Annotated in this window: 57 protein-coding genes and 1 pseudogene (2 of these 58 only partly in view); 29 read left to right on the plus strand and 29 right to left on the minus strand. The window is 37.0% G+C overall.

The annotated features are described in order from the left end of the window. Positions 1 to 164, minus strand: partial view of a photosystem II reaction center PsbP gene (gene psbP / locus AA637_RS13705; RefSeq protein ID WP_446683217.1) — the 5' end (the start) only. Its footprint begins 394 nt before the window's first position; only the first 164 of its 558 coding nucleotides appear in the window; it begins with the start codon at positions 162 to 164; the stop codon falls past the left edge of the window. Between the two features lie 184 nt (positions 165 to 348). Here psbP and AA637_RS13710 point away from each other — a divergent pair, with 184 nt between their 5' ends. The 7 genes from AA637_RS13710 to AA637_RS13740 all read left to right on the plus strand — a co-directional run bounded on the left by AA637_RS13710 (position 349) and on the right by AA637_RS13740 (position 6,331). Next, positions 349 to 1,932: a PilT/PilU family type 4a pilus ATPase gene (locus tag AA637_RS13710; RefSeq protein ID WP_446683218.1), complete on the plus strand. Its 1,584-nt coding sequence runs from the start codon at positions 349 to 351 to the stop codon at positions 1,930 to 1,932. 224 nt (positions 1,933 to 2,156) lie between these two features. Continuing rightward, on the plus strand, positions 2,157 to 3,392 hold the full coding sequence (sbcD, locus tag AA637_RS13715; RefSeq protein WP_446683219.1) for an exonuclease subunit SbcD: 1,236 nt from the start codon (positions 2,157 to 2,159) through the stop codon (positions 3,390 to 3,392). Between the two features lie 37 nt (positions 3,393 to 3,429). Beyond that, complete coding sequence (gene psb35, locus AA637_RS13720) at positions 3,430 to 3,639, plus strand: photosystem II assembly protein Psb35 (protein ID WP_446683220.1); 210 nt, start codon at positions 3,430 to 3,432, stop codon at positions 3,637 to 3,639. Between the two features lie 190 nt (positions 3,640 to 3,829). After that, the gene (locus tag AA637_RS13725) at positions 3,830 to 4,012 is read left to right on the plus strand and encodes a hypothetical protein (RefSeq protein WP_446683221.1); all 183 of its coding nucleotides are present in this window, start codon (positions 3,830 to 3,832) and stop codon (positions 4,010 to 4,012) included. A gap of 63 nt (positions 4,013 to 4,075) precedes the next feature. Next, positions 4,076 to 4,960: an alpha/beta fold hydrolase gene (locus AA637_RS13730; RefSeq protein ID WP_446683222.1), complete on the plus strand. Its 885-nt coding sequence runs from the start codon at positions 4,076 to 4,078 to the stop codon at positions 4,958 to 4,960. A 350-nt stretch (positions 4,961 to 5,310) separates the two neighbouring features. Beyond that, positions 5,311 to 5,616: a DUF6679 family protein gene (locus AA637_RS13735; RefSeq protein WP_446683223.1), complete on the plus strand. Its 306-nt coding sequence runs from the start codon at positions 5,311 to 5,313 to the stop codon at positions 5,614 to 5,616. 85 nt (positions 5,617 to 5,701) lie between these two features. Then, positions 5,702 to 6,331, plus strand: a complete 630-nt coding sequence (locus AA637_RS13740) for a ribonuclease H-like domain-containing protein (protein ID WP_446683224.1) — start codon at positions 5,702 to 5,704, stop codon at positions 6,329 to 6,331. Between the two features lie 97 nt (positions 6,332 to 6,428). Here the strand turns inward: AA637_RS13740 and AA637_RS13745 are convergent, their stop codons facing one another. From AA637_RS13745 to AA637_RS13775, 7 genes are all read right to left on the minus strand, one after another. Continuing rightward, positions 6,429 to 6,941 carry a hypothetical protein gene (locus AA637_RS13745; RefSeq protein ID WP_446683225.1) on the minus strand — a complete coding sequence of 171 codons (513 nt, stop codon included), beginning with the start codon at positions 6,939 to 6,941 and terminating at the stop codon, positions 6,429 to 6,431. A 153-nt stretch (positions 6,942 to 7,094) separates the two neighbouring features. Continuing rightward, positions 7,095 to 8,261: a hormogonium polysaccharide biosynthesis glycosyltransferase HpsP gene (gene hpsP / locus AA637_RS13750; protein WP_446683226.1), complete on the minus strand. Its 1,167-nt coding sequence runs from the start codon at positions 8,259 to 8,261 to the stop codon at positions 7,095 to 7,097. 128 nt (positions 8,262 to 8,389) lie between these two features. Further along, on the minus strand, positions 8,390 to 9,562 hold the full coding sequence (gene hpsO / locus AA637_RS13755; RefSeq protein WP_446683227.1) for a hormogonium polysaccharide biosynthesis glycosyltransferase HpsO: 1,173 nt from the start codon (positions 9,560 to 9,562) through the stop codon (positions 8,390 to 8,392). Positions 9,563 to 9,730: 168 nt separating this feature from the next. After that, complete coding sequence (locus AA637_RS13760) at positions 9,731 to 10,009, minus strand: TatA/E family twin arginine-targeting protein translocase (RefSeq protein WP_446683228.1); 279 nt, start codon at positions 10,007 to 10,009, stop codon at positions 9,731 to 9,733. Positions 10,010 to 10,077: 68 nt separating this feature from the next. Further along, positions 10,078 to 10,281: a photosystem II reaction center phosphoprotein PsbH gene (gene psbH / locus AA637_RS13765; protein ID WP_069792096.1), complete on the minus strand. Its 204-nt coding sequence runs from the start codon at positions 10,279 to 10,281 to the stop codon at positions 10,078 to 10,080. A 245-nt stretch (positions 10,282 to 10,526) separates the two neighbouring features. Next, positions 10,527 to 11,570 (minus strand): MORN repeat-containing protein, encoded by a 1,044-nt coding sequence (locus AA637_RS13770; RefSeq protein WP_446683229.1) that lies wholly within the window; start codon positions 11,568 to 11,570, stop codon positions 10,527 to 10,529. A gap of 359 nt (positions 11,571 to 11,929) precedes the next feature. Then, positions 11,930 to 13,507: a TonB family protein gene (locus AA637_RS13775; protein WP_446683230.1), complete on the minus strand. Its 1,578-nt coding sequence runs from the start codon at positions 13,505 to 13,507 to the stop codon at positions 11,930 to 11,932. A gap of 248 nt (positions 13,508 to 13,755) precedes the next feature. On the opposite strand from AA637_RS13775, the gene AA637_RS13780 reads away from it, so the two are divergent. Continuing rightward, complete coding sequence (locus AA637_RS13780) at positions 13,756 to 13,950, plus strand: hypothetical protein (protein WP_446683231.1); 195 nt, start codon at positions 13,756 to 13,758, stop codon at positions 13,948 to 13,950. Positions 13,951 to 14,123: 173 nt separating this feature from the next. Here AA637_RS13780 and AA637_RS13785 read toward each other — a convergent pair whose 3' ends face one another. The 5 genes from AA637_RS13785 to lepB form a co-directional block, all read right to left on the minus strand. Beyond that, complete coding sequence (locus AA637_RS13785; protein ID WP_446683232.1) at positions 14,124 to 15,518, minus strand: helix-hairpin-helix domain-containing protein; 1,395 nt, start codon at positions 15,516 to 15,518, stop codon at positions 14,124 to 14,126. 77 nt (positions 15,519 to 15,595) lie between these two features. Continuing rightward, a complete protein-coding gene (locus tag AA637_RS13790; protein ID WP_446683233.1) occupies positions 15,596 to 16,522 on the minus strand; it encodes a metal ABC transporter solute-binding protein, Zn/Mn family in 927 nt (308 codons plus the stop codon). A 134-nt stretch (positions 16,523 to 16,656) separates the two neighbouring features. Beyond that, positions 16,657 to 16,848 (minus strand): hypothetical protein, encoded by a 192-nt coding sequence (locus tag AA637_RS13795; protein WP_069792091.1) that lies wholly within the window; start codon positions 16,846 to 16,848, stop codon positions 16,657 to 16,659. Between the two features lie 4 nt (positions 16,849 to 16,852). Further along, positions 16,853 to 17,125, minus strand: coding sequence for a BrnT family toxin (locus AA637_RS13800; RefSeq protein ID WP_446684603.1), 273 nt, complete (start codon positions 17,123 to 17,125; stop codon positions 16,853 to 16,855). Between the two features lie 52 nt (positions 17,126 to 17,177). Further along, positions 17,178 to 17,735: a signal peptidase I gene (gene lepB, locus AA637_RS13805; RefSeq protein WP_446683234.1), complete on the minus strand. Its 558-nt coding sequence runs from the start codon at positions 17,733 to 17,735 to the stop codon at positions 17,178 to 17,180. A 376-nt stretch (positions 17,736 to 18,111) separates the two neighbouring features. Here lepB and AA637_RS13810 point away from each other — a divergent pair, with 376 nt between their 5' ends. Beyond that, positions 18,112 to 18,540, plus strand: a complete 429-nt coding sequence (locus AA637_RS13810; protein ID WP_446683235.1) for a CAAD domain-containing protein — start codon at positions 18,112 to 18,114, stop codon at positions 18,538 to 18,540. A 118-nt stretch (positions 18,541 to 18,658) separates the two neighbouring features. Further along, on the plus strand, positions 18,659 to 19,642 hold the full coding sequence (locus tag AA637_RS13815; protein ID WP_446683236.1) for a GntR family transcriptional regulator: 984 nt from the start codon (positions 18,659 to 18,661) through the stop codon (positions 19,640 to 19,642). 6 nt (positions 19,643 to 19,648) lie between these two features. On the opposite strand, the gene AA637_RS13820 is transcribed toward AA637_RS13815, so the two are convergent. The 6 genes from AA637_RS13820 to AA637_RS13845 all read right to left on the minus strand — a co-directional run bounded on the left by AA637_RS13820 (position 19,649) and on the right by AA637_RS13845 (position 25,654). Continuing rightward, entirely contained in the window at positions 19,649 to 21,112 is a 1,464-nt protein-coding gene (locus tag AA637_RS13820; protein WP_446683237.1) for a M16 family metallopeptidase, read from the minus strand. Positions 21,113 to 21,248: 136 nt separating this feature from the next. Beyond that, entirely contained in the window at positions 21,249 to 22,061 is an 813-nt protein-coding gene (locus AA637_RS13825; RefSeq protein WP_446683238.1) for a M48 family metallopeptidase, read from the minus strand. Between the two features lie 13 nt (positions 22,062 to 22,074). Then, positions 22,075 to 22,779: a TIGR00266 family protein gene (locus AA637_RS13830; RefSeq protein ID WP_446683239.1), complete on the minus strand. Its 705-nt coding sequence runs from the start codon at positions 22,777 to 22,779 to the stop codon at positions 22,075 to 22,077. 188 nt (positions 22,780 to 22,967) lie between these two features. Continuing rightward, a complete protein-coding gene (locus AA637_RS13835) occupies positions 22,968 to 23,645 on the minus strand; it encodes a TIGR00266 family protein (protein WP_446683240.1) in 678 nt (225 codons plus the stop codon). A gap of 25 nt (positions 23,646 to 23,670) precedes the next feature. Further along, entirely contained in the window at positions 23,671 to 24,333 is a 663-nt protein-coding gene (locus tag AA637_RS13840; RefSeq protein WP_069792084.1) for a TIGR00266 family protein, read from the minus strand. A 100-nt stretch (positions 24,334 to 24,433) separates the two neighbouring features. Then, positions 24,434 to 25,654, minus strand: a complete 1,221-nt coding sequence (locus AA637_RS13845) for a GAF domain-containing sensor histidine kinase (RefSeq protein ID WP_446683241.1) — start codon at positions 25,652 to 25,654, stop codon at positions 24,434 to 24,436. 182 nt (positions 25,655 to 25,836) lie between these two features. Between AA637_RS13845 and AA637_RS13850 the strand changes: the two genes are divergently transcribed. From AA637_RS13850 to argC, 4 genes are all read left to right on the plus strand, one after another. Further along, positions 25,837 to 26,040, plus strand: coding sequence for a DUF2997 domain-containing protein (locus AA637_RS13850; protein ID WP_069792127.1), 204 nt, complete (start codon positions 25,837 to 25,839; stop codon positions 26,038 to 26,040). Positions 26,041 to 26,099: 59 nt separating this feature from the next. Further along, the gene (locus AA637_RS13855; RefSeq protein ID WP_446683242.1) at positions 26,100 to 26,483 is read left to right on the plus strand and encodes a DUF1257 domain-containing protein; all 384 of its coding nucleotides are present in this window, start codon (positions 26,100 to 26,102) and stop codon (positions 26,481 to 26,483) included. A 113-nt stretch (positions 26,484 to 26,596) separates the two neighbouring features. Beyond that, positions 26,597 to 27,031, plus strand: coding sequence for a ferredoxin (locus tag AA637_RS13860; protein ID WP_446683243.1), 435 nt, complete (start codon positions 26,597 to 26,599; stop codon positions 27,029 to 27,031). A 137-nt stretch (positions 27,032 to 27,168) separates the two neighbouring features. After that, positions 27,169 to 28,227 (plus strand): N-acetyl-gamma-glutamyl-phosphate reductase, encoded by a 1,059-nt coding sequence (argC, locus tag AA637_RS13865; protein WP_446683244.1) that lies wholly within the window; start codon positions 27,169 to 27,171, stop codon positions 28,225 to 28,227. Positions 28,228 to 28,329: 102 nt separating this feature from the next. On the opposite strand, the gene dcm is transcribed toward argC, so the two are convergent. The 5 genes and pseudogenes from dcm to AA637_RS13890 all read right to left on the minus strand — a co-directional run bounded on the left by dcm (position 28,330) and on the right by AA637_RS13890 (position 33,780). Next, positions 28,330 to 29,370 carry a DNA (cytosine-5-)-methyltransferase gene (gene dcm, locus AA637_RS13870; RefSeq protein WP_446683245.1) on the minus strand — a complete coding sequence of 347 codons (1,041 nt, stop codon included), beginning with the start codon at positions 29,368 to 29,370 and terminating at the stop codon, positions 28,330 to 28,332. Then, positions 29,357 to 30,195, minus strand: a pseudogene (locus AA637_RS13875) (hypothetical protein). The gene dcm and the pseudogene AA637_RS13875 overlap by 14 nt, the downstream one beginning before the upstream one ends. Before the next feature lie 70 nt (positions 30,196 to 30,265). Continuing rightward, positions 30,266 to 31,621: a glucose-6-phosphate dehydrogenase assembly protein OpcA gene (gene opcA, locus AA637_RS13880; protein WP_446683246.1), complete on the minus strand. Its 1,356-nt coding sequence runs from the start codon at positions 31,619 to 31,621 to the stop codon at positions 30,266 to 30,268. A gap of 54 nt (positions 31,622 to 31,675) precedes the next feature. Continuing rightward, positions 31,676 to 33,205, minus strand: a complete 1,530-nt coding sequence (zwf, locus tag AA637_RS13885; RefSeq protein ID WP_446683247.1) for a glucose-6-phosphate dehydrogenase — start codon at positions 33,203 to 33,205, stop codon at positions 31,676 to 31,678. Positions 33,206 to 33,297: 92 nt separating this feature from the next. After that, positions 33,298 to 33,780 (minus strand): crossover junction endodeoxyribonuclease RuvC, encoded by a 483-nt coding sequence (locus AA637_RS13890; protein ID WP_446683248.1) that lies wholly within the window; start codon positions 33,778 to 33,780, stop codon positions 33,298 to 33,300. A 140-nt stretch (positions 33,781 to 33,920) separates the two neighbouring features. On the opposite strand from AA637_RS13890, the gene AA637_RS13895 reads away from it, so the two are divergent. Next, entirely contained in the window at positions 33,921 to 34,640 is a 720-nt protein-coding gene (locus AA637_RS13895) for a CAP domain-containing protein (RefSeq protein WP_446683249.1), read from the plus strand. A gap of 95 nt (positions 34,641 to 34,735) precedes the next feature. Here the strand turns inward: AA637_RS13895 and trmB are convergent, their stop codons facing one another. Continuing rightward, positions 34,736 to 35,371, minus strand: coding sequence for a tRNA (guanosine(46)-N7)-methyltransferase TrmB (gene trmB / locus AA637_RS13900; protein ID WP_446683250.1), 636 nt, complete (start codon positions 35,369 to 35,371; stop codon positions 34,736 to 34,738). 32 nt (positions 35,372 to 35,403) lie between these two features. Between trmB and AA637_RS13905 the strand changes: the two genes are divergently transcribed. The 6 genes from AA637_RS13905 (at position 35,404) to AA637_RS13930 (ending at position 41,861) form a co-directional block, all read left to right on the plus strand. Then, complete coding sequence (locus AA637_RS13905; protein WP_446684604.1) at positions 35,404 to 36,507, plus strand: metallophosphoesterase; 1,104 nt, start codon at positions 35,404 to 35,406, stop codon at positions 36,505 to 36,507. A gap of 330 nt (positions 36,508 to 36,837) precedes the next feature. Further along, entirely contained in the window at positions 36,838 to 37,161 is a 324-nt protein-coding gene (trxA, locus tag AA637_RS13910; RefSeq protein ID WP_015222351.1) for a thioredoxin, read from the plus strand. A gap of 77 nt (positions 37,162 to 37,238) precedes the next feature. After that, entirely contained in the window at positions 37,239 to 38,306 is a 1,068-nt protein-coding gene (locus tag AA637_RS13915) for an LOG family protein (protein ID WP_446683251.1), read from the plus strand. 212 nt (positions 38,307 to 38,518) lie between these two features. Next, positions 38,519 to 39,769: a M16 family metallopeptidase gene (locus AA637_RS13920; RefSeq protein WP_446683252.1), complete on the plus strand. Its 1,251-nt coding sequence runs from the start codon at positions 38,519 to 38,521 to the stop codon at positions 39,767 to 39,769. Between the two features lie 197 nt (positions 39,770 to 39,966). Beyond that, positions 39,967 to 41,181 (plus strand): pentapeptide repeat-containing protein, encoded by a 1,215-nt coding sequence (locus AA637_RS13925; protein WP_446683253.1) that lies wholly within the window; start codon positions 39,967 to 39,969, stop codon positions 41,179 to 41,181. Between the two features lie 248 nt (positions 41,182 to 41,429). Then, a complete protein-coding gene (locus tag AA637_RS13930) occupies positions 41,430 to 41,861 on the plus strand; it encodes a DUF29 family protein (RefSeq protein ID WP_446684605.1) in 432 nt (143 codons plus the stop codon). Between the two features lie 107 nt (positions 41,862 to 41,968). Here the strand turns inward: AA637_RS13930 and AA637_RS13935 are convergent, their stop codons facing one another. Both AA637_RS13935 and AA637_RS13940 read right to left on the minus strand, forming a co-directional pair. Further along, on the minus strand, positions 41,969 to 42,970 hold the full coding sequence (locus tag AA637_RS13935) for a DNA cytosine methyltransferase (protein WP_446684606.1): 1,002 nt from the start codon (positions 42,968 to 42,970) through the stop codon (positions 41,969 to 41,971). Between the two features lie 6 nt (positions 42,971 to 42,976). Next, positions 42,977 to 43,411, minus strand: coding sequence for a hypothetical protein (locus tag AA637_RS13940; protein WP_446683254.1), 435 nt, complete (start codon positions 43,409 to 43,411; stop codon positions 42,977 to 42,979). 418 nt (positions 43,412 to 43,829) lie between these two features. Between AA637_RS13940 and ltrA the strand changes: the two genes are divergently transcribed. Next, a complete protein-coding gene (ltrA, locus tag AA637_RS13945; protein WP_446684501.1) occupies positions 43,830 to 45,023 on the plus strand; it encodes a group II intron reverse transcriptase/maturase in 1,194 nt (397 codons plus the stop codon). 634 nt (positions 45,024 to 45,657) lie between these two features. Then, a complete protein-coding gene (locus AA637_RS13950) occupies positions 45,658 to 46,638 on the plus strand; it encodes an ATP-binding cassette domain-containing protein (protein ID WP_446684607.1) in 981 nt (326 codons plus the stop codon). 139 nt (positions 46,639 to 46,777) lie between these two features. Here the strand turns inward: AA637_RS13950 and ppc are convergent, their stop codons facing one another. After that, entirely contained in the window at positions 46,778 to 49,849 is a 3,072-nt protein-coding gene (ppc, locus tag AA637_RS13955; protein ID WP_446684608.1) for a phosphoenolpyruvate carboxylase, read from the minus strand. Positions 49,850 to 50,124: 275 nt separating this feature from the next. Here ppc and AA637_RS13960 point away from each other — a divergent pair, with 275 nt between their 5' ends. After that, positions 50,125 to 52,584, plus strand: coding sequence for an ATP-binding cassette domain-containing protein (locus AA637_RS13960; protein ID WP_446683255.1), 2,460 nt, complete (start codon positions 50,125 to 50,127; stop codon positions 52,582 to 52,584). Between the two features lie 297 nt (positions 52,585 to 52,881). Here the strand turns inward: AA637_RS13960 and AA637_RS13965 are convergent, their stop codons facing one another. Continuing rightward, complete coding sequence (locus AA637_RS13965) at positions 52,882 to 53,670, minus strand: E3 ubiquitin ligase family protein (RefSeq protein WP_446683256.1); 789 nt, start codon at positions 53,668 to 53,670, stop codon at positions 52,882 to 52,884. Positions 53,671 to 53,770: 100 nt separating this feature from the next. On the opposite strand from AA637_RS13965, the gene AA637_RS13970 reads away from it, so the two are divergent. The 5 genes from AA637_RS13970 to aspS all read left to right on the plus strand — a co-directional run. After that, complete coding sequence (locus AA637_RS13970) at positions 53,771 to 55,282, plus strand: phosphomannomutase/phosphoglucomutase (RefSeq protein ID WP_446683257.1); 1,512 nt, start codon at positions 53,771 to 53,773, stop codon at positions 55,280 to 55,282. 171 nt (positions 55,283 to 55,453) lie between these two features. After that, on the plus strand, positions 55,454 to 55,975 hold the full coding sequence (locus AA637_RS13975; RefSeq protein ID WP_446684609.1) for an adenine phosphoribosyltransferase: 522 nt from the start codon (positions 55,454 to 55,456) through the stop codon (positions 55,973 to 55,975). Positions 55,976 to 56,247: 272 nt separating this feature from the next. Further along, positions 56,248 to 56,472 (plus strand): indolepyruvate ferredoxin oxidoreductase subunit alpha, encoded by a 225-nt coding sequence (locus AA637_RS13980; RefSeq protein WP_069789789.1) that lies wholly within the window; start codon positions 56,248 to 56,250, stop codon positions 56,470 to 56,472. Between the two features lie 88 nt (positions 56,473 to 56,560). Then, positions 56,561 to 56,956 (plus strand): pre-16S rRNA-processing nuclease YqgF, encoded by a 396-nt coding sequence (locus AA637_RS13985; RefSeq protein WP_446684610.1) that lies wholly within the window; start codon positions 56,561 to 56,563, stop codon positions 56,954 to 56,956. A gap of 259 nt (positions 56,957 to 57,215) precedes the next feature. Continuing rightward, a protein-coding gene (gene aspS, locus AA637_RS13990; RefSeq protein ID WP_446683258.1) for an aspartate--tRNA ligase crosses the window boundary here: on the plus strand, positions 57,216 to 57,671 show its 5' portion. The gene runs 1,341 nt beyond the window's last position; only the first 456 of its 1,797 coding nucleotides appear in the window; it begins with the start codon at positions 57,216 to 57,218; the stop codon falls past the right edge of the window.

Consider the following 57,671-nt stretch of genomic DNA (forward strand, 5'->3'; position numbering starts at 1 on the left):
TCGGACGCATTTTGAACTTCCACAGGCATCCAACCATTGGGATATAGAAATTGATAGCCGTCAATGGCATCTGTGTAGCGTTGTAATCCTCCTAAAGTGGGAGAACAGGATGCAAGGGAAAAAGTTAGGACAATCAATAGAAATGAAATTAACCGTTTTATCATAATTTTTATGTTAAAAATATTTTGTTTTATTTTCCCATGAAAACCCATGATTATGCAGTGATAAATAATAAAACAATCAAAAATTTGTTAGCTAATGGAAAAAAAATAGAGTTTTATTAAATCTAATTGCTCTAATCTTGATGAGCTGATTACAATTGAGATAACCATAGATAAGGGGAAAAAGATGACCAATTCAGCCGATAGACCTAAAAAACCATTACCCTTACCTCCCCTAGTACCTCCCGGTGCTAATGGGAGCAAAAAAAGTATTGAAGATGAAGATGATCAAACTAGAGTCAGTTTAGGGAAAATGCCTCCTCTCCCATCCCGCTCTGCTCCCAGTAATGGGCAAAAAGATATGATTGATATTGGCAATAAAAAGCCTCTTTCCTTGGATGATGATTTGGATGATGATGACGATTCTGATGGAGTCACCCAAATTAACCCTAGTACAAAAGTTCCTCCTTTGGGTAGTAATAGATTAGGTAGTACCTCAGCCCGTACCCCCTCTCCTCTCAGTGCGGGGGGTTTACTTGGTAGAACTTCTTCTCCTGCCAGTGGAGGGGCGGCAAATACCCGTAGAATGCCTCCAGAACCCACGGGGGTAAAGAGAGGTTCTCCCATTGCCCGATCGCCCTTACACCCCCCTGCTACCCCTCAAAAAGAATATGTTCCCCTCACCCCTCCTGCTCAACGTTCTCCAGAACAACCATCTTTAGAAGAATTGATTAAGATTGCCTATGATGAGGGTTATTCTGATGTCCATTTAGGGGTGGGTGAATTGGTGCGAATGCGCGATCGTGGCGAAATTCTCACCCTTGAGCAATATCCCGAAATAGATAGTAACACTTTCATGAGTTGGTTACAGGAGATTTTACAACCATCAGACATCCAAAAATTTAAAAAAGAATTAGAGTTTGACGGAGCTACTCAATACGATTTTGCGAGGGTGAGGATCAATGTTTTTGATACTTTGCGAGGTCATGCTTTGGTGTTACGTCTGATTCCTCTCAAAATTTTGACCATGGAACAGTTAAAATTGCCCCCTATTTTTAAAGATGTTTGTGAGGCTCATAAGGGTTTAGTTTTGATCACAGGGCCCACAGGTTCGGGTAAATCCACTACCCTAGCGGCTATGATTGACTATATCAATGCCGAGCAAAATAAACATATCATTACCATTGAAGATCCTGTGGAATTTGTCCACAAAAGTCGTAAATCTTTGATTAAACAAAGGGAGGTGGGGGTTCATACTCTCAAATTTGATAATGCCCTCAAAGCCTCTTTGCGTGAAGATCCTGACATTATTCTAGTGGGGGAAATGAGGGACAAAGAAACCGTTAATACTGCTTTAAAAGCCGCTCAAACGGGTCACTTGGTCATGGGTACTTTGCACACCAACAGTGCTGTTAAAACCCTAGAACGTATTTTCACTTTATATACCGCCGAGGAACAAACCGCTATCCGCAGTGCGCTCGCCGAGTCATTGGTAAGTATTATCGCCCAAGGGTTATGTCGTACCACCGATGGCAGAAGGGCGGCTTACCATGACATTCTCATTAACACGGAAACTGTCAAGGATTATATTTTAAGTAATAAATATGATGAAATTACTACCTTGATGGATGAGGGAGAATTTGACGGTATGATGACCATGAATAAATCTTTGTTTAATCTTTATCAAGAAGGTCGTATCACCGAGGAAACTGCCCTAGAAAAATCCCCTGTACGCAACGAAATGGCGATGATGTTACGGGGAAGAATTTAGCCATGGTGTTAGGGAAATTTATTTCGCAAAAGGTTGTTATTTATAGTTACTCTAAATGAAAATGAAACACTACCAGATTATAAAAGATTTATAGAATAGGGATTTTAGCTGGTGAAACTGTCTCAAAACTCACTTAAATAACTATAGTAGTCCAAAGACAAGGGATTAAAACCCCTTGTTAGGCAATGGTATTAAAGGTTTGATAATATTTAGGTTTAATTTTTTTGATGAAAATATTACATTTGAGTGATATTCACTTAGGGAGCAGTTTTAACCACGGTAAAATTAGCTCTGAAACAGGATTGAATACTCGTTTTCATGATTTTGTCAATAATTTATCCATCTGTATGGATAGGGCTTTGGAGGAGTCGGTGGATTTGGTGTTGTTTGGGGGAGATGCCTTTCCTGATAGTACCCCTGTTCCCTATTTACAGTCGGCTTTTGCTTCTCAGTTTCGCCGTTTGGGGGAGGCAGGTATTCCGACGATTTTGTTGGTAGGAAATCATGATCAACATAGTCAGGATAATCAGAGGGTGGGAAATGCTAGTTTATCCATTTATCATAGTTTGGGGGTGCCTAACATCACGGTGGGGGAAAAATTAGAAACCCATGTGATTGATACTAAGTCAGGGGCCATACAAATTATTACTTTGCCTTGGTTGACTCGCTCGATATTTTTAACAAAGGAGGAAACCAACGGTTTATCCATGGAGAAAATTAACCAGTTGTTAATTCAAAAGGTGGAGGTGGCTTTGGAGGGAGAAATTAGGGCTTTAGATAGTTCTATGCCTACTATTTTGTTGGCTCACCTTATGGCGGAAAGGGCGCAGATTGGGGCGGAGCGTTATTTGGCTGTGGGCAAAGGGTTTCAGATTCCTTTATCCATGTTGATTCGTCCTGAGTTTGATTTTGTGGCTTTGGGCCATGTCCATCGTCATCAAAATTTGAATCTTCGCAATAATCCCCCTGTGGTTTATCCTGGTAGCATTGAGCGGGTGGATTTTTCGGAGGAGAAGGAAGAAAAGGGTTATGTTTTGATTGATATTGATGATCAAAAAACGGTTAATTGGCAGTTTTGTGGGCTTCCTGCTCGTCCTTTTTGTACCATTGAGGTGGATGTGAGTGATAGTAAGGATCCTTTGGAGGCTATTTTAGGGGCGATCGCCTCTAACCCCATTGAAGACGCTGTGGTAAGGTTGATCTATAAGGTGCGATCAGAACAACTAGAAACCATTAAAAATAAAGTTATTGCGGAGGCTTTAGCTTCTGCCCATACCCACACCATTCGCACTCACCTTGTCAGTATGGAAAGCCGTCGTCGTCTGCCAGAGTTGGGGGTAGGCAAAAATTTAGATCCCTATTCTGCTTTATCTACCTACCTCGATAATCGGGAAGATATTCAAGATATTGCGGATGATATGTTATTAGCGGCGGAAAGTTTATTGGCAGAAATTGTTTAAAATTGTCAATAAATTATTAATATTTAGAGTTTTAACTATGAAAAATTTATCCTTTTTTGCTGTAGCTGGAGATTTTCCTGTTTATTTTGTGGCGGTTTATGCAGTGGGTTTAGTGGCGGCCGTTTCTATCGGTTTGATTGCTTGGTACAATTCCAAACGCCCCGTAGGTTGGGAGGATACGGAAAAACCAGACTTCATTCCCGATCTTAAAACCAATGCTCAATCCCCCCAAGAAGATCAAGATTAGCTCATATTTTGGCTGATAAGGAGATAGGAAAATTGATAATTACAATTTAGCTCTCAGGTTAAAATATTTATCAATTGTTAATCATTCCCCGTTCCCCATTCCCTATTCCCCATCTAAATCAAAACACTTTTTTATCAAACCCTACTTAGGTTAATGATATATTGGCAGAGGAATATATAAGCAAAATACTATGGATTCGACAACAATAAAAGACAAGGTAATGGCGATCGCATCTAAGCGTGAAATGTTAGTAAAACTATCAGAAAAACCTGATATTGGCAATTTAAAAGTAGATGTAACCCAAGCCCTCGATGAATTAGACGAACTCATCGAAGAATTACATATCACCTTTCCCGAAACTGCTAAAAATTAGCAATATGACATAACTAAACACTTTTTGTGGGAAAATAGGAGGGGAACATTAAAAAACCTGTCAATGAGTAAAATCGAAATTGGTGGTGTCGAACATTTTTACGAATTAACCACCCCACTAGATCAAGATTCATCCCCTCCTACCCTAGTTTTTATCCATGGATGGCTTCTCAGTTATAAATATTGGCAACCCCTCATTGAAAAATTACGGGACACATATCCCTGTCTGGCTTACGATTTAAAAGGTTTTGGAGATTCTCAATCCAATCTTGGTGATTGTGATGACTCTGCTTTTAGCCTCAAAAGCTACGCCTATGACTTAAAAGAATTATTAACAGCCCTCAACATCAAAAAGGCTTGGTTAATTGGTCATTCTCTGGGGGGTAGTGTAGCCATTTGGGGCGCTGATATGTGTAGTGATGTCATAGAAGGAGTTATCTGTGTCAATGCGGGGGGAGGCATATACCTCAAAGAAGAATTTGAGCAATTTCGGGGGGCAGGGGAAAAAATGGTTAAATTTCGTGCTCCATGGTTGGGTTATATTCCTCTGCTCGATGTGGTTTTTGCGAGAATGATGGTAAAACAGCCTTTGTCTAGGTATTGGGGCAAACAAAGATTAAAAGACTTTTTACGGGCAAAAGAACAAGCTGCGATCGCCTCTTTGCTCGAATCCACCACCGAAGAGCAAGTCCACCTACTACCCCAAATTGTGGCTCGTCTAGCTCAACCCTTACACTTTATCGCAGGGAAGCAAGACAAAATCATGGAAACCAAGTATGTAAAACACTTGGCCAGTTTTCATGAACTGTTCAAAAATCATCATGACAACATTTTTGAGATCGATAATTGCGGACATTTTGCCATGCTAGAGCAAACCGATTCAGTCCATGAACAAATTTTAACAATTGTTCAAAAATGCGAACAGAATCAAAATAAAGTGCTACCATAATGGGAGTCTTAATAATAATTAGATCTTAAGCCAGACTAAATAAATTTAGAATGATACAAGTAATATTCTCTCCACTGCTAGGGCTTAAACAAATAAGCCTCATCAATGATTTTAAGTCCCAAGCTGTATTGAAAAGTTATTTTTTTCTGAATAAAACAAGTATTAAAAAGAAAGTCAATTTATTGATATTCGGGGCTTAAACCGATGGACTGTTGTCCCACGGGTACGGAAATTAGTTACAATATTATGTCGGACTATTATTTTGTTTCCCCAACATTTCCCCCCGGAAATTCTCATTTACTTTTATCGTAAAAACAAATTTGATCTTTAGGAATATTAAGGGAAAGTCTATGCTAGACCGCAAGATTTATCAAATGTACAAAGAAGGTTGTGATGTCTCTGTGTTCTTGCGGGATCAACAACGGTGGATTGAAGATGCACAAATCATCGGAATTGAAGGAGATGTCGTAACCATTCGCTATGAAATGGACGAAGATTATGAAAATAGCTCTTGGGAAGAGTTTGTTCGTTTAGAAAGTATTGGCGCTGTCAGCCGTAAACTCGCCTGTGTACCCCGTGGCAATACGGAAATAAATGTTTCTGAAGATTGTCCTGAAGCTGAGCAAATTTATCCCCGTCGTCAAGATCAAGATTAAATAATTGACAATTAATGATTAACCATTGAAAATTGAGGGAGTTGAGTTTTTCGACTCCCTTTATCATCATAGTAATTTTTAATCAATGTCATTAGATAATTTTTTAGTTTGTGAAGGGGATTTACCCCTTGATGTTTTTGAGCAATATAATCAAAGTGATGTATTGGCCATTGATACCGAAACCATGGGTTTAGTTCCTCAGCGCGATCGCCTTTGTTTGGTTCAACTGTGCGATCGCAAAGGTTTTGTAACCGCCATTCGCATCAAAAGAAATCAAACGGAAGCCCCCAATTTAGTTAAACTTTTAGAAGCTCAACACATTACCAAAATTTTTCATTTTGCCCGTTTTGACGTAGCTCAATTTTTATACACCTTTGGGGCAAAAACTGAGCCGATATTTTGTACCAAAGTAGCTAGTAAAATGGCTCGTACTTATTCAGGTAGCCACGGTTTAAAAACCATTGTCCAAGAATTGGAAGGGGTAGAGTTAGACAAAAAAGCCCAAAGTTCGGACTGGGGCAACGTTGAAAGCCTTTCCCCTGAGCAGTTGAGCTATGCTGCCAATGATGTGCGTTATTTGATACCTATGAGGGAAAAATTGATCACCATGCTACAAAGAGAAGAGCGTTGGGATTTAGCAGAAAAATGTATTAATACTATTTCTTTATTTGTGGAATTAGACCTAAATTATTACAAAGATATTTTTGAACATTAAAAAAATCCCCTCATGAATGGGGGGACTATTTTTGTATAAAGCTGTAATTCATCTTTTTTTTTGCTAGGTGTAACAATTCAAACACACCTTGTAAAACTTAACTTTTGACAGGGCAAGTATTGTTATAACACCACCGTAGAAGATTACCCACTAATAGATATTTAATGGCTTCTAATATCCAGTAACCTTCATGCCAAGAAACCATTTGATGGGGCATTTCAGTGGTGGCACTAAATTGATTGATTGATAAACCCCAAGCGCTCATGTGAGGAATGAAAATGTAGGTATAGGCTAGGGCAATGAGGAGTAAAAGGTTAGCAAATACGAGGAAAATAGTTTGTTTTTCTTCAGGAAATTGATGGTTAAAATAAAACACCAATGACACGGTTAAAATCAGCGCGGCACAAATTACTTCGATGCGATTAAATACACCAAAAATGAGGAAGCCGACATTAGCAAATCCACCGTCATTCATCATGCCGCTAACGGATAAACTGGGAATCAAAATAAAGTCTAAAAATAGACTACTACAAAACCAAAAGCCCAAGGTGCAGAGAATGATGGCATTCCAATTTAAATCTTTATTGACAAGCCTAGAAATTATGTTCATAATAATAATACCTATTTTTTTCTATATTTCTAGGATAACCTAGCCTCTAGGCTATTTATATTAAGTATTTTAACTTTTTTTTCTTAAGTTTAATTAAGAAGTTGTCTAGTTATTTTTACCTATTATTTATTGGGTGATTTTAAAAACAATATTTTAATTTTTCTTATATATTTCTATGAGTTGACGGGCGATCGCACTCCAGCTATAATTTTGTTTAACTAAGTTAAGTCCATTAAGCCCCCTTTGTTGTCTTTCTTCGTCACTTTCTAGGGCAATCATTAATTGTTTAACTAAATCATCTTCATTAAGATTACATATCCATCCTGCCTTGGCTTTTTCTATTTCCTGATAGATATAAACTTGGTCAGAAATTAAAACAGGTGTACTAAATGCGATCGCCTCTACCACGGCAATGCCAAAATTTTCATAGAAAGAAAGAAGTAAAAATAAATCGGCTTTTTGTAGCAAAGCCTCCTTATCATCCCCCGTCACAAAGCCTGTAATGGTAGTACAATCAGACAAATTAGAAGAAGTAATTTGAGCCTTTATCTGTGCCTCATAACTCCTATCTTGAGGATTTGCCCCCGCCAAAACAAAATGAAAATCATATCCTTGATTTAACAACCGTTGCAAGGCTGGAATTAGAAATTGTAAACCCTTTTTTGGCTCAATGCGAGACATAAACAACAATAAAGGTTTACCACGGGGAATATTATACCTATCATATATAAAATTATCATCTATGGTGCGATCGGGAATTTCCACCCCCAAAGGCACAATTAAACGGTTAATTCCTGCCCCAAAATCCTCAGAAACATCCGCTTCCTGCTGACTGGTAAAATGCACCCCAAAGCTGCCTCTTAAATTAGGTTTTTCCAGCAAATTACCATATATTTTTTTTAAACCCCTCTTTTTTTGTAAATCCTTGGGGTCTAAAGTTCCCAAAGGACGTAAGATATAAGGTAAACCTTTTTGACGACATATAGAAGCCGCCATGGTGGTTACAGGGGAAAATAAAGCATGGATATGAGCCACATCATAATCACCACAGTGCGCCCATAACCAGCGCAACAAATCCACGGAAAACTTATAACGGCGAAAAGGAGAGCAATTAAAATAAATTACCTTATAACCATCCTCCTCAACTATACACTGCAAAGGTACATCCAAGGGAGCTTGTCCTTGATCACCATTAGCATTAGTCGTAATAATAGTAACATCCTGCCCCTCCCTTGCCAAAGCCCCACATAACCCCAATATCATTTGAGAAGGGCCACCATAAACCAAAGAGATAGAAGGTATAATCTGTAAAATTTTCATAATTAAACATTATCTTAGTTGTTGGGTTACATCATCTCTTCCGCTAGAAAAAGTCTCATAGTAATATTATCCATAATCGATTCTAAGTCTTGAGAATTGGGAGATTTAGAGGTAATTTTTTTTTGTAACTAAATACTTAAAATCTGTTCATAAAACCCTAATAAATTCCTTGCCAAAGCCTTATTTGTATATTTTTCCATAGTCTTTTGATAACCCTTTTCTCCCAACTCCTTAGCCAAATAAGGATTATTCATCAATTGCTCAATAGAATCCTTTAAACCCTTATCATCCTTCTCCTGGAATACTAAACCATCATCCTCAATTACATAGGGAATTTCCCCCGAATCTGAGCCAATTACAGGCACTTTACAAGCCATCGCTTCTATTAAAACATGACCAAATTGTTCTTTCCATCCTTTCGCAGAAATAGTTTTGAAAGTTTCATCGGTTTCTGAAGGTAATACCAAAGTATCCATTAAATTAATATAACGAGGTACTTGAGCATGAGCAACGCTAGGAATAATAATTAAGTTATTTTTTAATCCTAAGTTGGTAATTTCTGCGATAATTTTTTCTTCTAATTCTCCTCTACCTAAAAGTAATAATTTCCAGTTTTTACTATGTAGATTACTGACTGCTTTTATAAGAGTTAAAATACCTTTTTCAGAAACAAATCTACCTACAAATCCTATAACAAAATCTTTTTCTTTTATATCTAATTCTTGTTTTAAATAAGGTTCTTTTTTCGGAGAAAATAGTATGTCATCTATACCTAAATTGGGCATAATAATTGATTGTCCATCATAACCATGATCTCTGATAATGTCTAAAGCATCTTGATTTCCAGCAATAAAACCATCAGTATTACCGAGGTTAAATTTTTCTAACCAACTAAAAGGAAATTTAGGATCATAGGGTATATTCCACCAGGTAAAAAAGCAGTTTTTTGCTTTCAAACCCAACATTTTATTAAGAATAATTAACTGGGCATAGGCAAAGGATTTTATTCCTTGTTCCACATGAATAATATTTGGTTTAAACTCTTTTAACAAGCCGATAATTTCTGGGCTAAAAGTAAGTAAACCCTGATGATTTTGACTGTAGTTAGAAATGGGGACTATCTTAAAATTGCCCTCATCTTTAAATTCGGACTTAATAATTTTATTTTGTACTCCCCCCGGATTCCAGACTTTAGGCACAACTACCCGAACTTGAATATCTGGGCTAATTCTGGCTAATTCCCTTAGTTTTTCACAGTTTAAATCCACTATATAGGAATGTCCCACTACTAATATATTCATGATGATGGCAACTATTGACTATGCTTCATCATAATATAGCGAATCAATAAACAATTAGAGTGCGCTGTGAGAAGTATTTATTTTCTGAAGTGTTAGAGGACGTAGCATAATACGTCTACACAGGTTTTAGCTAAAAATGGTATCTAAATTCAGCAATCCCAGTTATGGTTACTCAGATTTTGAACTAGCATTATTTGTAGAGCTAGGAATTTTCTCCTCCTCCTTTTCTTTGCTAGATTCTATTTGAGCATTCATTGAAATAGTTTCTTCTATTTGTTGAGCTTCTTTTTTCAATTCATCTTGAAACTCTTTAGAGGCATCTTGAAAACCTTTGAGGGTTTTTCCTAAAGTTTTACCAATTTCGGGTAATTTTTTGGGGCCAAACACCAAAAGGGCGACCACAAAAATTACAATTAATTCAGGAAGTCCGATGCCAAAAACATTCATAATAATTTTGTCTTAACTAAAGAGTTTTGTGTAAATCAACAATCAACCTTGTACAAACAGAGTAACAATTATCTTCCTAAACTTGACCAATCAACAGTGATACCATCAAGAATGAGAGAGGAGTTATAAATTTGGAGGATGATTAAAAGAAACACTAAAAATAAGATCATGAAAACACCCATTAAAGGGGTGGTACTCCAACCGGGGGCTACTTTCCCGTATTCGGAGTTAAGGGGTTTGAGTAAATCGCCTAAACGGGTACGCTGTGACATATTGAATCTTATATATATTTAAATTTTTTCTATGGTCTTTTTTGACAAGACGATTATAGCAAAATATGGGGGTATTTTTTGCAACTGACCTCGACATTTGAAGGAGAGTATTGGTTTGGTGACTCTGTTTGTTACTCAAAACAAATATTAAACTCGAACTCAGGTTAGTGAAAGAGTAAGTTTTTCAATAACCTATTTTGCAACAACTCTATTTTAAAATTAAATTTTTTTGGATCTTAAGATTACTATAGTGGTTGATCATCAAGCCAAACACCATCAATTACAGCACCATCACTGAAAGTGTATATTCCTTGTCCGTTTTTCTTACCATTGGCAAACTCCCCTTCATAGGTATCACCATTTTCATAGTCACACAGTACTTGTCCATGGAGTTGATTGTTTTGAAATTTTCCCCGACAAACATCACCATTGGCAAAAATAAGGGTTCCCTGTCCTTGAAATTTACCGTCAACAAATTGACCCTCATAACGATTACCATTGGGAAATTGATAAGAACCTCTGCCAGACTGTTTACCATTCTCAAAGTTTCCTTCATATACTCCACCATTGGCAAAGGTAAATTTTCCCTGTCCATGGGGGATTCCATCTCGAATATCTCCTTGATAGGTATCATCACTGCTATATTTTCTTTCTCCTACTCCTGTTAAATTTCCTTCGGTGAAAATTCCCTGATAACTACCACCATCAGCAAAGGTGTAAAGTCCTTGTCCATCAGGTTGATTGTTTACTAATTGTCCTTTGTAGCGATCGCCATTTTCATATTCACAGACACCCTGTCCCTGAATGTCACCATTTTCTACAGTACCTTCACAACTATCGCCATTGGCATAGATAAACTTACCCTCCCCTTGGGGATTACCATCGACAAATTCCCCCTCGTATCGACTCCCATCGGTGGAAATATAAACTCCTTCACCATGAGGTTGCCCTTGTTTAAAATCTCCTTCGTAGGTATCTCCTTCTTTGTAAGTTCTTTTACCCACTCCTTCAATCTGATCGTTTTTAAATTCTCCCTCATAAACATCACCATTGGCAAAAGTATATTTACCCTCGCCATGTTTTTCCCCATCGACAAAGTCTCCTTCATAAATATCATCATTACTGAAGGTACATTTTCCTTGGCCATTAAGATTACCATTGTTTATTTGCCCCTCACATTTACTTCCATCCGGAAGATTAATGGTGTTTGCCAATACGGGGGAAAGAAAAAATAAACTATTGGCAATGGTCAAACCAAAAAGACTAATTAATAAATGTTTTTTGTTCATGATTTTCTGTAATTTAATTTAGACTCTAATTGTATATTTATTCAGACTTTTATGCAGATTCAAAAGTTTCTTAAATAATTGTAAAAAATAATTATTTACACTTTTTTAATATCAAATATAAGCTATTAAACACAAGTATAATCACGATTTATACTAAGTTGGGATAAATTCTTATGGTGAAAGTTTGCCAGAGTTAGATAATTTAATGGGCTAAAAATCAAAGTTGATATTATCCTTTGCTTTATAGGCAATTTACACTAGAATACTAAGTATTTTTTAAACTTAGTGCGACTATTATGTGTTAATAAAACATAAATACTATCTTCACAAAAGCATATTAATTCATAAAATAAACAAGGTTACTCAGTAGCATCATTTTCCGTTGATTGTTGCTGTTGTAATTGTTGCTGACGTTCCCTTTCAGCTTGGGCTTCGGCTTCCCGTTGTTGACGTTCCCTTTCAGCTTGGGCTTCAGCTTCCCGTTGCTGTTCTTGCTGTTCAGAATTGTTCTGCTGTGAGGGTTCTTGCTGTTCAGAATTGTTCTGCTGTGAGGGTTCTTGCTGTTGATTTTCTTGTTCTGTCTGACGTTGGGCTTCTCTTTCTTGTCTTTCCCTTTCTAGTTGTTGCTGTCTTTCCAATCTTTCTTGTTCAAGTTGGGCTTGACGTTCTTCCCTTTCTCTTTGTTCTTCTAGTCGTGCTTGTCTTTCCTGTTCTTCTTTTTTCTGACGGGCAAGGCGATCGAACTCTGAACCTGCCACGGTAAAATTGATACGAACCTGTACTGATGCGTTATCACTACCGGGAGATGAAAATCTCATTTGTTGAGCTGCCAATAATGCTTGTCTGTTCACCTGACCATTACTATTTCCACTGACAATACTAGCTCCGACAACATCACCATTTCCATTGATATTTACCCTCACGGTGGCTTGACCTTCTACTCCGTCTAGGGCAGAAGGATAGGAGGGTTGACAATTACTAATACATCTAATACTGGCAGGGGGTGTATTACGGTTAGGTTGAGGACGTTCTGGTCGAGATTGGTTACTAGCGGTCAAATTTTCAGGAACTGAGTTGGTGGGCGGATTGTTGTTGTTATTGCTACTGCGGTTATTGTTACGACTGAGGTTATTTCTGAGGTTGGAACGATTTTCCTCAGATTGATTGTTGTTTATAGAACTAGGAGTACGGCTGTTATTTCGAGCAATTCTACCGCTAGATATTTGTTGCTCGTTGTCAAAGGAATTTGGTCTTTGATTGGAATTGGCATCGTCACTTTGAACTCTGGAGGGTTGACGTGATTGGTTACGAAATGTGTTGTTGGAATTGTCATTTTCTAAAGGTTGTACTGCATTGGGAGAGTTGTTCCGTGCCAAGGTGTTGTTATTGTTGTTCGATTCTGATTCTGGAGCCTGGGGAATAGTGTTGTTATTTTCTGAATTTCTGGTGGGACGATTGGGGGTATTAATTTGTGGTCTGGTGGGTTCGGGAGTAATGGCACTAGGATTGCTCTGAGGTTGGCTAACTTCTGGTTGTTCGTTAACGGGGGTTTCAGGCTGAACAGGATCAACTACTGTGGGGGTAGGTTGAACAGGGCGAATGGGGGTAAGATTAGCGGAAACAGTGGGATTACTAGGAGGGGGTGGAGAGTTGGTAGGGATATTTTGAACCTGATTTTGTTGAGGAGTTGGAAGGGTGACAGGTTCTGCGGGAAATTCAGGTTGTTCTTGGGGAGTGGTTTCTGGAGGTTTTTCCTGAACTAAAATTAGCTCGATGGGTTTTTGTTCTTCTTTGGTTATGGAATTGGGTCTAGTGGTAATGACATATAACAAGGCTCCATGAACGGCGATGGAGCTTATGATTCCGAAGGTAAGTAATTTTTTTGTTTTTTCTGCTTCTTTTTGTCTTTGCTCTAAACACGCAGAGGAATAGGTCATGATGAATGATTGAGTTTTATTTGCAAAAGAGTTGCATCTGAAAGATTATTTCGCTATGTTGATATGTTAGTTTAATTAATAAATATTCGCAACTATTTACCAGAAGTAGTAAGTCAATGTCACTAGACAATTTTTTGACGGTGAGGGGTGTTGTCACAATACAACTGTTGACTTTTTCGTTGATTACGGTGCGGTTAATGATACAACGTTTTTGGTTCTGAACAAAAGTCAAGTCTAGGGAAAAGACGTTGATCAAGGAGGTTCTTAAAATTTATTCTTCTGACAGTGTAAAGGCGATCGCCCGTTTACGCAAAAACCTTGATCTACCTATGGCAAGGATCTTTTTAGAGTCGTTAGAATTACAGGAGGTAAATGCAATAGAATTTCGTTTAGTATTAGAAATGACAACTCAAGCAGAACTGCCCTTATTGAAAACTTGTTAAATTTTTCAATAATCATCAAAATTAGTAAACAGAATACTTAATTGACTATAAAACTTATTTTATCAGCATCAGATTTTCAGGCAATAGTCATAATGTACTAATATTGTTGTAAAGCTTAATACATCAGAGTTTTAGTCTAGTAGTTATTTTGGTTTGCGTAAGTCCTGATGTAGTTAAATTACATTTTGTTCAGTGTTAATAACCTGCTCGGTGGTTGAGTTGCTATTTAAAGATTGAGTGTAAGCATTAAATCCAGCATTTTTGAGGGCATTGACTGTGTTTTCCGCATTCTGTACCCAATAGTTATTACCCAAGCGGATAAAAATTCGTTCTTGTAAATCGTGAAGCAATGCGAAAACAGGTATTTTTGCTTTATTTTTTTCTCCTGATTGTTCTTGTAAAATACTTTTTAATTTTCCTTGCAGTTTAGGTTCATCAGCTTGATTAAAATTCATGCTAATTAATACCGTTTTGACCTGTTCAATTACTTCTATATAATCTACTATCATTTGTGGTTTATCATCTTTTTTATTCTTATCTGCTTTACCCCAAATAATTACGGGAGTATCTTCCCTGAGTTGATTTTTTACTTCATCATAGGTACTAGCAAAAACGATCGCATCTACCTGTCCTGAAATATCCTCAGCGGTCAAAAATGCCATAGTATTACCATTTTTGTCGATATGAGGCTTAATCATGGTGAGCATTGCCACCACACAAATTTTTGTCCTTGATTTTTGTTGACCCAAATCACTAATATTAATAGGGGCAAGTATTTTCGCTGAATCCACAAAGGGTTTTAGAGGATGTTCAGATACATAAAAACCTAGATATTCTTTCTCTGATTTTAACTTTTCTTGGGGAGTAAAATCTTCAATTTTAGGTAGTTGAGGAGCATTAGCATAAACAACTTGATTCGAGTTATCTTCTGGGGCGGCAGATAGTAAATCAAGCATATTTAACTGTCCGCTTTCTTTCTCTTGATGTCTTTTTTGAGACCAACTGATTAATAGCTCTAAACCTTCTAATAATTGCTTACGATTGTCATGAATAGTATCAAAAGCCCCTGCATATACTAAGGTTTCTAAGGCTCTTTTGTTGACTGTTTTAAGATTAATCCGAGCCATAAAATCACCAATATCTTCAAATATTCCCCCTGCTTCTTCCCTTGCTTCGAGAATATTATCGATCGCACTTTCACCCAAATTTTTAATGGCAGATAGTCCAAAAATGATTTTTTCCCCTTGAGGAGTAAATTCTTTTTGTGAGAAATTAATATTAGGAGATAAAACATCTATCCCCATTTTTAAACAATTTTCCCTATATTTTTCTACTTTTTCCTGATTATCACTACTAGCACTCATCAGAGCAGACATATATTCGACAGGATAATTTGCCTTTAAATATGCTGTTTGATAAGTCACATAAGCGTAGGCAGTGGAGTGAGATTTATTAAAACAATTAGAAGCTACCAAGCCATTTTGGAGTAAAAAATTATGATCTTTTCCTACTCCTATATCATATACTTTCTGGATACCGTGCGATCGCCTTTTAACTATTTTTACCATCGTGCATATTTAATAATTAATTTAATTTATTTTGCTTCTTTATTTTGCCTCACTTCATTACCTCATCTTCCCACAACCTAATTACTCAAAGCATTAACAATAGTTTCAGTATTAGCTCTCATCATACCAATATAAGTCCCCGCGGGGCTATTCTCTGCTCCAAGGGAATCAGAATAAAGCTCAGTAGGTGCCACCTCAATACCAGCCTCTTGGGCAACGGTTTCAATAAGTGTAGGATTGATAGTCGTCTCTGCAAAAATAGCCCGTACCCCTTTTTTTCTAATGGTTTCCACCAAATTACGCACCGTTTGGGCGCTGGGTTGTTCCTCGGTACTAATGCCTATGAGAGTGCCGGGTATCTCCAAACCGTAAGTTACTCCATAATATTGAAAAGCATCATGGGTAGTAATCAATTGCCTTTGGAAAGGAGGAATTGTCTCAATTTGCTCTTGTATCCAAATATGTAACTCTTGTAAATCTTGGGTTAAAGTTTCCGCATTTTGATTAAAAGTTTCTTCCCCCTCTGGTTTTAACTCAACTAATTTATCTCGAATACCTTCCACCATGATAATTACATTTTCTACATTACCCCACACATGAGGATCTGGCACCATTTGACCTTCTTCTTCAAAATCGAGGGGGGGTACTAATTCTCCCACGGCTAGGGTTTGAGCATTTAGCCCTGATGAATTGATTAATCTAATTAAATTTGGTTCTAAATCATAGCCATTATAAAAAATGAGATCTGCATTTTCGAGAGTAATATTATCTTGGGGTACAGGCTCATATACGTGGGGATCTGCCCCCCGTGGTAAGATTCCTCTATGGTTGATCTTTTCTCCCCCTATTTCTTCGGTAAGGTTGGCAATAATAGTGGTGGTACTAACTATATTTAGCCTTTCATCTGCTGAGTTTTGATTATTGGTTACTTCCGTTGCACCACAGGCGGTAATGATAAAAATGGTTAGAGCAATTATTTTTATCTTGGCTATTTTTTTAAACATTTTTTATCATATTTTTTCATAATTACATTAAAAGATTTTATCATAATCTTTTCATAATTGCTATGTGATAAAAAAAAGAGGCATCATATTAATGACCTCTGAGGTTGATATTTTAAGATTTTGAAGTACTTAGATTATGTGAGTTGATTTTCTTTGGTGATTTTGATTAAAAACCTTAATGCTTCATTCACAGACTCGGAAGTAGAAAAAACTTTTGCGACATCAGAGTCTAACTTAACTATATTTTCACCAACTTTTCTTTTTTCACCAACTTTTCTTATTTGTAATGATCTCAAGTTATATTCTTGTCTTAGTTCATCATTCATAGTCTCAGCCCTCTTGATAAGCTAGTTTTTCATTTTTAGTTGCTTTTCGACAACTGATAATTCTTATTTTATTCTTTCTTTCAGTATAAGAAACTAGGAGTATTTTTCCCGTTAAAGATTCCCCTATTATGATGTAACGGTTTTCTTGTGTGGAATGATCAGGATCAAAAAAATCAATGTATAGTGGATCATCGAAAACTGTTTTTGCTTCATCAAATGATATTCCATGTTTGGATAAATTCGATCTCGCCTTGTCCTCATTCCATTCAAAATTCATCATTAATTAAATCAACTAAGCGTACCTATTAATGGTCAATTATCAATTATTCTTAAATCTTACCGATATTAGAAAAAGGGTAAAAGCGAAAAATGGCTTTGCCGATAACGTAGTCTTGGGGTAGAAATCCCCAAAGGTGAGAATCGTTACTATTGTTGCGATTGTCGCCCATGACAAACAAACTTCCTTCTGGTACGATAATTGGCTTTAGGGTGTAGTTGGGACTTTCTAGGATGTAGTTTTCTGTTTGCAGAGTGTCGTTAACATATAGTTGTCCATTCTTTACTTCTACTATGTCTCCTCCCATGGCGATAATGCGCTTGATAAAGGCTTGACTAGAATCGTATCCGAGGATTTGTAGTTGCGGTGGGGGGGTAAATACGACTATGTCTTGGGGTTTGGGGGAGGTAAATTTGTAGGATACTTTCTCGACTACGATACGATCGCCCGTTTTCAAAGTTGGTATCATTGATTCTGAGGGGATATAACGGGGTTCTGCTATAAATATTCTAATGGCGATCGCCAAGATTAAACCCACCAAAATAATAAGAGAGTTTTCCTTAATTTGTTGTTTTTTGATAGAAGCGGTTTCAGGGGATGATTTAGTCATAAAAATGTGATTTGTAAACAGTTATTAAGATTGACTTCAAAGAAACTAAAAAAAGTAAAATAATCCGCCAAATCTAGTAAAGTGTTAAAAATTGGGAATAAATAATTGACCTAATAAATAAAAAATGAACTAATAGTTTATTATTAATAAAGTTTTGACAAAAAAACAAACACTCAACACCCAACAAACTAATTATCCCTTATTGATTGTGAGTTTTGACCCATTTACAAGGTAAAATCATTAATCATTCATAAGAAATTCAGCAAAAATTGGCAAAAGTGTTTGATAATATGAGCAAAAGTCAGTAAATTTAATAATTGGGTTATTCTGACTGTAACATTTTTCATTTAAATAAAAATCAGGGAGAATTATTATTATGGAATCTCAATATAAAGATACCGAATCAAAAGCAGCAGAGACGATGGATAACGTAGATAACGAAATGGGTGGTATCATTAGTGCGAGTCAACCAGCTTCCGGGGCAGAGCAACCTTGGCAAGAATGGGTTGATGTAGCCGTTGACTTTCTATCTCAAGTGCCTGAACAATTGGGCAACTTCTTTGGTGAGTATAAACAACCTTTAACCACCGTAGGCTTAATTGTTACCGCCGCTATCACCGTTTATATTACTCTTTCTGTGTTGGATGCCATTGGAAATATTCCTTTACTAGCATCCATTCTCGAGTTGGTAGGTTTGGGTTATACCGCATGGTTTACCACCCGTTATTTACTCAAGGCTTCTACTCGTGAAGAATTATTTGCCGAATTTAATGGTTTGAAAAAACAAATCTTGGGTGGCAAATAGATTTCCAGATTGGGTTAGAGCGATTATAATGATGGTTAAATATTAATCAATTATTTTTTTGCCTAACCCGTTTTTGTGGCAATTTTTGGGTATTCATCACCAAAACTAATAACCAATTATGGTTTATTTTCAAATTCACTCCGATAGTGAAATTCCCCCCTCCCAACAACTATTTGACCAAATTCAATTTGCGATCGCATCTAGGCAATATCCTCCCGGGCATCGACTTCCGAGCACCCGTCAACTAGGGCAAATAACAGGATTACACCGCAACACCATCAGCAAAGTTTATCAAAAACTGGAAAAAGTTGGTCTAGTAGAATCCCTCACAGGCTCAGGTATTTATGTAAAAGCCCAAGGAAATGAAGGTATCATCGAGAAAAACAATACCCTTCCCACCAAATACTCAGAAATTCAAAAGATTATTAGCCAGAATATAGACCAATTAATTCTTTCTGGATTAAACCTCAATCAAATAAAAGAACTATTTTCAGCAGAAATTGACTGGCGACTTAGTTGTAATGCCCTTGTATTAGTTACAGTGCCTTCCGCCGACATTGGGGCAGGAAAACTCATCGTCTTAGAATTACAACAAGCGCTGATGATGCCCATTCAACTAATTCCCCTCGAAGAATTAAGCAAAGTTATCCTCAAACAAACCTCCGCCACCGTTGTCACCAGTCGATATTTTGTCTCTCAAGTATTAGACATCATTTCGCAAAAATCTATCCGAGTTATTCCCATCGATATATGTGACTATGCCAAAGAATTACAAATTATTAAACAATTACCCCCAGACTCTTGTTTAGGAATAGTTAGTTTAAGTACGGGTATTTTGCGAGTAGCAGAAATGATGGTACAAAGTTTACGAGGTAATGAAGTCGAGGCTATTATCGCTCAAGCTAGTGATAGTCTTCGTCTCAAAAATTTAGTCAGTCGCGCCCATACCATTATTTCCGATAACCATAGTTATGTTGCTGTCAAAAAAATGATTTTAGCCCTACGGGAAGACTTAATTCGCCCTCCCAAACTAATTTGTAGTGACAACTATATCGGTGAAAAGTCTATCCAACTATTAAAACAAGAATTAGGGATTGCTTGATAGTATCTAACTACTAGGTTGAGGAATAGTAATATCAACGGTTTGAATTTCTTGATTTAAGGGGGTTAAAGTTTGTCTAACTTCATTGCCATTACCCACCACTAAAGTGACAAATTTATCAGGTTGTAAGTAGTTTTGGGCAGATTCAAATACCTGTTGGGCGGTAGTATTGATAACCGCTTTTTGATAGTTAAAAATAAAATCTTGGGGATAGCCATAATATTCATAGGTCATAATACGGGAAAGAATTTGATTAGGGTTTTGGAATTGGAAGACAAAGGAATTGAGAATAGAGTTTTTGGCGTAATCTAAGTCTTCTGGGCTAACAATGTCGTTGCGCAACTTTTCTATTTCTCCTCTTAGGGCTTGAATAAATTGCCCACTGCTTTCGGTGTTGGTTTGCCCCCCTGCTAAAAACAGTCCTGGATGATCATAATTTGCTCTCCATACCCCATACACTGAATAAGCTAGTCCTTGGTGCGATCGCACCTCATTATGTAATCTACCCCCAAAACCATTTAAAACGCCGTTAATAACCGTTAAAGTGGGGTAATTGGGGTCATCTAATCTACCGCCGATATGTCCTAATAAAATATTACTTTGGGTTAACTGGGGTTGATCAACTAAATATAATCCCGCAGAAGCTAACTGGGTAGGGGTAGCAATCTCTTGATTAGGTGCAGGAGTTGTAACTTGCCAATCTCCGAGGGTTTGGTTGAGGAGGTTTTTTATATTTTCGGGTTCAAAATCTCCTACAATACCAAGGATAATATTTTCGGGGCGGATATGCTGTTGATAAAAACTAACGATGTCTTCCCTAGAGATATTTTCAAGGGTACTATATTCAATAGTACGGGCGAAAGGACTATCATCACCATAAATTAGTTTTCTAAATTCCCTTTGTACTACATTTCCAGGATTGTCATTACGGCGAGAGATAGCACCTCTAAAATTATTTTTTTCAAAGTCTAAAAAGTTTTGTTCAAAAGCAGGATTACGTAATATATCTGCAAATAGAGGAAAAACTTCTTCTAAGTCATAGCTAAGGGTGTTAAAACTGGCGCTGCCCGAATTTGTGCCGATGGATGTTTCTATGGAAGCGGCTTTTTGTTCGAGGATAGTATCGATTTCGCTTCTACTATGGTTGGTGGTGCCTCCTGTGCGTAGTAAATCCCCTGTGAGGGTAGCTAATCCTACTTTATCATTAGGCTCAAATTTATCCCCTGTCCTCAAGATGGCACTACCTGTAATAAGGGGAAGGCGATGATCTTCCATTAGATATACTACCATGCCGTTATCCAAGGAAAGGCGATCATATTCTGGTAGTTCAACTTCGGCAAGGGGGGGGTATTCTAAATCGGTATAATGGCTGACGGGTTGAGCGATGGCTACATTACGACTAATAACAGTCAGAGTGACGGCTACAAGTCCGATGGCTAACCATTGGAAGAATTTTTTTAGTTTATTCATATTAATATTTTTATGTTTTTTTTGCTTATAAGCAATGGCTAATAGTGTCTATTTTAGGTGGGGAATGGGGAATAGGGAATGGGGAATGGTCTAAAATTTTTATATATTAATAGTTTTTTTAGTTATTCAGCGCACCTTAACTAATATCAATAGTCAGAAGTTTTTTATCTTTTAAGGGGTAATTATTTTCTTTTATTAATCTTTCTAAGTTTTTAACTCTTTTTCTAGGGAGAGGATGACTAGATAAAAATTGAGTAAATTTTGGTGTTTTTTCTTCTTTCTCTAAACGCTCAAAAAAATCTGTTGCTCCATTGACATGACCATAATATTTATATAACAAATTTATCCCAAATATATCAGCTTTTTTTTCTTGAGTTTGACTATATTGGGCATTGACTACTAAGTTAGTTAAATCTGCTCCTGATTGCAAGATTTCAAAGCCTCCTAAAAAATAGTTAATTACCATTTTCATCAAAATAATATTACCAATACTTCTTAAATGATCTCGGTTAGCAAAGTGTCCGATTTCGTGGCTCAGAATCATTACTAATTCGTTTTCTGATTCTATTTCTTTTAGTAGTCCTTCGTAAATTACTATTTTATCTCCTGGAAGGGCGATCGCATTTACTGTATCTTCTGCAATATAAATAATTTGATAATCTCTTTTTTCAAGACTATCATTAGATAATTTTTGTTCGATATTATTTAACAACTGATTTAATTGTTTTTCGGTGTTATTTGATTTATTTTTTTTCTCAAAACTAGGAACTACTAAAGAACCTATTTTCGATTCTACAGAAACAGGAATAAAATTAACTAGATTATTAGCAAGAGAAAATAAACTATACAACAAGAAAGTAATAATACTCCCAAAAATGATCAATAAAATAATGATTTGTCTTGCTTTAGGTTCTGAAGTGCGATCGCTTATAGGAGAAGAATAAGGCATATTTTTTTATTAATTAATCGCTTTTTGTAGGACGGAAAGGATTAAGAAAATTCATTAGAGGATAAAGACAACGGGACTGAATCCACAATTTACCATTGCCACTAAAACGACATACCAACCCTTCTCCCCCTAATATACCCGTGCGTAAATTACGAAAAGATAAACCCCCCATCACCTCCACATTATAGTTAAGGGTATCTTCAAAAGCCACAATGTAACCTGTATCTACCACGTAACTACCTTTTACATCCACCTCCAAAATAGCACCATAGGAACTAAACCACACATCACCCTGCCCTGTGGCCCTTAGCAAAAACAAAGACTCCCCACTAAAAAAACCCTTAAAACCTTGAAACTGGGAATCAATTTCCACCGTAGAAGCACAGGCCACAAAATCCGATGATTGTATCACTAAGCTATTATTTCCTGTTAATAAATAATGACCAATATCCCCTGGCACCCCAGGAGATAAATACAATTCTCCTGATTGATTTTGAGCAGTAAATTCACTTAAAAATAAAGATTCTCCCCCCAACATACGACTAAAACTTTTACCGAGTCCACCTTTCATTTTTGACTTCATTTTAATGGAAGAATCCATGGCTGCCATAGCCCCTGCCTCTACCATTACCATCTGATTTGCCTGTAATGTGAGGATTAAAAAAGCGTACGCTGGATTATGCTCAATACGATAATTTATTGCTGATTTATTTAACATCGTTTTATTCTATTTTTTGAGTTTTTTGTTTATCTATTTATTCTTAAGGAATAACAAGGGGCGCGAGGCCCCTTGCCTCTCTTCGCCCTTGTCTCCCATTGCCTTCCTTCTGGTTCAAAAGAAGACTCTTAGTACAATAAAACCATCATGAATTTTGCTAACCTATCTATTAGTCATTACTTCGTTGTTTATCGTGGTGGTAATTGAGTGCCAATAGTTTTCCCTAAAGTAAGGGGGCTATGGGTTTGACAGTACAATTTACCTTTGCCATAGAAACGACAAACTAACCCTTCTCCTCCTAAAAATGATCCTAGTAAACTGGAACTAGCCTTAGTAATTTTGAAATCCAAACTTTTCTCAAAGGCGACGATATGCCCCGTATCTACGACATATTCACCATCCACATCTATTTCGTACACTCCGCCAAAGGAGGTAAGAATAACGGGCCCATATCCGCTAATTCTAAGCCAAAAAAGGGCTTCCCCTGAAAAAAATGACTTTAGCCCCTGAAAACCCAAATCAATGTCAACCCCTGAGCCACAGGCTAAATATGAGCCAGACTGCACCACTAACTCATTACCTGTCATTTCATAAACGACTATGTCACCCATGAGATGGGGTGCAAGATAAAGTTCTCCGTTGGGTTGGTAGCAACGAAAGACGCTCAGAAATAGGGATTCCCCTGCCATCATTCTCTTTAAACCCCCCAAAATACCTCCCCCTTTACCCTGTCGGAGGGTGGTGCTGACGTTGATAAAATCACTCATGGCAATCATGCTTCCTGCTTCGGCGAGTAATTCTTCTTGGGCATCTAGGGTTATCTTGGCGATCGCACTGTCGGGCTGTTGTAATACTTCAATATTCATAAAAAAATGGATTATCAGAAAAAAATTAACGAACTTTAGGACGTAAAAAGCCCACAAAACCAGAAATACTACGAGACTGAAGATAAATTGTCCCCCTACCCGTAATTTTATTAACAAAACCCTCCCCAGAAGTCATAGAAGAAATTAAATTACCAGATAAAGCAATATTCATTTTTACATCCCCCTCATAGGCAACCAGATGACTGTTATCTACTACAAAATCACCGTTCACCTCCCTTTGAGTCAAACCGCCATAACAACCAAATAAAACCTGCCCCTTGCCAGTAAACTGCAACTTGAATAAACCTTCCCCCGCAAACCAACTGGAAAAACCAGCCCAGCGCACCCCCATTTTTGCCCCTGGAGTATGGGCAATGTAAGCACCTGGTTGTAAACAAAAAGGTTTTGAGCTTAATTTTTTATGTTCAATATCCCCAATCATCGACTGGGAAAGAATTACCGTTTGAGGCATACTGGTGTTATTCTGAAAAACATTGACAAATAAAGACTCTCCCCCAAAAAACTTACGCATCAACGCAGGAAAAAATCCCCCTGAAAATTCAGTTTTCATAGTTATTCCTGCATCCATACTAATCATTGCCCCCGCTTCGGCGGTAATTTTTTCCCTCGGTTGCAACGTCACAAAAATAGTTGCAAAGGCAGGACGATAACGAATACTACACTCCACAAAATTATCTCTCTTTTCTAACTTTAGTAATAAAGCTAATTTATTTTTGAAAAGGAAAACATACTACATTACAAAACTTTTTATAATACAAAAGAATATGTTAAATTTGAGGAATAGTAAAACTAAATTGTGAGCCTTGATTTAGCTCAGAGGTGACTTTCAAAGAGCCACCATTTCGATGGACAAACTCTTTACACAATAATAATCCTAATCCTGTTCCCCTCTCCCCATCGGTGCCTAATTTACTAGCACTATATTCCATGTCGAATAAGCGGTTGATTTGCTCTTGAGTCATGCCAACCCCTGTGTCCGTTACTGTAACGCGCACTAGGTGATTGTCTTCTTGAGTACAGGAAATAGTAATTTTATCTCCCGTATGACTAAATTTGATGGCGTTATTAACAATATTTTGAAGTACCGACTCCAACATTATTAAATCACCATAAACATTCATCTCTGAGTTGATGTCATTGACTAAGGTAATTTTTTTGAGAGAAGCTGGCCCATATAGTAAATTTAAGACATCTTCTACCACCCCGTAAAGATATAGCTTTTTTGGGCGCCAAGATAGATTTCCTGTTTCTAACATGGACCATTGTAAGAGATTGTCTAATAATTTCAGGGTGGCTTTTCCTGTATTGTAAATATCAGAACTAATTTCTTTGATTTGCTCTGGAGGTAAATCATGTACATCATTAGTTAAAATATCAGCAAATCCCAACATGGCATTAAAAGGGGATTTTAAGTCATGGGCGATAATGGAAAAGAAGCGATCTTTTCCTGCATTAATTTTTCTTAATTCTGTGGCGTAATTTTGTAGTTTTTTGAAGGATAATCGAAGTTCTAATTGGCTAATGACTTGTTTTGCCAAAATTTGCAATGCTTTTTCCTGTGTGGGGGTTAAGGTTTTGGGTTTGGTATCAATGGCGCATAAGGTACCCAAAGCAAACCCATTGGGGGTAATAAGGGGCGCTCCTGCATAGAAGCGAATGGAGGGGTCTTTTAATACTAAAGGATTATCCGCAAACCTTTCATCTTTGGTGGCATCCTCCACCACTAAAACATCGTCTTTTTGTAAAATGGCATGACTGCAAAAGGCGATGTCTCGATTGGTTTCTCTTGCATCTAATCCAACTCTTGATTTAAACCATTGTCTTTTTTCGTCGATAAGACTGATGAGGGCGATGGGAGTTTCGCAGATAGAGGATGCTAATTGGGTTAGTTCATCATAGACTGTTTCAAATTCTGTATCCAAGATGTCGTAAGCGAGGAGGGCATTGAGGCGCTCTTTTTCGTTGTCGGGCTTGGGGGGGATTTTCATGATGTCACCATATTTCCATGACTGTCTTCTGTTAATCTTAATTTTATTTTTCCCAGATTCCCATTAATTTTGCATAACGCAACAATCTTTAATTTGATTATGATGGTTAATGAGGCAACTTGTAGTTTGTAGTTGTAGCAGAGTTTCTGAGAATTTTTTGAATATAGCGAGGATAGATGTCTATGGCCATGGAAACTTTAGAATTTATTATTTATCCTGATGGTAGGGTAAAGGAGAAGGTTACTGGAATCGTCGGAAAGTCTTGTGAGGAGGTTACTAGGGCGATTGAGGAACAGTTGGGAGTGGTGGTTTCTAATCAAAAAACATCGGACTATTACAATCAAAACTTAGAGACTGAGAATCAAATTCAGAATCAAAATTGGTAAACTTTTATATATAAATCTCATTTTTCCAAATCTTTAATTTACTGTATCAGGATAAATTTATGTCACACTTTAGTAGTATCAAAACGCAAATCCGCAATCTAACTTCCCTTAAATATGCTCTCAAAGATCTCAACATTGACTGGAAAGAAGGCCCTTCACCCGTTCGTGGTTATCAGGGGCAAACTAGCCAAGCTGATCTCGTCATTGAACAGGAAAACAATTATGATATTGGTTTTAGCTGGAATGGTCAACATTATGAGTTGGTAGCTGATTTACAATACTGGCAACAGCCTTGGACTGTTGATGGTTTTTTACAGCGTGTGACTCAAAATTATGCTTTACAGACTGTATTGAATGAGTCTGCGCAACAGGGTTTTGCGGTGACTGAGCAACAAAAAAATGAAGATGGCTCTATTCGTCTGGTGGTACAACGTTGGAGTTAATTTTTAATTGATGATGGTGGGTGATAATATGTTACCCACTTTCTTTGTTCAGTGTGATCAGCCATAGGCTGGCGCTGTGCGATCGCACATTATATTCTTTGTAGAGGTTTTTTATGTTTGATGAACAAAATATTTCAGAAAACAATGGTTTGGAGCCTGAATTAGGGGGCATTTGGCGTGATAACCCTGAAAGGAGTGGTTTTGAGCCGGAGTTGGGGGGCAGTGTTCGTCAAAAGGGTGTTTATGTGGATGAGGTGACTTGTATCGGTTGTAAAAATTGTGTTCATGTAGCCCCTAATACTTTTTATATTGAGGACAATTTTGGACGCTCTCGGGTTTATAACCAAAATGGTGATGAGGAAGACATCGTGCAAGAAGCTATGGATACTTGCCCCGTAGATTGCATTCATTGGTTAGATTATACAGAAGTGAGGGAAAAGGAGGCGGAAAGAAAAAATCAAGAAGTACGGCCTCTGGGTTATCCTCAAGTTTTTTATCCTAAAAAGAATAGGAAAAAGATGAGGAAGTCGTTAAGATTTGATAAATAAGGCTCAATTCTCTCTAAATAATTTGATGCAGAGCAAAATAGATTTGGTCATGATTTGAGGAAAATTCCCGTTCAAAAGTGCTGTTTTCGTACTAAAATTCTGCAAAAGTGGGAATTATATATTAAATCATTAAGATTATGACTGAGTCGCAAAAAGTTGCTGTGGGAATTGTGGGTGCTTCTGGTTATGGTGGAGTGCAGTTGGTTAAGCTACTATCCGAACATCCTGAGATAGACATTGTTTATTTGGGGGGAGATAGTAGTGCAGGAAAAGATTATGCTGATTTGTACCCCCACTTAGGTCATCTGATTAAAAATAAGGTTGAGGCTATTGATTTGGATGAGATAGCTTCCCGTTGTGAGGTGGTGTTTCTCGGTTTACCCAATGGCTTGGCTTGTAAGTTTGCCCCTAAGTTGGTGGAGAAGGGTTGTAAGGTTTTAGATTTATCCGCCGATTATCGTTTTACCGATCTCGATACCTATACCGCATGGTATAAAACAGAAAGGGATGACAGTGCGATCGCATCTACTGCCGCTTATGGCTTACCAGAATTATACCGTGACCAAATCAAAAATAGTTCCCTCATCGGTTGCCCCGGATGTTACCCCACCGCCAGTTTACTTGCCCTCTCTCCCCTTATTAAGCAAGGATTAATACTTCCCGAAACCATCATCATTGATGCCAAATCAGGCACGTCAGGGGGCGGCAGACAAGGCAAAATTGGTCTTCTCTTAGCCGAGGTCGATAACTCCCTAGGGGCTTATGGAGTCGCCAAACATAGGCACACCCCCGAAATAGAACAAATCTGCTCAGATTTAGCCCGTAGCGATGTCAAAGTCCAATTTACTCCCCATCTAATTCCCATGGTTAGGGGTATTCTTTCCACAGTTTATGCCACTTTACGAGATCCAGGATTAGTTACAGAAGACTTAATCACCATTTATAACGCCTTTTATCGTTCATCTCCCTTCGTCAAAATTTTACCTAATGGCACTTATCCCCAAACCAAATGGGCTTGCGGTACCAACTTAGGCTACATTGGTATAGAAGTTGACCCTCGTACGGGTAGAGTTATCGTTATGTCTGCCATCGATAATCTTATCAAAGGACAAGCAGGACAAGCTGTACAATGTCTAAATCTCATGATGGGATGGGCAGAAGATTTGGGTTTACCTAAACTCGGATTTTATCCTTAACACAAGCTGTAAAACAATCCTATCGTTAGGCGCTAATGGGGACAGATGTTAGGTAGAGGACGTAGCGTGCTACGTCCGTAAAGGTTTTAGTTTATTAACTTGTTAAAGAATGGATGCGAAATCTTTATTGTTTGTTATTTTTTCTGGATAAACAGACTCAACAAAAGAAGCATTATAAACCCTAAAAATCTCCTCAACAATTGCCTTAATTACATTCACCACTACACTATTTCCAAACTGTTTATAAGCAATATTTTTCCTTTTATGGACAATAAAACTATCAGGAAAACCCATGATTCTGGCACACTCTCTCGGTGCTAATTTCCTCACTTTATTGTTAATTAAATATAAACCTGTTTTTGCTCCTACTCCTCCCCCATAAGCAGATAAGGTAATAGCATGACCATTTTGGTGATAAATTCTTTCTCCTTGTCCTCCTTTATTTACCGTACCTATTCTGATCGGTTTTTGAGGATAATTACCCATAATATCTGGAAGTATATCAATATTTTCTTTAAATGTTATATCTTTTCTATTAATTACAAATTCTTTTATTTCACTGTCATCTAAACAATAATCAATCAATTTAACTGGTGTATTAAGACCATTTGGAAAGTAAAAATTATTGATTTGTAAATCTTTTCTAAAAGCAACGATATAAATTCTTTCTCTTTTTTGAGGTACTCCAAAATAAGAAGAGTTTAACACTTGAGAGTAAACTTTATAACCTATTTCATCTAAAGTATTAACTACTATTTGTAAAGTATTACCATCATCATGTCGGGCAAAATTTTTAACATTTTCCAAGATGATAAATTTCGGTTGATGAAATTTTATTATTCTAGCCACATCAAAAAATAAAGTTCCCCTCGTATCATTAAAACCTAACTGCTTCCCAGAAATACTGAAAGCCTGACAAGGAAAACCTGCACACAACAAATCATGGCTAGGTATGGCAGATTCAGGTATTTTAGTAATATCTCCTTGGGGTAAAATACCATAATTCTTTAAATATATTTCCTGAGAATATTTATCCCATTCTGAAGCAAAAACACAATGGGTTTGATAATTTTTTAGGGCTTGATGAAAACCACCGATTCCTGCAAATAAATCGATAAATCTTAATTCTTTAATGGAAATCATTGAATAATTGTAAAGGATTAATTTTGAATTGTAAGCTAGTGGGGTCAGGTGTTCCACCTTTTCTTTGCATGGTTATTTGTCCTATATATAAACTACCTTTTGGAGATATTTTTACTTCTCCTTGAGCAAAAAAAATACAAGCCTTATTAATGTCTTGTAAAAGCCAATCAAGTTGATTCTGATTTTCCGTGTCTTTTCTCGTTACAAGTAACCATTTAGCACTAAATCCGCCTCTACCTTTTATTATGTCACTGATTACTACAAACTTATGTTGCTCAAAAAATTAACAATTTTGTTCACTATACTATCTGGCATTTCTGTAAAAAATAATCTTCGTTGATCTTTTATAGATGTCAATTGATTAGAGTTAACAAAGTTTTTTGGCAAATTTTCTCCCGTAAACAATTTTAGCCACATTTCTATTTCATTATCAAAGTTCCACATTCTTTTATAAGTAGAAACTGGACGTTTATCAATTTGATTAAACCCCGCTGATTTATTAGATTTTTTAAGGGAAATATTTTCTATATACAAACTGTCATCTATTTGTCTTTTTAACTGAACCTGTATATCAGCTTTTTTGTGTTTAGTACTATCCTCATATTTTTCACATAATAACCCTAGCTCTTTTATTTTTTGCTGGGAAACTTGAACGGGAATTCTTACAGCATTTATGTGGCTTATTTCATGTGGATTATAGCCCATTATAGATAGCCACTGTTTGGCATCTTCGTCGGTAGACCATGAATTAAATTTATCACAAATATTTTCTTCATTTAGAAAACCGTCTTTCGCTGTTAATGAACCTAATTGAGCTTTATCCATCAAAATCAATATTTTTTATACTTATGAAAATCAACAGAAAGGACGTTTTGTTAAACGTCCCGACTTAATCTTAATTTCTCAAAGCCAAAATTTGAGCGGTGACATCCATACTTTCTTGATAAAGAGTATCCTTGCCCCCTCCTTGTAACTGTTGACTTAAAAGGTGTTCGGTATCTTGATCTGCCAAAGATGTTACCTGTTGAATACGACAGGCTTGAGCTCCCCCCCCTGCTTCCATGCGCATACAGCCAGTGGTATTGGAGCATAACACCGTACAGCAATCGGCTTGTAGATTGGTAGAACTTAATTTTAAACTGATTAAATCCCCTAAAATATCACCCCAATCTGCTAGAGATATTCCTGCTAATTCGGTATTAATTTCCTTGCCTTCTGAACTGAGAAACTTAATTTTGGTGATGTCATAGTCCCCTGTTTCGTTGCTATAGGCGACGGGTTGCCAATTGAGACGACTGGCTAACCATCCGAGATACATCAGTGCTTGGGTTTTATTCCCTTTTTCGTAGTCCACCGTCACTTCATCTACTTCCCAAATGGCGCTACGACGCTCTGGGGGGTCGAAGGCTTCGGCGGTCAACTCTTGCCACGGGGCAATCCTAGCCCAATTTAGGTCGATGATAGGAGTGTCTTGGCTAATAAATTGAGCGATACGTTCTAATTCTGCTGTTGGTTCTACAAAGGTGCTAGAGTCGATTATAAGCCGATCGCACTCTGAGCGTAACCGTTGAAATAAACTATAATCAGTATCAATTCCTGCCTTCCACCAAACGTATTTAGGCAAATCAGGAATCATCAACTCCGAAATCACCCCGCCGATGCGCTCGAGGGCAGAAGAAACCCCCGTCACACTTATATATTCACAACAAATCAAACTCGTAGAAGAGCGTTTATTAACAGGACAATAAGCGGATACTTGAGCCTTAACCCCCCTATCTTCCCCAGTGGTGGGGCATAAAGTAATAATTCGACAGGGATTTACAGAGGCGATCGCATCAGCCATCCCAGCACCCTCCCCATCGGGAGAATACTGCTTGAGAATAGATTGATCCCGTAAATTAACCTTACCCTCCGCCTCAATAGTCTCGTATTCCTGCTGTAACCGTGCCAACAAATCAGAGTTAGAAACCCCCGTCACCTCAAAACCATATTCTTTTTGCGCCCCCCTAATAGCCGAAGTCGTGCGAGGGCCAGCAATGCCATCCACAGGCCCAGTATAAAAGCCCAAAGCCGCCAAAAGGGGCTGAGTTTGCTCAGGCTCATAAACCAAAAAACTGAACGTAGAAGCCCTCGTGGCCGCCAACCCCTCACTATTCCCCGTATAGGTTTGCCAAATTTGCCTCAGCTCACTGTCAATATAATCGAGATCAACATCTTTCGGAGCTTGTAAAGAAACTAAAGGAGTAGTCATAATCAATAATTGCTAATAATAATTGGTCATCAAAAAAAAAGAAAAAAGATTTCTCTACAAACGGCGCCATCTTCTACCATCACGGTTAAGTAAAAACTCCGCTTCGGGGGGTTGCCATGTACCAGCTTCATAGAGAGGTACAGAATCAGGAGCAGAAGGCGCATCCCAAGCCGTCAGGGCCGGGGTAACAATACGCCAAGCCTCCTCCACCTCATCAGCCCTTGTAAACAAAGTTTGATCTCCCAACATACAATCCAACAACAGACGATGATAAGCATCCGTGGTGGCTACCCCAAAAGAGGAACCATAACTAAAGTCCATATCCACCGTACGAGTGCGCAACTCTGCCCCCGGTACTTTCGCCTCAAACCTGAGAGAAATCCCCTCATTAGGTTGAATCCTCATGGCCAAAATATTGGGGTTAGTTTGGTGGGCTGCCGAAGGAAAAATTGTTAAAGGTACATTTTTAAATTGAATAGCAATTTCTGAAACCTTTTTGGGTAATCGTTTTCCAGTCCGTAAATAAAAAGGCACCCCCTGCCAACGCCAATTATCGATCATTAGCTTCAGTGCCACAAAAGTAGGAGTAGTAGATTCGGGACTAACTCCATTTTCTTCCCGATAACCCGGCACAGGTTTGCCCTTCATCCATCCTGGGGTGTATTGTCCCCTAATGGCACTTTTTTCTAAATTTTTAACATCAGCTAATCGAGTGGATTGTAAAACCTTGACCTTTTCTCCCCTAATGCTATCGGCATTAATACCATTGGGGGCTTCCATGGCGGTAAGGCAAAATAACTGTAAGAGGTGGTTTTGTACCATATCTCGCAACGCCCCTGCAGATTCATAATAACCTGCCCTTTCTTCTACCCCAACGGTTTCCGCTACGGTAATCTGGATATTATCGACAAAATTACGATTCCATAATGGCTCAAAAATGGCATTAGCAAACCTAAATACCATCAAATTTTGTACTGTTTCTTTCCCAAGATAATGATCGATACGATATACTTGCTCCTCTCGACAAACTTTTTGCACAATGCGGTTTAGTATTTGCGCACTGCTCAAGTCTTTGCCAAAGGGCTTTTCAATGACCAAACGATGCTTGATGGGATCATCTAACATCCCTGCGGCGCCTAGCTGTTTGATAGCTGGGGGAAAAAATTGGGGTGATACGGCGAGATAAAAAACTCGGTTTCCCCTAGTTCCTCTTTTTGTGTCTAATTCTTCGAGAAAATCTTTTAACTTGGAATAGCTTTCAGGTTCGTCCATATTGCCAGGACAATAGTACAAACCCTCCGCAAAATCGTTCCATAACTCTTCATTGGCGATGCCATCGGAAAATTCTTCGATACCTTGTTTCATTTGCTCACGGAAATAATCATGACTCCATTCCCGTCTAGCAACCCCCACAATGGTCATTTCTCCAGGCAACCTACCCTCTTTTTTTAACTGATACAGAGCCGGTACTAACTTTCTTTGGGTCAAATCTCCTGAAGCCCCAAAAATCGTCAGAATAAGAGGCTCTGGAGTTTTAGCTTGTTTTAAACCCGCTCTTAAAGGGTTTTCTTGTAATGTAACCATTGTACTTTTGTCCTTGAACAACCACCTACATTCTAGTTTCTCTCTTTGAATGTGGGTCAATTTGTTTGGCTATGTAAAGTTTTGTTACGTTGTTATTTTATTTGATTTTCTAGTCCACAATAGGCAGCATAACCAATGGCGATCGCATCTACACTATCATCAATGGGCAAAGAATCCAACTCAAAAATACTTTGTAAAGCCTCCGCTACTTCTTCCTTTGTAGCTCTACCATGGACTAAATGAGCTTTCCAGCTCGATTGATGTAAAAAAGTGGGGATTATATTTCCCTCCCGATAACACACAAGATGAATTACCCCCAACGCCTGTAATACTCCCCCTGCTGCCTTGATTTGGCGGCTAAAAAAAGGCATTTCAATGGCAACACTATTCGGCTTAAACTCGTGAAATAAATCATTAAAATCACTTTCAATTTCTTGCAACCTTTCCCCAGTGGGTTGTTTTTTGTTAGTTTCGATAATGCCATAATCAACTAAAGAGGGAGTAACCATATCATCCCCCTCCAATATCGCCCAACCGATAATCGCCAATCCTGGATCAATTCCTAGCCAAATCATGATTAATTATAAAATGATGAAAAAAAACAACTTAAAAGAAGCGAAAAAAAATAGAAAGGTCTATTTATTCTACCTGTTTAGATACCAGAAACCTTAACGATATAATTAACCTTATTAACTTGAATGGGGCCTTGATTACTATGAAAAAAACTTCGTGGTTAGTCTTAATCATTAGTGCCATGACGGTAGGATGCACCTCACCACAACCATTAGCTACTGACTCCATAAGCCCTCAAGAGGACGAATCATTAACTGTTGCCCAAAATAAAGATAATAACGGAATTTCATCCGATGCCGTATGGGAGCAAAAAACCCATGACAAAATTAACGAATATCGTAGTCAACAAGGTTTACCACCCTTACAATTAGAATCTCGTATTAATGACATTGCCAGAGTCCACTCTCAAGACATGGCCATAGGAAAAGTAGAGTTTAGCCATGATGGAGTTGAAGGGCGATATGAAGCTATTAGTCAAGTTATTTCTTTCCGTCAAGTTGCTGAAAATGTTGCCTATAATTACGGTTTTTCCGATCCTTTTAAAAGCGCTGTTGAGGGGTGGATAAATAGTCCTATTGATAATAAAATTGGAGTATATTTTTTTGATGGAGCTCATGATTATCGATCGCAATTAATGGGACTTTTATTCGCTATTCCTTTTCTATCTGATCAGGCTTTAATCATAGTTGATGATACTAATTTTATATCTGCCAAACAAGCAAATTATTATTTTTTAGCGTTAAATTCTAGCTCTGAATTAATTTTAGATTTACCAACTCCTCGTAATTTTCATCCGACTTTTTGGAATGGGATACAAGTATTTAGTTTTGATAGATCGAAAAATAGTGCCTATGATTGGTAAGATTTTTCAGGAAAGTTTAGAAATATAGGTTTTTTACAAAATATGTATGACTCTTTTTTAGATTTTGAAGGAATTAAATAATATATTAGTAGTTATTATTTTCTTACTAACATAGTACGATATACAGGTTCTCCTTTATGGAGGGTGGCAATTTCCCTTTCTGTCATCACACCGATGGGGTTTTCTGAAAGCCATATTTCTGGTTGTAGTGGATTAAAACTAGGATGGGCTAAGAAGCGATCGCACATTTCCTCGGCTACTTCTTTTATATCAGATTGTAAGAAAATTTGACTACCAGATTTTAAAAACTTTGCTAAAGTAGCCACCGTTTCAGGTTGAATAACCCTTCTTTTATGGTGTTTTTTCTTGAACCAAGGATCTGGAAATTGTACCATTACCAACTCAATTTTATCAGCGGGTAAAGAGTTTAAAATATCTTCCAAAGAAGTATTAATATTGCCAAAGAGATAATGTAAATTAGTTAAATTTTCTTCATCTCGTAATTGATTCGCTTCTATGACCAAAGGCTCTCGAATTTCAAAGCCTAAAAAATTTATATCAGGATTTTGTGGTGCCATTTCCAACAAAAAACGCCCCCTAGCACAACCAATGTCAAGATGAAGGGGAAGAGATAGATTAGAATATATTTGACTCCAATCGGGCAAAGAAAGAGATTGTTGATACTTACTACTTAATGGGTTAACGTGTTGACGAACTCTTACTCTAGCCACCGTGATATAATCCTCCTATGATTTCTCATGCCATGAATATTCGTTTTGCCGTTGCCTCTGATTTACATATAGCCCTACCAGAAACCATCGAAGACAAACCGAATCGTTTTCATTTGACCCAATTTAGCATACCAGCCTTTGACACTGTCTTAGCGCATTTAAACAATCTTAATCTCGATTTTTTGCTTTTACCGGGGGATTTAACCCAAGATGGTGAACCAGAAAATCACCGCTGGTTACAGGATAAACTCGCTTCTTTGCCCTATCCTGTTTATGTAATTCCTGGTAATCATGACATTCCCAGCTTAAAGGGTAATGAGAAACAAATTCCCTCTGATAAATTTCCCTACTTTTATCAAGATTGTGGTTATCAAAATTATACCGAAACCCTTGATTACACTTGTGAAATTGCCCCAAATCTTCAGTTAGTCGCCCTCAATTCTAATCATTTTGATGAAAATGGACAACAACAGGGGTTGTTAAAACCTTCTCAATTGAAGTGGTTAGAGGAAACCCTTGGGAAGTTAAAGGACAAATTAGTCTTATTGATGGTACATCATAACGTCATCGAACATTTACCCCAGCAATGGAGACATCCCCTCGGGCGTAGATATATGTTAGATAATCCTTTGGAGTTGTTAGAAATTTTAGATAGGTATAATGTCAAGTTGATTTTTACAGGACATCTACACATCCAAGATATTAGTCAATATAAGGGCATTTACGAAGTCACCACGGGTTCTCTAATCACTTATCCGAGTCCGTACCGCATCATCGAATTAAACCGCCATCATGGGGGAATAAATACCGTTAAAATTAATAGTTATCAAGTAACCGATTTACCAGAAAAAGAAAAATATGACCAATTTTGTCGGGAGTGGATGGGCGATCGCTCTTTCCCCTTTATAATGAAACTATTAACCTCCCCACCCCTTAACCTCGAAGAAAAACAAGCCAGTGAATATGCCCCCCACATGAGATATTTTTGGGCAGACATCGCCAAAGGAGACAGTGAGTTAAACTATCCTCAATTACCCCCGAAAATCAATCAACACTTTCAACGCTTCGGGGTAGATATGATAGACGGCAAACCCCAGTTTATTGATAACAATATCACCATTCAAATTGAGAATTGACAATTAAATCAAAGTCTCCTTTTCTTCTTTTTTTAAGGGGGAGATGCCTTTAGGCAGAGAGGTTATGGGAATTAAGTGAGTTAAATAAAGTCAAAAAGAATCCGCCCCTACGCTGTAAGAGCGGGTTATGGTGTGAGGAGTGAGCGAAAATTGCTTTTCACCCAACTTTATTGTAACTTATCCTTAAAGATAGTTGTACAGATTGATAAGGTAAAAGCTAGAAGAATTGTAAAATTATAGAAATAATTAAGGGTTAAAGACTAATTATTTGTTATGGTAAAATCTGATAGTAATCAAAAAGCACATTGTTTAAGTAAGGAATAAAATAAGATGTCAGAAGTGACAGAAGTAAAAGAAGCAGATTTTAAAGCAGAAGTTTTAGATAGCGAACTACCTGTTTTAGTAGATTTTTGGGCTCCATGGTGTGGCCCATGTCGTATGGTTGCCCCCGTGGTAGAAGAAATTGCTCAACAATACGAAGGTAAAGTTAAAGTAGTTAAATTAAATACTGATGAAAATCCACAAATTGCTAGTCAATATGGTATTCGTAGTATTCCTACTTTAATGGTTTTTAAAGGTGGTCAAAAACAAGATATGTTAGTTGGTGCTGTACCTAAAACCAGTTTGGCAAAGACTCTCGAGCAACATATCTAACTTGTTATGTTCACCTAATGCTCGTCCCACTGTATTATAATAGTGGGATATTTTTTTGTTTTCAAGAGGTTTATATTTTGTCTAATAAGTCAGATTTAGATTTATTTTATCGTTCTCGACACATTGAAAAGTTACTCAAAGAATTACCTCCCTATGACCATAATAAATGGCTAAAAAAATCTTTAAAATCTTTAGCTAAACTGGTAAAAAGAGAAAAAATTGATCGTTTGGAATGGAAAATTTTAAGTGCTACTTTAAAGGATTTGGAAAAAGGTTTTCGTCTTTTTTCTAACTATAGAGATACCAGAAAAATTACTATTTTTGGTTCTGCTCGAACTTCCCCCAATACTCCTGAATATAACCTTGCTTTAGATTTTGCCAAAAAAGTCTCTGAGGAAGGTTTTATGGTGCTTACAGGGGCTGGTGGTGGCATTATGGAAGCAGGTAACAAAGGTGCTGGAACGGATAATTCTTTTGGTTTAAATGTTAAGTTACCCTTTGAACAAAGTGCCAATGATTATATAGAAAATGATCATAAATTAATTAATTTTAAATACTTTTTTACTCGTAAGTTATTCTTTTTAAAAGAAACAGATGCGATCGCACTTTTCCCTGGGGGTTTTGGCACTCAAGATGAAGCATTTGAAACCCTAACCCTTTGTCAGACGGGCAGACAACCTCCTATTCCCCTAATTTTGATCGATAAACCAGGAGGAAACTATTGGCAAAATTGGCAAAAATATATCGTCGAAAATCTGCTACTAGAAGGATATATTAATCCCGAAGACAAAGAAATATATACCATTACCGATAACGTTGAAACCGCCTACGAAGTTATCAGTCAATTTTATCGAATTTATCACTCTAGTTTGTATCGCAAAGACTTTTTTGTGATGAGGTTAAATACTGAATTAAAAGATGAGCAAATCGAAATTTTAAATGATAAATTTAGTGATATTTTAACCCAAGGAAACATTACTAAAATAGAATCTACTGATTCCCAAAGTAGTGGTACTGTTGACGACTTACCAAGCATTGGCTTTTATTTCAATGAAAGAAAATTTAGTCGTATTTATCAAATGATTAACGTAATTAATGGTTTTGAATTAGATGCCGTTGCCTGTCATCAACCATATATTAGATAATTGATAATCGATAATTGATAATCGATAATTGATAATTAAATTTATTTTTAGCTAAAATACATTATTCCGTGTTGCTTAATAATAAGACAAAATATAATGGAATTACAATAAGAATTTAATAATTAAACTATCATCACCTATTCTCCATTCCTAGCCTTCGCAACTTCACTTTTTAATCAACCTCTATTTATTAACCCCATCAAAAATTAACGGTGAAATCTAACCAGAAACACATTCAACAAACCAAACTCTCCAACGGTATTACCCTAGTAGTAATTGAAAACCCTACCACCGAAATCATTGCAGGGAGAATATTTTGCCGTAACGCAGGAAGCCGTTGGGAATCTCCTCAAACCGCAGGGATTTTTCATCTCCTAGCCAGTGTCATGGCAAAAGGCACCAGAAATTTATCATCCCTAGAAATTGCCGAAAAAGTAGAAACCATAGGTGCAGCCCTTGGCACAGATACTTCTAGCGATTATTTTTTAACCAGCATCAAAACTGTTACCGATGATTTTGAGCCCATTTTGGACATTGCGGCGGAGATGTTACGTTATCCTTCTTTCCCAGAGCAAGAGTTAGAATTAGAAAAGAGTATCACCCTACAAAATATTCTCTCTCAAAAAGAACAACCTTTTAACCTCGCTTTTAGCCAGTTAAGAGAAATGATGTATGGACAACATCCCTACGGCTTTTCGATCCTTGGTACAGAAAAAAGTGTCAGTAGTTTAACGGTGGAAGATTTGAAACAGTGTCATCAAAAACACTTTCGTCCTGATAACGTTGTTATTAGTCTAGCTGGAAAAATTGATCTTGAACAGGCTACTTTAATGGTAAACAAGATATTTGGTGATTGGGAAAATCCTGATAATGCCATGGAGTCTTTGGTATCTATTCCCGTGGAAGCTAAATCTGCTTATAAAAAAATTGAGCAACAAACTCAACAGTCTATTATCATGATGGGTTACATTACCCCTAGTATGGATAGTAAAGATTACCCTGTTTTAAAGTTGATTAGCACCTATTTGGGCAATGGTTTATCTAGTCGTCTATTTGTGGAGTTGAGGGAAAAAAGAGGATTGGCTTATGATGTTTCGGCTTTTTATCCTACTCGTTTAGACAAATCGCAGTTTGTTGTCTATATGGGTACAGCCCCTGCTAATGCAGAAATTGGGGCGGAGGGTTTACAAGCAGAGATAAAACGTTTAAGAGAAGTAACCCTAAGCGCTGAGGAGTTACAAACTGCAAAGAATAAGTTATTGGGGCAATATGCCCTTGGGAAACAGACTAATTCGGAGTTTGCCCAAATTTTTGGTTGGTATGAAACCCTTGGGGTGGGTATTGACTACGATCGCACTTTCCAAGACAATATTAATGACATTACAGTGGCACAAATTCGGGAAGTCGCCAATAAGTATTTACGGGATGAATTTCTTTGTACTTCTATGGTAGGACCAGATTAATTGATCATGGGAAGAGAAAAAATGTATGTAAAATGTTGACACAGCTTTTCTTCCAAACAATAGTGTTTTTCAGTTAATAAATTATTGCTGTCATAATCATATTTCTAATAATGTGGTAATGAGATTTAGATCTTTACTCTTCAAAATAATGATAAAATACCCAAAAAAAACCAGTATAAGGTTAAGGTTACACAAAAATGAACTACAAAGACTTTAGCAAAAGACGAAGCTCTTTGATACTTGCCCTACTTACATTGCTCATCCCTTTTGTAGCCATTAATCTTTCCATAGAAAGACCTGTACAAATAGCGCCAGGACAGTTCGACTTTATCAGAGGGTTTTTCCCATCGAATCCACTCCTTACCCTATCTAGTGCCATTGGTTCGTTGCTTTTCACACGAACTGCCTTTCCAAAAACTACCCAAAAGATTGTCAATACCTTATCTTCCCCTAGATCTTTAAAGATTTCATTGATCATCACCCTAGTTTTTACTACATTAGCTGGAACGGGTTTTTTTCATGCTTTGGCTGCGGCTACTGTTCGTGACGAAAATGAGGCTGGTTCATGGTTCGAGGCCATCAACACAGTGTTACAGGGGGCGGGATTGATTATTCAGAGCTTCCTTACCTATAGTTTATATATTCTCACTCAGGAACAGACAAGACAATCGATAAATCAAAGTGCGGCGGCAGCGGCGGCAAATACCCAAAGTTTTAGTGTTAAGTTAATTGAAACGATTATTACGGCTGATGGGGTAATGGATCCCCGTAAAGGTAAAATAAATGCTATTCGAGGGCTTCTTTTTTCCACCATAAACGGGATTCGCATGGGAAGTAGTAATGATTTACATACGGTGTTTGTACAACTATTGGAAAATAATCTTACATCTCCCATTTTATTGATTTCCCAGTCTAATTCCATCAACACTGATCAAAAAGGTAATCCTGTTTGTTGTCGTTGTGCAGATCCTCTTAGTTCAAGTATTGTTCAGGTTGTGGATTTGGGAGATAAGAAAATTGTTCAGAAGTTGGAAGGTTCTATTCTGGATGGACTGATGCTTGATGGATTCGATTTTTGGGGAGCTATTATAAATAAGTTTTCCATGCGTAATACAAGTTTAGTACAAGTTTTTTTGATACGCAGCACTTTTATTGATGTGGACTTTCGAGGAGCGAATCTTTCGGGAGCGATTATCACTCCCACTAACCGAGACAGGCTTTTGGCGGATGAGTTTGGACTTCAACAATTGCCCGATGAAGAAATTATGCCTAAATTTGTGGGAAACTGTCAGTTTGAAGGGGCGACGATGGATTTAGGTTTGTATGAGTTACTCAAAAATAGTCTTGGAGAAAATGCTAGTAAGGCTCTTGAAGGGGTTGTGATCAACGAGAGACTGTTAGCTGACAAATGAACACAAATATGATTTTGTTTTCCTTTTCATTGATACGCTCACAACCACATTCTTTACATTTCATCTTTTTTATCTTACAAGTATCCTTATAAATGTTCGATCGCCCTTATTATGTACAATGATGTAGAAATGCTATCAGGCATAACCTGTCATTTCGTGACCACAGATTATTCAGATTAAGTTTTGCTTCGGCGTTATTGAACAGGTTAGAATCGGAATAATATAGCCAACTGATGGGAGAAAAAGCAATGGAAGAATTACTAGAACTCAAGACGTTGTTAACCCAAGGAAATATCTCTGATGCTTTGGTGTTGGTGGAGGAAATGACAGAGATGAGTAAGGATGACAAGATTAACAAAATTTATAGCTATGGAGTTATTCTTCTACTGCATTTAATTAAACAACAAGCAGAAAAGCGGACAACTCGCTCGTGGAATATTTCGATTCGTAATGCGGTTCGTCAGATAAATCGCACCAATAAACGACGCAAGGCAAATGGCTATTATTTGACTAGTTCTGAATTAAAAAATACTCTCTTAGAGGCTTATGATTCTGCATTAGATGGGGCTTCTCTCGAGGCATTTGAAGGGCGTTATTCTAGTGCGAAATTAGCTAAGATGATTGATTATGATCGCCTCATAGCCGATGCTTTCAATTTGATTACAGAAGATTTAAACTAAAGATTTTCACTCCTATAAATAAGGTGCGATCGCACACTATCACTTCTTGATCGCCCCTATTGTGTACAATGATAAAAGTGCCATCTTTAAACAGTGCATATACTAAACTAATGTGATGTTAATATATTAGGGTTTAAAACCTGCTTTGATTGTTTCAATATATTTTCTTTATTGTCAAAATACTCTAAAAAAGGCAATGCTAGATAATAGGCTAACGTTGGTGGAACTGCATTCCCTATTTGAATATATCCTGAACCATTAGACCCATAAAAAATAAAATTATCATCAAACGTTTGTATTCTTGCACATTCCCTAACTGTTAATCTTCTATGTAAATCGGGATGTGGGTGTATAACAGCTCCTCCAGTTCCTCCACCTCTGCCTACTATTGTAGGCGATGGTTTATTCCAATCTAATTTTCTATTTCCTAAATAATTATTGATTTTGACCTTATGTTTTGAACCTTGATGATTTGGAATTTTATCACAATAATCTCTTGGCAAATCGAAAATTGCATCCTTAATGGTTTTGTATTCAGTTTTTTTGTAAATAATTTGTGGAAATTTGTAAACAAAATTAATATCTTTTCTAATACCAATAATAATAACTCTTTTCCTAACTTGAGGTACTCCATAGTCAACCGCATTAATAATTTTCCAATTGATCTTATATCCAGCCATATCAAAGTCATTTAAGATCATTTTAAATACTCTGCCTGTTTTATTTTTTTTGTCTTCAGGTGTTTCATAACCCCCTAAATTAGTTATACCCATAACATTTTCTGCTAAAAAAAATTTTGGTTTTTTATCCCTAATAACTCGTAATAGTTCTAAATATAATTTGTTTCTTTTATCTTCTTCATTTCTATATGGATTAGCAATAGAAAAACCTTGACAGGGAAATCCTCCTAAAATAAGGTCAGAATTAGGAATTGTAGAAGATGATATATCTTCAATATTTGCCAATACTAATTTAGTTTTTTTCTTTTTTAAATTCTGTTTATAAGTTTCTATCGCATTTTTATCACAATCATTTGCCCAAACTATATCATGACCTGCCTTTTCAAAACCTAAATCCAATCCACCACAACCACAAAATAATGATACAATATTCGTTTAAATTAAATTCTCCATATTTTTGTCAAGAAGATTAATGATAGTATCAAGTTCCTGAAATATTTTTTGTTTATATATTTCTTTATTTTGTTCATTAATGTAAGATACTAAAAGTTGAGATATTTTCACTTCAAACTCATCCAAATCTTTTAATATTGACTGACGTAAAAAACTAAAGTCTAGTCGAACATAGTCGGATATTTCTAATATTTTACCTCGATTTACCCTAATTGAATTACCTTCCCATCTATTAACGACAGTTAAAAATAAATCTGGCTTTGACACTACTTCTTTTAATAAATTAATAAACTTTTCTTTTCTTAAAAAATATAAATCCATAATGAAATCATTTTTAATAGCAATAATAAAATCTGCAGAGTGCGACCTGATAAGTTGCATTCTTTGAGTCTTGAGAAAATCAAGCAGGGGAGTCATCCCCCTCGTTACCGCCCGAAGGTGCGTCCTGAGTAATTAGGAGGTATCACAGCTAGAGGGTTAAATGTCAAGATGGAGAAAAATCTAACAATCAAAATTTTGGCTAGGTAAAGATGGACATGAAGTTGAATAATGCGTTTGAAGCTCCGTTAATCTATACTTCTTCGTTAAGGTTAGGTTAGGAGAAGAACGAGGGTTTGATACACTATTTTTGTATTAGTGTATAAAAGTGATACATTTTATGAATATGAATCATAGATGACCATAAAGAGTGCTGACTTCTAACAGGTGTTTACCGCTCTATTTACAATCGGAGACAGTTTTGAATTATTATGGAAAAGATAGATAAAGGGCAACCTTATCAGTAAAACGGAATCGTGGACAGAGAAAACTGCCATCACCTACTAAGGAGCAACTTATTAAAGCCAAGTCCTTAAAAAGAAAAATTGGAAACCTTCAAAAGTTATTAACTCGTAGCCTCTCAAATATACTGGTATCAGTTAGAAAGGTTACTCAGATTAATAATGGCAAGAATACGGCAGGGGTAGATAGAATTCTAATCACGACTCCAAAAAATAGGGAGGAATTAATCAAAATAATTCAAGAAAACTTGAGAAAAGGTTACACCCCCAAAGCCATACTTCGTAAGTTTATACCCAAGAAGAATGGGAAGGTCAGACCACTAGGGATACCCACAGTATATGACCGCTGCATTCAAAACATGGTGAGAAACTCTTTAGAACCCTATTGGGAAGCTCACTTCGAGGGAATCAGTTACGGTTTTAGACCATGTAGGAGTACCCATGATGCTATTGCCAAGATTTATTCTTTAGCAAGACCCAACAAGACAAAAAAATGGATTGTTGATGCGGACATAGAGAAGTGTTTCGACAATATCACACATGAAGCACTACTAGAGATATTAGGTAATTTCCCTTACAGGAAATATATCGAACAATGGCTCAAATGCGGAGTTATGAATAATAACACGCTCGAAATGTCTCAATCAGGTACACCACAAGGGGGTGTTATTAGTCCCCTTTTGGCAAATATAGCACTACATGGTATGGAAGAAGCACTCGGTGTCAAATACACTTGCCGAGGTGAGATAACAGGCAAGAGGGCTTTAGTCCGATATGCCGATGACTTTGTAATCTTCTGCGAAAACAGGTTGGATGCCAAACAAGCTATTAAGGATTTAGAACCCTTTTTAAGTAAGAGAGGATTAAACTTGTCAGAAGCAAAGACAAAGATTGTTCACATAACAGAAGGATTTGATTTTTTAGGTTATAACATCAGACAACACAAAGTCAGTAACACGAAGACGGGTTACAAATGTCTCATAAAACCTTCCAAAGAGTCAATCAAAAACGTAAAATATAAAATCAAACAGATATTCAAAGAGTATCTAAGTAAACCATTAGACCTACTAATTGGTAAAATCAACGAGTTAGTGAGAGGTTGGGGAAACTATTACCGAAATGCAGTAAGTAAGAAAATCTTTTCACATCTTGATAATTATTTATTTAAAAGATGTGTCCGATATGTTAAAAGGATGCACCCCACCAAATCTAAGAAGTTTACGATACTTAAATACTGGGGGAGATTCTAACCCAGTAGGGATGATAAATAGGTCTTTGGTAATAAATCCAATGGTAACTACATAACTAAGTTCACATGGATTAAAATAAAACGCCATGAACTCATTGAGAAAACCAACTCACTAGATAACCCAGAATTAAGGGAGTATTTTTCCAAAAGGAAAAAGAAACTAGACAAACTGGAATCTGAAAAATTCAACGCAAGATGGAGAAACATTGCAAAGCAACAAAACTTCACTTGTCCACACTGTCAACAGTCGTTGTTTAACGGTGAGTCAACGGAAATACATCACATCATTCCCAAGAGCTTTAGGAGGAAGTGACAACACTAAAAACCTAGTAATAAATACTGCATTATTACTGCCACAAAGCTCAACACAAAGTCGCTGTGAGAGCAACACAGAGACATGAAACGGACACACCAAAAGGACAATACTCTAAGGAGAACGTAACAGAGGAATTGTCAACCAACATTCAACTTAGTTTATTCTAATATCCATTAGAATATATAGTAGATGTGAATGCTTGAGCCGTATGCTTGGAAACTTGCACGTACGGTTCTTAGGGGAGAAAAGGGGAGTAATCCCCTCTACTTACCCGACAAATATATTCTTTGCCCATTCCCTATTCTCTACCTTTATTGAAATGATAGAAGTCGAAAATCTCAGCAAAACCTACGGGGCAACCCAAGCCATTAACAATGTATCCTTTAATGTGGAAAAAGGCACTATTTTAGGCTTTTTGGGGCCTAATGGGGCTGGAAAAACCACCACCATGCGCATTTTAACGGGTTATATACCCGCTACCCAAGGCAGTGCAAAAATTGCGGGGTATGAAGTCCATGAAAATCCCATGGCGGTGCGGGAAAATATTGGTTATCTTCCTGAAACTCCCCCCCTTTATCCTGATATGAGTGTGGAGGATTTTTTATCATTTGTTGCTAAGATTAAAGGAGTGTCATCGGGCGATCGCACGGAGAAAGTAAAAAGGGCGATGGAATCTTGTCAATTAGAAGATAAAAGTAAAATTCTCATTCGTAAACTCTCAAAAGGCTATCGTCAAAGGGTAGGCATTGCCCAAGCCATAGTCCATGAGCCTCCCGTTATTATACTTGATGAACCTACCGTTGGTTTAGATCCTCGCCAAATTATCGAAGTGCGCAACCTCATCAAAAGTTTAGCAGGGGAAAGGACTATTATTCTATCTACTCATATTTTGCCAGAAGTGAGTATGACCTGTGACCTCGTAACCATCATCAATAAAGGAAATATAGTTGCTACCGATACCCCCAATCAACTATTAGAGCGTTTGAGCAGTAATTCTGGCTACGAAATAGAAGTAGAGGGCAACACCGAAACAATTTTATCTCCCTTACAAAATATTGACGGTGTCAAGTCTGTTAACACTCAAATCCTCACAGATAAGGAAAATCGTCACTTGCTTAAAATTGAATTAAATGGCAGTGATGAAAGTGGCAAAGATATTGCTTCTTTAATTATTCATCAGGGGTTAGGCATCTATGAGATGAAGAGAATTAAGCCCTCCTTGGAAGATGTTTTCTTAGAGTTAACCACCACTGAATCCAAAGATTTGAAAAACGAAGTAGAAGAGATTAAAGGGGAGTAAATGGGCGGTGATAAAAAAGTGCTTTCGTAGAAGTAAGTGCCAAGAATTAAAGTAATGATCAAACGGCCCAATGGGGATAAAGCAAATAAAACTTAAATAGAAGAAAGCTCTCCCCTCCGAAAAGAGGAGAGATAAATAATCAACCTGTGTTGCGCATTCCCGCGGCAATGCCATTAATAGTGAGTAAAGCACCCCTCAACAATTCATCCTTGCTGTAACGAAAGTGAATCAACCCAGCCTTATCTTGACTTGCATATTGTCGCAGACGTTTCAACAATGAAACTTGTAAAAACCCTAAAGGTACAATAGAACCGTTACGCAACTGTACCGAACGTTGTAATTCGGGATCATTATCTAATAATCGCTCTTGTTGGTTAATTTTCAAGACCATTTCACGGCTAAGGTAATATTCCTTAGCAATTTGGGAGAATAGCTTATGGAATCGCTCTTTATCCTCATCCTTTGCCAACTCTTCTACATAGTGACTAGCCATTTGTAAATCAACCTTTGAAAGGGTCATTTCTACTTTGGAAATCACCATTTTGAAGAAAGGCCATTTTAGATAAAAATAACGTAATAGTTTCAGATTCTCTTCAGGCTCTTTGGCTAAAAACTCTTGTAATGCAGTACCTACACCATACCAGGCAGGAAGCAAGAAACGGCTTTGTGTCCAACTAAACACCCAAGGAATAGCACGTAAAGAGCTAATGTCTTTTTTGCCTGTTTTACGACGGGCGGGGCGAGAGCTAATTTGTAGTTTACTGATTTCCTCGATAGGGGTGACAGAAAGGAAGAAATCGATGAAGTCAGGTTGCTCATAAATCAAATCTCTATAGGCTTTCCTGGAGGCGATCGCAATTTCTTCCATAATATCGTTCCAGGGTTCAATATCATCGAATCCACTGCCCAATAAACTAGCCTGAATTACTGCGGTGCTAATGGTTTCGAGATTGTATAAAGCCAACTCAGGTAAAGAATACTTAGAAGCCAGTACCTCCCCTTGCTCAGTAATTTTGATGCGCCCGTTAATGGTAGAAGTCGGTTGAGCCAAAATTGCCGCATAGGCAGGGCCTCCCCCCCTACCCACCGAGCCTCCTCTACCGTGGAAAATCTTGATTTTTACCCCATAGGTATTACCCAATTTTGCCAAAACTTTTTGGGCTTTATGGATTTCCCAGTTGCTACTCATAAATCCAGAATCCTTGTTACTGTCAGAATAACCAAGCATGATTTCCTGTAAATTATGGGGAGTTAACTTAGGCAGCACCAAATTAGACTGATTTTCAGTGGAAACCTCCTCGTATCCCCCCGCCAAACAGGCACGATAAAGGGGTAAATCAAAGAGTTCTTTCATTACCGAGTAGGACCTCTTTAAGTCTTCCACCGTCTCAAATAAAGGCACTATACGAATGGTACTAGCCCCAATAACAGGGTCATACAATCCTGCTTCCTTTGCCAACAAGAGAACTTCTAATACATCACTGACATAGTTTGTCATGCTGATGATGTAGGTGTTACAAATTTCCAAACCAAATTCTACTTGTAATGACCGTAAAATCTTGAAGGTTTCAATGGTTTCGGTGGTAGTTTCCGAGAAAGGAATGGGATTGGGTACGAGGGGGCGACGGGTTTTTAATTCGCCGATTAGCCATTGGGTTTTTTCTTCTTCGCTCAATTCATTGTAGGGCTTATCCAACATTCCTAAATATTGAGCAATTTCGTTGAGGGCATCGGAATGGCGGGAGGAATCTTGACGAAAATCCAACTCGGCGAGGTGAAAACCATAGATTTCTACTTGGAAAATGATATGGTCTAATTCTTGACAGTTTAGCCCTGTTTGCTCAAGGTTGAGCTTGATAAGTTTTAAGTCCTCTAAGAAATCACTGGCATTGGGGTAGAGGTTATCATCCCTTGTGGCTAGTTTAATAGATTTACGGGTTTCGGGGTTGGATAAAGCCTCGTTTCTTGCTTTGGTATTTTGTAATTTTTTCTCGATAAAGGCGAGTTTTAGTCTATAGGGTTCTTGGCGATAACGGACATATAATTTATCATACACATCAGGCATTTTGATGCGATCTGTTTCTAGGGAGTCTAATAATTCTGGTAATACATTAGACCAATGGAGGGATAAACTGAGAACATCGTTTAACTTGACTATGGACTCTAAATATTTATCAATGACTAAATTACGCTGATAACAGGCCGTTGACCATGTAACTTCTGGGGTTACAAATGGATTTCCATCGCGATCGCCCCCTACCCAAGAGCCAAAATAACAAAACTTATGACTAGGGGCTTTTAGTTTAGGGAAAGTGCTATGTAAAGCCTGTTGTAAACGCTTAGAAAGGTGGGGCAAACTATCAAATAACACCTCTTGGAAGTAATGAAGGGCATAATCAACCTCATCCAAAACCGTGGGCTTAAACTGGTGTAACTCATCGGTGCGCCACCATAATTGAATCTCATCCATCAAACGAGAGCGAAAATGCTCTGCTTCATAGGAATTAGTTAAACCCATGGCACGACAGGATTCCTCCGCCCCATCCAAACGCTCTAAAATTTGGGAAATGCGTCTTTGCTTTTTGCGGATGGTATGACGCACAATTTCTGTGGGGTGGGCAGTAAATACCAAACGAATATCTAACTCATCCAACAAATCTTGAATTTTTTGAGGGGGCATATTCAACTGTTGTAGATGGGGAAATAACCAATGAAAAGTACCACCACTGGCGGGGTTTGGCTTTTGTGCAAAATAACTATAATCTTTGCCTTCAGAATCAACAAGTACCTTTTGGGTTTCGCCCTCAATTAATTTATCAATGACACTGTCTATTTTATTCCCATTTACTTGGTCTTCGGTGGTGGTACTACGGATAATTTTTTGGTTTCGCTGTTCGTAATGTTGCTCTACAATGTTAATTAATTGAAAATAGAGAGCTAAAGCCCGTACAGACTTGATGGCGTCATCTAATTCTAACTGCTCAATCCATTTACTGACAGATTGTTTGGGGGTTTCTGAAGTTTGTCCTTCAGGGGAACAAGCAGATTTTAACTGATCTAATAAATCGACTAAATGTTGTCCACACTCATTTGTCAAAACTAACTCCCACAAATTTTCCACTAGCTTGAGTCGGTGACGCAATAACAGTTCTGAATTAGAATAGATGCTTAGTTCTTCTTCTTCTTTGTGGTTAGTTTTGATAAAAGTCATAATATTTGCTTCTCTTAGATGTTGATTCATGGGCCAGTTGTCATGACAACTTTACAATCTTAGCGGTGATTAGTCCTTAAATAAAGTTTTTTCAGATACATTTTTACTTATTTTCCACCATCTATGGTCATTGTTAGAAATATTTTGCTGTAAATTGCTATACCTATCTTTCAATTTATCAATAATTTAGCGAACTTTAAAGTTAATTAAAGTTTCTGGTTTTCTTGAGAATTTTCGTTGTTATTATTTGATTTATAACCTCTTTTCTCAGAATCATGAGTGAGTCTTTTAGCCCTAATACCGTTCTTGACCGTAATCTTAACCCTTATATTACTCTAAATAATCAGGGAATTACCCTGTCTGCCATAGAATTGTCTGCCTCTGAACATCGTTTGGGTCGTGATCCTGCTATGGTTGATTTGGTAGTACCTAATGAGTGGAATATTGTCAGCCGTTGTCAGGGTACTTTTATCCGTGAGGATGATAATGGTTATCGTCTTTTGGATGGTAGTCGGCAAAAGCGTAGCTCTAATGGGCTTTTTATTAATAATAGACTAATTCCCCCAGAGGGTCATGTATTACATAATGGCGATCGCATCCAAATCGGTCAAAATCCACGAGACTGGGTAATCATAGAGTATCATTCCTCCATGGTGCATAGTGGTTTTAGCCCCCCCAAAACCCAATCCATATCCCTACTTGAAAAACCGATTATCCTTGGCAGGGATGAAAATGCTGACTTGCCCTTAAATGCCCCTACGGTATCTCGTAAACACGCTGTTATCAGTAAAAATAGTCAAGGGCAGTATGTTTTAACGGATTATAGTGCTAATGGGGTATTTGTAAATGAACATAAAGTTAATGGTTCTTGTATTCTAGATCATGATTCCTTAATTAATATTGGCCCTTATCGTTTGGTATTACAAGGAAATCGATTAGTTGTTGCCGATCAAGGAGATAATATTCGTTTAGATGCTTTTAATTTAATACGAGTAGTTAAAGATCAGGAAGGAAAAGATCGCACTATTATTAATGATATATCTTTACCCATTGAACCGGGTCAATTTGTCGCTTTGGTGGGGGGAAGTGGTGCGGGAAAATCTACTTTGATGCGTACTCTTTTGGGTATTGAACCCACAACCAATGGGGCTGTATATATTAATGGGGAAGACTTACGACAAAATTTTAATATTTATCGTAATCAAATTGGTTATGTTCCGCAACAGGATATTATTCACAAAGATTTAACGGTGGTAGAAGCCCTCGAATATGCAGCCAAATTACGTTTACCTCCTGATATTAATGTTCGGGAAATAGTTAGTAAAACTTTGACTCAAATAGAGTTAGTTGATTATAAGAATATTTTAGTAAAAAATCTTAGTGGCGGTCAGTTAAAAAGGGTTAGTATTGGGGTAGAATTATTAGCAGATCCTAAGTTATTTTTCCTTGATGAACCAACTTCAGGGCTTGATCCAGGATTGGATAAAAAAATAATGGAGTTGTTGCGCAAGTTAGCCGATGAAGGACGCACCATTATTCTTGTCACTCATGCTACTACGAATATAAATATGTGCGATCGCCTCGTATTTTTGGGCAGAGGGGGGCATCTTTGTTATTATGGCGAACCTAAATCCGCCATGGAATTTTTTAATATTTCTAGTGGTAATTTTGCTGATATTTATATTAATTTAGAAAGCATTGATGCGGTAATTAATAAAGCCCAAGAATTTAAAAAATCATCCCATTATCAAGAGAATGTTAGCAATCATTTATCTCTAAAAAATACAAACTCTCCTTCTTTTCAAAATACTGGTCATGGCTTTACCAGTGCATCTGTTGGTAATAATAAATCTGTTTCTTCATCTACTCCCGAAAAAGCAAAACCATCTTTAATAAAACAGACAATTACCCTTACTCAAAGATATGCCAAAATTATTTTTAGAGATAAAGTTAACCTTTCAATTTCTCTTCTAACTGCCCCCATTGGTATTAGTTTAATTAGTTTTGCCATTCAAATAGAACCTTTGGTATTGGGTACAAAAGATAATCCAAAACTAGCATCTACTGCCCTCAGTGTCTTATTTGTGTTTACCTGTGCTAATATTTGGGTGGGTTTATCAGGTTCTCTTCAAGAAATAGTAAAAGAGGCTGATATTTATTTTCGAGAAAGGTTAGTAAATCTTGATATTTTTGCTTATTTATTTTCTAAGCTATCAGTATTAAAATTAGTTACTTTTTTACAAAGTTTGTTAATTGTCGTAACTGTTTTATTACGCTTTGAAAGTCCAAATTCTGAGTTAATTTATTGGTCAATAGGAGTATTTATTACCAGTTTTTTAACTATTTTCGCTAGTATAAATTTTGCCTTAATGGTATCTGCCACAGTAAAAAATATTACCCAAGCTAACAGTTTATTACCCTTATTATTAATCCCTCAAATTATCTTCTCAGGAGTATTATTTACTATGGAAGATGCAGGGAAATATCTATCATGGTTGACTATCAGTCGTTGGTCTGTGGGTGCTTATGGTACATTAGTTGATGTTAATAGTATGATACCTGAGCCTATTATATTACCAGATGGCAGTGCGATCGCCCAGGGGATTCCAGAATCATTGGTTTATGAGTCCACTTGGAATAATTTGGCTACTAATTGGTCAGTTTTAATTTTGCATACTTTTATTTATTTTACGATTACTTTTATTTTGCAAAAAAGGAAGGATATATATAATTGATAATTGATAATTGATAGTTGATAATGAATAATTATGGCGGGGAACAGGGAACGGGGAACCGTTTATAATTATAGATTAATAAGCAAATCCTCTCCATTTCAAATTGACAAATAGGTATATTATCTAATAAGGATTTGGTATGATATGGCGTTTTTTATAATTATGAGATACATTTATGATTTTCAAGTCCCCCGAATTTGCGGGGGATTTAGGGGGATCATTTTGTACCCCGTAACCATGATAATTGCTATATCATTGTTATCTATTTTTAAACTCTTATCAATTGGGTTTTTAAATTTATGAAATAAAGTCAATTATTATTAAGATAATTCCCAAAAATAAACAGCCTATCATGCTATATTTAAGAGCATTTTGATTTTTTAAATAATCTGAATTAAGTTCTTCTTCTGTCTTTAAAGAAACTAAAAAAGGTTCATTGTTACTAGGTTTTGTTATTCTTAATTCCCCTGTTTCATCACTAGCATTACCTAAAACTAATACTTCTCGATTGATAGGTAAAATAAACTCTTGATAACGGTAACCTAAAGTGTGGGTATTATAACTATCACTCCTCATCAAAAAAGAAAAATTACCAAACTGAAGCATTCCCCCCGCTGGTTGTTCGGGTCGAAATTCATCTAAAATTTTAATAGTGTCAAATTTTGCACCTTGGGAATTAATGGTGATTGTACCCGTCTTATCTTCTAATATAAATGGAGTAGAGCCCTGATTTTGGGTGATGGTTTCCGATTTGCGGACGGTTTTTTCTATGGTTTTTCCTTCGCTATCTTGCGATCGCACTTTTTCCTCATATTCCCTTTGTACTAGCATACGATAATAAACACAAGGTTCTTGTTTCATTTCCGAAATCAAAGGCTCATCAACGGAAATTTTTCCCCATAATTTCACATAGTCGCGCCAATTTCCACCCCCAATCTCTTGGGTAATAGCTTGACAGGTGGTTTGTAATTCTTCAATATCCGTTAACCTCGCAGACAATAAACTGCCATGGTTTTTCGCCTGTGCCTGTTTGACAAAAAATAAGATAAGTGCGATCGCAACTAAAATAAAACCAAAGATACCCATAGAAAAATCTAAAAATAACCTTAAAAATAAATCATTCTAATTGTATTTTAAAAACTAACCGCTACACTAAAAAAAATATCCTTCGTAATAAAAAATTACAATGTTAAAAGAAAACTGGAAAAAACTACAAAATGGCTCAGATATTAGAGGAGTTGCCCTAGAAGGAGTCGAAGGAGAAAACGTTAATTTAACCCCCGAAATAGTACAAATTCTCGGTAAAAGTTTTACTAAATGGCTAAGCCAAAACCTTAATAAATCTCCTGCTGAATTAATCATTTCCATCGGTAGAGATAGTCGTTTATCAGGAGAAACTTTATCTCAAAGTATTTGCCATGCCATCAGTGAATTAGGGACAACGGTATATAATTTTGATATGGCTTCCACCCCCGCCATGTTTATGAGTACCATCGAAGCTGATTTTAACTGTGATGGTGCCATAATGCTTACCGCCAGTCATCTTCCCTTCAACCGTAATGGCTTAAAATTTTTTACAAAGCAAGGGGGCTTAGAAAAACAAAATATTACAGATATTTTAGAAATAGCCCAAGAAAATAGCTTTAATTATTCCCTAGAAAAAGGAGACATAATTAGTAAAAACTTTATGGCTAAATATGCTAACTTATTTGTCAGTAAAATAAGAGAATCCGTTAATCATCCAGAACATTTTGAACAACCCCTCAAAGACTTAAAAATAATTGTTGATGCAGGAAATGGTGCAGGAGGATTTTTTGCCGACAAAGTATTAAAACCCCTTGGGGCAGACATTACAGGAAGTCAATTTTTAGAACCTGATGGCACATTCCCTAATCATATTCCTAACCCAGAAAATCCAGAAGCAATGGCATCTATTTGTGAAGCTGTGGTAAAAAATAAAGCAGATTTTGGAATTATTTTTGATACTGATGTGGATAGAAGTGCCGCCGTTGATAGTACAGGAAAAGAGTTAAATCGTAATCGTTTAATTGCCCTTACTTCTGCCATCATTTTACAAGAGCATCCCCAATCAACTATCGTTACTGACTCTATTACTTCTGAGGGTTTGACTAAATTTATTGAGCAAGATTTAGGAGGTAAACATCATCGTTTTAAACGGGGTTATAAAAATGTCATCAATGAAGCAGTAAGACTTAATAATGAGGGTATAGAATCATGGTTAGCCATAGAAACTTCTGGTCATGCTGCCTTAAAGGAAAATTATTTTTTGGATGATGGAGCTTATTTGATTGCTAAATTGTTGATAGATTTAGCAAAATTGAAGTTAGAAAATAAACAGTTAACTAACTTAATCAATAATTTAGAAGAACCCTTAGAAAGTGAAGAAATTAGGCTTATCATAAAAGAAGATAATTTTAAAGAGTATGGTAATGATGTAATTGAAAAACTAAAAGACTTTGCGAATAAACAGGATGATTGGCAAATTGTTCCTAATAATTATGAAGGAGTTAGAATTAGTTGTTTATCTGAACAGGAAAAAGGGTGGTTTTTATTACGTTTATCGCTCCATGATCCCGTAATTCCTATTAATATTGAGTCTAATGTTAAAGGAGGATTAGAAAAGATTACTATTCGATTATTTACTTTTTTGGAATCATTTTCAGCTTTAGAAAAATAGATTTTTTCAAAACTAAATAAAGTTGTAAATAGCAATTCTTTATTGATTATTAGACACGAAGGAGATATATTTTGTAGAGTTTGTTTATCTTAATCAAAATTACTTTACTAATAGGTGATTGATTTAGGGTAAAATTTTGTTTGTTAAAAATTATTTATGGTTTACACATCAATGGATTTAAAGGCACTTATTAGAGACATACCCGATTTTCCCAAACCAGGTATTATGTTTCGTGATATTACTACCCTTCTCAGGGATTCTCAAGGGTTAACCCATGTGATTGATGAATTAACGAATCAATGTCGTAACCTTGATGATAAACCAGATTATATTGTGGGCATCGAATCTAGGGGGTTTATTTTCGCCCCTGCCCTTGCTTATCAATTGGGAGTAGGTTTTATTCCTGTGCGCAAAAAAGGTAAGTTACCTGCTCAGGTGCATTCCATCGAGTACAACTTAGAGTATGGCACTGATACCCTAGAAATCCATCAAGATGCGGTGCAACAAGGCGCTAAGGTTATGGTTGTGGATGATGTCATTGCCACGGGAGGCACGGCTAAGGCGACGGCAGATTTATTAACTCGCATTGGTTGTGAGGTGGTGAGTTTTGGTTTTATTGTGGAGTTGAAGGATTTGAATGGCCGTAGTTTATTGCCTGATGTACCTATGGTTACTTTGGTGGAATATGATTAATTTAACCTCAGTCCAAGATTTGTCAGTATGGTAGGGGAGGTACTATGCTACTTCCGTACAGGTTTTGGATGACAGGTTGCAGGTGACAGGTTAAAAATACGAAAAGTTTTTATTAGGTTATTGAAGAAGTGAAAATAAAACTATTAATTATCTTTTTTTGCGTAACATCAGTTAGTATTCAAAAATATTATCACCATTGCCTGTTGCCCGTTGCCTATTCCCTTAAATGATATAATTGTTAAGAAATAATAAGGAAAATTGAGGAAACAAAAATGCCCCATACCATTGTGACAGACGTTTGCGAAGGAGTAGCTGATTGCGTGTCGGCTTGTCCTGTTGCCTGTATCCACGAGGGAGAGAGTAAAAATGTCAAAGGCACAGATTGGTATTGGATTGATTTTGATACCTGTATTGATTGTGGAATCTGCGTACAAGTTTGCCCTGTAGAGGGTGCTATATTACCAGAAGAGCGTCCTGAGTTGCAGAAAATGTCGTAGTTGAGGGAAAATTGATCCCCCTAACCCCCTTAATAAGGGGGAAGCATCTCTGAAGGTTTTGCTCACTCCTAGCTTATTATTCGATTTTATGATGATTATTGGTTTTGATCCAGGCAGGGATAAGTGTGGTTTGGCGGTGATGAATACAGATAAGGAAATCTTATTTAGATATGTGGTAAACTCTTCAAGGGCGATCGCCCTTATCCAAGATTTGATCGTAAAATATAGCCCTTCACTACTGGTAATGGGTAATCAAACTACATCAAAACAATGGAAAACAGAATTAGCAGATAATATAAACTTATCAATTAACTTAGTGGACGAAAAAAATAGTTCGGTAGAAGCGAGGGAAAGATATTGGGTATTTAATCCACCCCAAGGGTTAGGAAAGTTAATTCCCCTTAGTTTGAGAGTACCTCCTGAGCCTATTGATGATATTGTAGCGGTGATATTGATTGAAAGATATTGGCAGACGAAAATATAATAAAATCCAATTTTTCCTATCATTAACGGCGAAATTTTAGTATGATGGTAGGTTTGTCAGGGTAATTGAGCATAGAGAATGAATTAACTAAATATAGTAATTTTATTTAAATTATAAGAATATGATCCCCCCTAACCCCCCTTAATAAGGGGGGGATATACCTTGAAATTTCTACAAAAAATTTAGGACTACCTAATTCTTATAAAATTAACATCCTAAAAATAATTTCCATATTGAAATTGATATAAAAAAACAAATTATGAGAACTAATTATTGTGGCGAAGTGCGCCGAGAACATCTTGACAAGACTATCACTGTTTGTGGTTGGGTTGATCGTCGTCGAGATCATGGTGGAGTAATTTTTATCGACCTGCGCGATCGCACTGGAGTTGTGCAAATAGTCAGCGATCCCCAGCGTACCCCTCAATCATACCAAAACGCCGATACTTTGCGTAACGAATATGTGGTAAAAATTACGGGAAAAGTGAGCGAACGCCCCCCCGAATCCCTTAACCCCAAACTACCCACAGGGGAAATCGAAATCTATGCCAGTGAAATCGAGATTTTAAACGCCGTGGGGAAACAACTACCCTTCCAAGTATCCACCGATGAGGAAAATTTGAGGGAAGATTTAAGGCTCAAATACCGTTACCTAGACTTGAGAAGACACCGCATGACCAACAACTTAACCCTCCGTCATCAGGTGGTTAAAGCC

Source organism: Cyanobacterium sp. HL-69, from assembly GCA_002813895.1.
Lineage (GTDB): Bacteria > Cyanobacteriota > Cyanobacteriia > Cyanobacteriales > Cyanobacteriaceae > Cyanobacterium.

What these genes read in the sequence shown, in the direction of transcription:
- AA637_RS13710 (WP_446683218.1), top strand. Translation starts at nt 349, where the DNA reads ATGACCAATTCAGCCGATAGACCTAAAAAACCATTACCCTTACCTCCC.
- AA637_RS13815 (WP_446683236.1), top strand. Translation starts at nt 18,659, where the DNA reads ATGGTTTATTTTCAAATTCACTCCGATAGTGAAATTCCCCCCTCCCAA.
- zwf (WP_446683247.1), bottom strand. Translation starts at nt 33,205, where the DNA reads ATGGTTACATTACAAGAAAACCCTTTAAGAGCGGGTTTAAAACAAGCT.
- AA637_RS13810 (WP_446683235.1), top strand. Translation starts at nt 18,112, where the DNA reads ATGGAATCTCAATATAAAGATACCGAATCAAAAGCAGCAGAGACGATG.
- AA637_RS13930 (WP_446684605.1), top strand. Translation starts at nt 41,430, where the DNA reads ATGGAAGAATTACTAGAACTCAAGACGTTGTTAACCCAAGGAAATATC.
- AA637_RS13975 (WP_446684609.1), top strand. Translation starts at nt 55,454, where the DNA reads ATGGATTTAAAGGCACTTATTAGAGACATACCCGATTTTCCCAAACCA.
- AA637_RS13800 (WP_446684603.1), bottom strand. Translation starts at nt 17,125, where the DNA reads ATGAATTTTGAATGGAATGAGGACAAGGCGAGATCGAATTTATCCAAA.
- AA637_RS13730 (WP_446683222.1), top strand. Translation starts at nt 4,076, where the DNA reads ATGAGTAAAATCGAAATTGGTGGTGTCGAACATTTTTACGAATTAACC.
- AA637_RS13845 (WP_446683241.1), bottom strand. Translation starts at nt 25,654, where the DNA reads ATGAAAATCCCCCCCAAGCCCGACAACGAAAAAGAGCGCCTCAATGCC.
- AA637_RS13895 (WP_446683249.1), top strand. Translation starts at nt 33,921, where the DNA reads ATGAAAAAAACTTCGTGGTTAGTCTTAATCATTAGTGCCATGACGGTA.
- AA637_RS13925 (WP_446683253.1), top strand. Translation starts at nt 39,967, where the DNA reads ATGAACTACAAAGACTTTAGCAAAAGACGAAGCTCTTTGATACTTGCC.
- ppc (WP_446684608.1), bottom strand. Translation starts at nt 49,849, where the DNA reads ATGACTTTTATCAAAACTAACCACAAAGAAGAAGAAGAACTAAGCATC.
- psb35 (WP_446683220.1), top strand. Translation starts at nt 3,430, where the DNA reads ATGAAAAATTTATCCTTTTTTGCTGTAGCTGGAGATTTTCCTGTTTAT.
- AA637_RS13790 (WP_446683233.1), bottom strand. Translation starts at nt 16,522, where the DNA reads ATGTTTAAAAAAATAGCCAAGATAAAAATAATTGCTCTAACCATTTTT.
- AA637_RS13860 (WP_446683243.1), top strand. Translation starts at nt 26,597, where the DNA reads ATGTTTGATGAACAAAATATTTCAGAAAACAATGGTTTGGAGCCTGAA.
- AA637_RS13890 (WP_446683248.1), bottom strand. Translation starts at nt 33,780, where the DNA reads ATGATTTGGCTAGGAATTGATCCAGGATTGGCGATTATCGGTTGGGCG.
- AA637_RS13850 (WP_069792127.1), top strand. Translation starts at nt 25,837, where the DNA reads ATGGCCATGGAAACTTTAGAATTTATTATTTATCCTGATGGTAGGGTA.
- AA637_RS13795 (WP_069792091.1), bottom strand. Translation starts at nt 16,848, where the DNA reads ATGAATGATGAACTAAGACAAGAATATAACTTGAGATCATTACAAATA.
- AA637_RS13820 (WP_446683237.1), bottom strand. Translation starts at nt 21,112, where the DNA reads ATGAATAAACTAAAAAAATTCTTCCAATGGTTAGCCATCGGACTTGTA.
- AA637_RS13960 (WP_446683255.1), top strand. Translation starts at nt 50,125, where the DNA reads ATGAGTGAGTCTTTTAGCCCTAATACCGTTCTTGACCGTAATCTTAAC.
- AA637_RS13965 (WP_446683256.1), bottom strand. Translation starts at nt 53,670, where the DNA reads ATGGGTATCTTTGGTTTTATTTTAGTTGCGATCGCACTTATCTTATTT.
- hpsO (WP_446683227.1), bottom strand. Translation starts at nt 9,562, where the DNA reads ATGAATATATTAGTAGTGGGACATTCCTATATAGTGGATTTAAACTGT.
- AA637_RS13725 (WP_446683221.1), top strand. Translation starts at nt 3,830, where the DNA reads ATGGATTCGACAACAATAAAAGACAAGGTAATGGCGATCGCATCTAAG.
- AA637_RS13970 (WP_446683257.1), top strand. Translation starts at nt 53,771, where the DNA reads ATGTTAAAAGAAAACTGGAAAAAACTACAAAATGGCTCAGATATTAGA.
- AA637_RS13940 (WP_446683254.1), bottom strand. Translation starts at nt 43,411, where the DNA reads ATGACTCCCCTGCTTGATTTTCTCAAGACTCAAAGAATGCAACTTATC.
- AA637_RS13980 (WP_069789789.1), top strand. Translation starts at nt 56,248, where the DNA reads ATGCCCCATACCATTGTGACAGACGTTTGCGAAGGAGTAGCTGATTGC.
- dcm (WP_446683245.1), bottom strand. Translation starts at nt 29,370, where the DNA reads ATGATTTCCATTAAAGAATTAAGATTTATCGATTTATTTGCAGGAATC.
- AA637_RS13835 (WP_446683240.1), bottom strand. Translation starts at nt 23,645, where the DNA reads ATGAATATTGAAGTATTACAACAGCCCGACAGTGCGATCGCCAAGATA.
- AA637_RS13770 (WP_446683229.1), bottom strand. Translation starts at nt 11,570, where the DNA reads ATGAACAAAAAACATTTATTAATTAGTCTTTTTGGTTTGACCATTGCC.
- AA637_RS13775 (WP_446683230.1), bottom strand. Translation starts at nt 13,507, where the DNA reads ATGACCTATTCCTCTGCGTGTTTAGAGCAAAGACAAAAAGAAGCAGAA.
- opcA (WP_446683246.1), bottom strand. Translation starts at nt 31,621, where the DNA reads ATGACTACTCCTTTAGTTTCTTTACAAGCTCCGAAAGATGTTGATCTC.
- AA637_RS13985 (WP_446684610.1), top strand. Translation starts at nt 56,561, where the DNA reads ATGATGATTATTGGTTTTGATCCAGGCAGGGATAAGTGTGGTTTGGCG.
- trxA (WP_015222351.1), top strand. Translation starts at nt 36,838, where the DNA reads ATGTCAGAAGTGACAGAAGTAAAAGAAGCAGATTTTAAAGCAGAAGTT.
- AA637_RS13735 (WP_446683223.1), top strand. Translation starts at nt 5,311, where the DNA reads ATGCTAGACCGCAAGATTTATCAAATGTACAAAGAAGGTTGTGATGTC.
- AA637_RS13855 (WP_446683242.1), top strand. Translation starts at nt 26,100, where the DNA reads ATGTCACACTTTAGTAGTATCAAAACGCAAATCCGCAATCTAACTTCC.
- AA637_RS13785 (WP_446683232.1), bottom strand. Translation starts at nt 15,518, where the DNA reads ATGGTAAAAATAGTTAAAAGGCGATCGCACGGTATCCAGAAAGTATAT.
- psbH (WP_069792096.1), bottom strand. Translation starts at nt 10,281, where the DNA reads ATGTCACAGCGTACCCGTTTAGGCGATTTACTCAAACCCCTTAACTCC.
- AA637_RS13950 (WP_446684607.1), top strand. Translation starts at nt 45,658, where the DNA reads ATGATAGAAGTCGAAAATCTCAGCAAAACCTACGGGGCAACCCAAGCC.
- AA637_RS13740 (WP_446683224.1), top strand. Translation starts at nt 5,702, where the DNA reads ATGTCATTAGATAATTTTTTAGTTTGTGAAGGGGATTTACCCCTTGAT.
- AA637_RS13830 (WP_446683239.1), bottom strand. Translation starts at nt 22,779, where the DNA reads ATGTTAAATAAATCAGCAATAAATTATCGTATTGAGCATAATCCAGCG.
- AA637_RS13745 (WP_446683225.1), bottom strand. Translation starts at nt 6,941, where the DNA reads ATGAACATAATTTCTAGGCTTGTCAATAAAGATTTAAATTGGAATGCC.
- argC (WP_446683244.1), top strand. Translation starts at nt 27,169, where the DNA reads ATGACTGAGTCGCAAAAAGTTGCTGTGGGAATTGTGGGTGCTTCTGGT.
- lepB (WP_446683234.1), bottom strand. Translation starts at nt 17,735, where the DNA reads ATGACTAAATCATCCCCTGAAACCGCTTCTATCAAAAAACAACAAATT.
- hpsP (WP_446683226.1), bottom strand. Translation starts at nt 8,261, where the DNA reads ATGAAAATTTTACAGATTATACCTTCTATCTCTTTGGTTTATGGTGGC.
- AA637_RS13760 (WP_446683228.1), bottom strand. Translation starts at nt 10,009, where the DNA reads ATGAATGTTTTTGGCATCGGACTTCCTGAATTAATTGTAATTTTTGTG.
- AA637_RS13905 (WP_446684604.1), top strand. Translation starts at nt 35,404, where the DNA reads ATGAATATTCGTTTTGCCGTTGCCTCTGATTTACATATAGCCCTACCA.
- AA637_RS13825 (WP_446683238.1), bottom strand. Translation starts at nt 22,061, where the DNA reads ATGCCTTATTCTTCTCCTATAAGCGATCGCACTTCAGAACCTAAAGCA.